Source organism: Janthinobacterium sp. KBS0711 (assembly GCF_000988085.1).
GTDB lineage: Bacteria > Pseudomonadota > Gammaproteobacteria > Burkholderiales > Burkholderiaceae_D > Janthinobacterium > Janthinobacterium lividum_E.
Window position 1 is genome coordinate 1 of record NZ_LBCO01000011.1, and the last position, 57021, is coordinate 57021.

The following is a 57021-nucleotide window of genomic DNA, read 5'->3' on the forward strand; positions in this document are numbered from 1 at the left end:
GCGAAGCGGCCGTTGCCGCAGCGGCGTGAGCGCCATGGCCGGCCTGTTGACGCAAACCATTGCCAACCTGCTGGCCGCGCAGCAGCAGATCGCGGCCCTCGGTGGCTTGCCGCCAGCCGCCCAGCAGATCCAGGCCGGCTGCAACGCCTTGATCCAGCCCATGGTGACGCAGACGCGCGCGCTGCAACAGAGCGTCGCCGCCTTCGTCCAGACGGCAACGCCGCAGCTGGCGCAAGTACAAAGCATGCTGTCGGCGCAAGCGCCGCTGCCCGATATCAAGGCGGCGATGTCGGCCCTGCAACAGCAGGCACGGCAGCTGCAAGGCGCGGCCAATGGCACGGCGGGCACGCTGACGGCGCAAACGGCGCAATTGATGGGCTATTTCAACCAGCTTGCCGGTGTCAAAGCAGGCTTGCAAAGCCAGGTCACAAGCTTGCAGGGACAACTGGGCGACGCGCAAAGCGAACTCGATGCGGCGCAGAAGCGCTATTACTATCTGCTGGCGCTAGGTCCGTTCGGCCTCGTCGGCCTGGCCGTGGCGCTGGGCCTGTACTTGAAATGGAAGTCCGACGTCAGCGACCTGCAAGGCCAGATCGCCGGCTTGAACGGCCAGATCGGCGCCTTCAATGGCATGAAGGCGGCGTGCCAGCAACTGGGCACGGATTGCCAGAGTCTCGCCGCCAGCATTTCGGGCGTGCGCAATGCCGTCAATTTTCTCGTCAGCGACTTGCTCGAAGTCAGCGGCGACCTGGACGCGGGCGACGCTACGGTCGTCATTGCCCTGATGGCGACAGCCGCCAGCACGGAACTGGCCACCCTGGGCACGGATGCGGCTTGAGCCGCCTGAGGTCCATTGCTTGCAGGGACTGACGGCACGGGCGTTTATCGGGGATAATACGTCTTTCCCCTTGCCAGCACCCGCGCCACGATGAAATACCCCGCAGTTCAGCCTTTCAGCGATATCCTGCCCCGCTTGAGCGAGTTCGATGCCATCATCGACGTGCGCAGCCCGTCCGAGTTCGCGGAAGACCACTTGCCGGGTGCCATCAACCTGCCCGTGCTGGACGACGAACAGCGCGTGCGTGTCGGCACCCTGTACAAGCAGACTAGCGCGTTTGAAGCGAAGAAGCTGGGCGCGGCGCTGGTGGCGAAGAATATCGCGCGGCATATCGAAGACGGTTTGCTCGGTCATCCGCAACACTGGAAGCCGCTCGTCTATTGCTGGCGCGGCGGCAACCGCAGCGGCGCCATGGCGCACATTCTCGCGCGCATCGGCTGGCCCGTCACGCAGCTCGAAGGCGGCTACAAGGATTACCGGCGCCACGTGAATGCCGAGCTGGCCACCCTGCCCGAACGCTTCGACTTCATCAACGTGCTGTGCGGCCCCACGGGCAGCGGCAAGAGCCGCTTGCTGCAAGTGCTGGACAGCCAAGGCGCGCAAGTGATCGACCTGGAAGACCTGGCGGCCCACCGCGGCTCCGTGCTGGGCGGCTTGCCCGAGGAAGACCAGCCATCGCAAAAAGCATTTGAAAGCGCCCTGTGGCAGCAACTGCGCACTTTCGACCCGCAGCTGCCCGTGTTCATCGAATCGGAAAGCAAGAAAGTGGGCCGTTTGCGCGTGCCCGATGCGCTGATGGAAAAGATGCGCGCGGCCGATTGCACGGACGTGCTCCTGGCCACGAACCAGCGCGTGCAATTGCTGATGCAGGACTATGCGCATTTCGTCGGCGACCCGGCCCGCCTGAACGTGCAGCTGGCCCTGCTGACGCAGCTGCATGGCAAGGAAAAAATTGCCCACTGGCAGCAACTGGCTACTTCTGGGCGCATGGCAGAACTGGTGGAAGAATTGCTGGTCCAGCATTACGACCCCGTCTACCGCCAGTCGATCGCCCGCAACTTCAGCCGCTACGCCCAGGCGACGCCGCTGGTGCTGCCCGACATTTCAGAACATGCCTTTGAGCGAGCCGCACGCGCATTATGTGCTATCGTCGGCGAACACCGTACCGCCAGCGCCGCGTGATGCCTGGCTTGCCACCCAATTACTTATTTCAGCAGGATGAAGACCATGTCCGATAGCGCAGCAACAGCCGATACACCGATCCGATTGACCGAATTTGCCCATGGCGGCGGCTGCGGCTGCAAAATTGCGCCGGGCGTGCTGGCCGATATTTTAAAGGGCAGCGGCGGCTTTCCCCTGCCGAAGGAATTGCTGGTCGGCATAGAAACCTCGGATGACGCGGCCGTCTACCAGCTCAACGACGAGCAGGCGCTGATCGCCACGACGGACTTCTTCATGCCCATCGTCGACGACCCGTTCGACTTCGGCCGCATCGCCGCCACCAACGCCATTTCCGACGTGTACGCCATGGGCGGCACGCCCATCATGGCCTTGGCCCTCGTCGGCATGCCGATCAACAAGCTGCCCGTGGAAACCATCGGCCTGATTTTAAAGGGTGGCGAAACCATCTGCGCCCAGGCAGGTATTCCCATCGCGGGCGGCCACACCATCGATTCCGTCGAACCGATCTATGGCCTCGTCGTGCTGGGCCTGGTCCACCCGTCGCAAGTGAAGCGCAACGCGGGCGCACGCGCCGGCGACAAACTGGTATTGGGCAAGCCGATCGGCGTGGGCATCTTGTCGGCCGCGCTGAAGAAGAATGCGCTCGATGCGGGCGGCTACGCCTCCTTGATCGACAACACCACCAAATTGAATACCCCGGGCAAGAAACTGGCCCTGCTCGACGGCGTGCATGCGCTGACGGACGTGACGGGCTTCGGCTTGCTGGGCCACACCCTGGAACTGGCGCGTGGCGCCAAGTTGCAGGCGCGTATCGCCATGAATGACGTGCCGCTGCTGCCGCAAGTGCAGCAACTGGCGCAAAACGGCAACATCACGGGCGCATCCGGCCGCAACTGGCAGGGATATGGCGCCCAAGTGGCGCTGGCCGACAGCCTGAGCGCCATCGACAAGGCAATCCTGACGGACCCGCAAACGGCAGGCCCCCTGCTGGTGGCCTGTGCGCCGGAAGCCGTCGAGCAAGTGCTGGCGATTTTCCGCGCCGAAGGTTTTGCCGACGCCGTCGTCATCGGCGAGATGCAGGAAGGCACGACCGGGGTTTCCGTCATCTAATGAACAAATTTTTTTGCAAAGGCACTCCCATGACCACGTTCTCTAACTCATTTGGCAAGTTCCCTGCCATCCTGGCCACCGTCGCCGCCACCCTGGCCATCCACAGCGGCCTGGCGCAAGCGCAGCAAGTGCTGCGCGTATCGGCCATTCCCGACGAAGCGCCGACGGAATTGCAGCGCAAGTTCAAGCCGCTGGGCAGCTACCTCGAGAAAAAGCTGGGCATGAAGGTGGAATTTACGCCCGTCACCGATTACGCGGCCTCCGTGGAAGGCTTGATCAATAACAAGCTCGACATGGTCTGGTTCGGCGGTTTTACTTTCGTGCAAGCGAACGTGCGCAGCGGCGGCAAAATCGTCCCGCTGGTGCAGCGTGAGGAAGACACGAAATTCCGCTCGGTTTTTGTGACCACCAGCAAGGACATCAACCAGTTGTCCGACCTGAAAGGCAAGAATTTCACGTTCGGTTCGGAATCGTCGACCTCCGGTCACTTGATGCCGCGCTACTACCTGCTGGCCGCCAAGATCAATCCGGACACGGACATGAAGCGCATCGCATTTTCCGGCGCGCATGACGCCACCGTGGCAGCAGTGGCCGGCGGCAAGGTCGATGCAGGCACCTTGAATATCTCCGTGTGGGAAAAACTGGTCGAAGCGAAAAAAGTCGACCCAAGCAAGGTACGCGTGTTCTACACGACACCAGGCTACTACGATTACAACTGGAGCGTGCGCGCCGACATGAACCCCGTCGTGCGCAAGAAGCTGACGGACGCCTTCCTGGCGCTTGACCCATCGACGGCCGAAGGCAAGGAAATCCTCGAACTGCAGCGCGCCACCAAGTTCATCCCGACCAAGGCCGAGAACTACAAGGATATCGAAGCGGCCGCACGCGATGCGAAGTTGTTGAAATAACTTTATTGCTGAACCTGTCGGATTACGTCCTGCGGACTAATCCGACCTACGCTGTCCGTTGTGTGGCGTAGGTCGGATTAGCGGCGCAGCCGCGTAATCCGACACCCCCCAAAAAAAATCGAAACATCGCATGACATTCCAACTTCACAAGGTCAGCGTCCACCACGCGGGCGCAGCCGGCAATGCGCCGGCGCTGCGCGAACTCAGCCTGGACGTGACCCAAGGTGAACAGATCGCCCTGATCGGCCCTTCCGGCGCGGGCAAGACCAGCTTGCTGCACACCTTGGCCTGCGCGCTGCGCCCGGAATCGGGCACATTGAATATCCTTGGCAGCTCACCCTGGCAGATGGCCAGCGCCGAGCGCCACGCCCTGCGCGCGCGCCTGTTCCTGGCGCCGCAGACGCCGCCGCTGCCGCCGCGCCAGCGGGTCGTCAACGCCGTGCTGGCGGGCCGCTTGCCGCAATGGAGCTTGTGGACGGCCATCCGCTCGCTGGTCGCGCCCGCCGATCCGCGTGCCGCCTGGGAAGCCCTCGGCAGATTCAACCTGCAAGACAAGCTGTATGCGCGTGTCGACCGCCTGTCCGGCGGCGAACGCCAGCGCTGCGGCATGGCCCGCGCGCTCGTGTCGGATGCGGAAGTCTTCCTCGTCGACGAACCCTTGTCCGCGCTCGACCCCACACTTGCCTTGCAGACGATCCATGTGCTGCAGGCCGAAGCGACGGCGCGCAACGCCACCCTGATCTGCAGCCTGCACCAGGTGGAAATCGCCCGCGCCTGCTTCACGCGCATCGTCGCCCTGCGCGACGGCAAGGTCGTCTTCGACTTGCCTGGTGCCGAGGTCAGCGACGCCATGATAGAGCAGCTGTACCGCAACAAGGCCGATCCCGCACCGCAATTCGAGGCCGTGGAAACGCACCTGGACGCCGCGAGGCCCCTTTGCTGAAGAGCGCCGACGCCGCCATGCCGCGCGACCCCGCATGGCGCGGCCGCCTGACCGGCGCTGCCGTCGTGCTGCTCGTGCTGTGGCCGATGCTGGTGCAGGCCGAATTCAAGCCGTGGATTTTATGGGATGCGCAAAGCCTGGCGGCCACCTGGCAATTCATCGCCAGCTTCGTGCCGCCCGCCCACTCGCTGGAATTTCTGCAACTGGTGGCCATTTCCAGCTGGGAAACCATTGCCATGGCCACGGCCGGCATGGCGCTGGCCATGCTGGGCGCCATTCCATTAACCTTGCTGGTGACGGAGCGCCTGTCGATTTCGCGCATCGGCTCAGGCCGAGTGTCGCCGCTGGCCGCCAGCGTGCGCCACGCAGTGCGCGCGCTGCTGGTGCTGCTGCGCAGCGTGCCGGAACTGGTCTGGGCATTGTTATTGGTACGTATCGTCGGCCTGGGGCCGACGGCGGGCGTGATCGCCATCGCCCTCACCTACTGCGGCATGCTGGGCAAGGTCTACGCGGAAATACTCGAATCGTCGGATACGTCCGCCTGCAACGCCCTGCTCCACAACGGCAGCGGCCGCTTGAAAGCCTTGCTGTACGGCGCCCTGCCCGAGTCGGCCGCGGAACTGGTGTCGTACACGATTTACCGCTGGGAATGCGCGATCCGCGGCTCCGTCGTCATGGGCTTTGTCGGCGCGGGCGGCCTGGGCCAGCGCATGGATGAATCGATGAAAATGATGGCGGGCAATGAGCTGGCCACGATGCTGATGGTCTTCGTGCTGCTGGTGGCGGGCGCCGATGCCGTGTCCGCCATGCTGCGCCGGAGGCTGGCATGAGGCATCCGCATTTCACCGCCATGCCCGCGCCTGCGCCCGTGCGCTGGTCGACCTGGGCCTTGCTGGCCGGATTGCTGCTGCTGGTCATCGCCAGCTTTGCCACCCTGCCCCTGAAATGGGGCGAGTTCTTCAGCGCCGACGCCGTGCGCACGAGCGCCGACTTCCTGCACGGCTTCGCCCCGCCCGAGCTGGCGCCCAACTTCCTCATGAAAGTGGGCATCGCCACGTTCGAGACCCTGGCCATGTCGGCCATCGGCACGGTGATCGCGGCACTCGTGGGCGCACTGCTGGCCCTGCCCGCCAGCGGCCGCTTCGGTAACGTGGCGCGCAACGCCACGCGCGCCGTGCTCAACGTGCTGCGTTCAATACCAGAACTGGTGTGGGCTTCGATTCTGCTGATCGCCGCCGGCCTGGGCCCGTTCGCGGGCACCCTGGCGCTGGCCCTGCACACGGTGGGCGTGCTGGGCCGATTGTTTGCCGACGCGTTTGAAAACTGCCCGCCCCTGCCTGCCGCCACCTTGCGCATCAATGGCGCGCGCCCCGCCGTGGCCTTTTTGTACGCCACCTTGCCGCAGTGCAGTCCGCAGATGATGTCGTACACCTTGTACCGCTGGGAAAACAATATTCGCGCCGCCGCCATCCTCGGCGTCGTCGGTGCGGGCGGCCTGGGGCAAATGCTGAAATATCACCTGTCGCTGTTCCAGATGCAGAACGCGGCCACCGTCATCGTCGCCATGCTGCTGATGGTGGCCGCCGTCGATGGCCTGAGCTACCTGCTGCGCCGCGCCATGACCCGTTAACCTTACTTTTACAAGGAAAATCCATGGCAGGCTGGTGGACCATTATCTCGACAGACACGCCGGAACAAATGGCCGACATGACGAAAGTCAACAAGGACGCTTTTCTCGCCACGTGGGAAGCGGGCCTGTTCGGCGCCGACTGGATCGCCCAGCTGTGCCACGATGGCAAGGCAACCCAGCTGTCGTCGAACGGCTTTCCCAACCGCTACACGGCGCTGGCGAACGTCGTCGTGCCCCTGCTGCAGGCGGGTATCGCCGAAGCGCAGGATGGCGAATTTCCGCAGGACCGGCTCACAGGCTGGCCCGGCTGCATTACCGTGCACCAGGACCGCATCGCCGCCTGTGAACCCGGTCAACTGCTGACCATCGAAGTGTGGGATCAATCGTAAATGATGATCGAAGGCAAATGGTTTAGACTGATGCGCAGCTGCAACTAGAGGAGTTCATGATGGGATTGGCAATTTCGGTCGGCGCCCTTGCCGACCTGCTGGAAGAAGACCCGGAAGGCGCGCAGTGGCTCGTCACCGCTTTGGAGGAAGCAAATCTTCTGCTGCAAAAAGCGGGGCTGCCACAGCACAGCGAACCGGCCACGCTGCCGCAACTGGACTCGCGCGTCATGCTCGATTCCTTTCCATACAGCTTCCTGCACACTCTGCGCCGCGCGTATGCCCATGCGCGCCTGGATGCGCAATGGCGCGCCACGCCACTGGCCGAAAACGAGGATGCAACGGACGATCCGGTGCTCGATGCCGCGCAGGATGACTTTGGCAGCCACCTGATCTGTCATTCCGACTGCGAGGGCTTTTATTTCCCCTTCGTCTTCGAAGAGGTCATTTTTGCCGATGAGGAACACGCGCTGCTGGGTGGCATGCTGGGCTCCTCGTACAGCCTGCGCGCTGAACTGGTCACGGTCGCGCCCGCGCTGGGCATCTTCCTGCTGGGCGACGAACTGAGCGATGAAGAAGCGGCCCGCATCAATGCGCGCATCGACGCCGAAGAAGGCCTGGAACGCGAACTGGTCGCCTGGCTGGCCGCTTACGAGGCATGCCTGCTCAGCATCGAACACAAAACGGCGATCGTCTTCAATTGAGCATGCTGATACGCACCACCACCACCAGCCACGCCAGCGCGGCCGGTTTTTTCCGATGCCTGGCAGCCTCAACTACCATTCAGCCATTGATGCCAAACGCTGACATCGACTTGCGTGCATGACAAATCAGCACAGCAAGGCTCCCCTGCAGATAGAACACCTCGCTTGGTTCAGCCAGCACCTGGGCGGGCGCTTCCGTACGGCAGGATTGCGCATTCAATTTCATGACAATCAGGAAGCTGGCATCCATTGGAGGGTGGCGTGTCCCGAGGAATACCAGGCCGCCATTCTGCAAGGCTTGCACGAGGCAATGAGCAGCATTTTTCCGCAATATCTGGCAAGCAGCGGAGGGTGGATCACGGAAGTCCTCGTCGACGAAATCAGCTCCTCGCCCGATGCCTTTTATCGCGCAGCCTTGCTGGTGGTAGCCCAGGCCAAGGCACTGTTGGAATTGTCAGGGTGCGCATACAATACGGTGTGAGCAAAATTATGCGAGCGGCGGCAAGCAGCGCAGTGATCCTGTTAATATTGCCAGATACTTCAATGACTGGCGCCATCCCAAGGGCATGCTCCACGCCATTCAAGCACATGTGACGTATTTTCCTGCGCTGCAGGCCACTCTTGCATAGGCTGTCAACACCATGAAAAAACTGCTCCTCGGCGCCCTGGCCGCCTGCTGCTCGCTGCATGCCAGCGCCGCTCCTGTCGAAGACTTTATCGGCACCTGGAAACTGGAACGCACCACCGTCCCGAACTATGTCGTCATCAAACAGGAAGGCGAGCGGCTCGTGGCGTTGCGCTATACGCGCAATGTGCTCACCAACAAGATCACTGAGCCGCGCTTTCCCGCCAGCTACGCGCATGGCGATGTCACCATCGCTGCGGGCGAAACGGTCATCGAAGCGCGCAGCGTGAACGACGTGGCAACCGTCACGATGCTGGCGGAAGCGTACAAAAAGATTTCATCGTCCACGGCCGCGCCGACCAGTTAAGGAATGTCGCAGAATTGAATCACATCGTCATCCGCCCCAGCAGCGCCGCCGACTGGCCGGCGCTGAAGTCCACGCGCCTGGCCGCTCTGCTCGACGCACCCACGGCCTTTGGCGCCAGCCACGCCAGCGCTGCCGGTTTTTCCGATGCCGACTGGCAGCAGCGAGCCACCAGCACGCCACAGCGCACCTTTTTCCTCGCCTTTGACGGAGAACACCCCATCGGCCTGGCCGCACAAGTGGTGGCCGGCAATGGCGAGTGTCATCTGATCGCCATGTGGGTGCATCGGGAATATCGGGGCCGGAATGTCGCGCAAGGCCTGGTCGACGCCGTGAAACAATGCGCCGTCGGCAATGGCCATCCTCGGCTGGTGCTCGACGTGGCGCCGGAGAATGCGCGCGCGGCGGCGTTTTACCGGAAACAGGGCTTTGTCTTTTTACCGGCATGGGAAGCGCTGGAAAGCCATCCGCATATCCACGTGCAGAAGATGGAGTGGCTGGCGCCTGCATAAGTATTAACCAATGGAGAGGTGCAAAGCGATGTTGCGATCTATGTCGACACTCCTGCTATTGACTGTCCTTGCCGGCAAGGCGAGCGCAGCGAATATTCCAGATATCGTTCTTGAATACGCCCATGCGTTTGCTCAAACACAGGCGGCGGACAAGCAAGCATCCACGCCGCCAGCCGACTACGCGCAGTGGTTCTTTCAAGGCTTGACCCATCCCTCCGGCGGCATCGTGACGCAATCGGCCGCCATGCGAGATGCCTACGTGAATGGCCAACGCTATTGGCGCGATCATCCGTCCGAACGGGCCAATATCATGGCAGGCTATGGCTACCGTGCCATCGAGCGCGATGGCGTCTGGTCGCGGGGCTTTGAAAAGAGTGTTTTCCAGCCGGTTTCTATTGACCTGGACGGCGACGCCGGCGCCTGGTGGTTCAACTCCTTCGGCAGCGTTGCGTGGCGGGACGTCGGCCTGGTGGCGCCCAATTCCAACTATGAGCAGCCGCGCGTGCACATTGTCGGTTATCTCAGTCCCAAAGGCCATTATGGCCATCTGGGCGCCTATGAACGTGAAGTCCTGGTCACGTCGGGCGTCGCCGTGCAAGCCGCAGATCATTGAGGGCGAATCCGGATAAACGCGATTTCACGCATTCCATTCATCCCGATTGACATCCTGTCTTAAAAACCTCCTGGCGCCTGTGTGTTTTTCTACACTCATGCCAACCATTAATTGAGATGAAGAGGATGAATATGCGTGCAATAGCTGGTCTTATGCTGTGTTTATGCGGCGCTGCGGTGCAAGCCCGGGCGGACACGGCGCAAGCCATGGAGCCATCCGTCACTGTGAAGGGCATCCGGGATCCGGACTGGAAGCCCTACAGTGCCATGCTCAAGGGCGTCAAACGCTTCGAGGAAAAACATGGTCTGGCGCCAGGCGCGCAACTGCGCTTCATCCTGGAGCCGCGCAGTACCGATGTCGACATGCACGCCATCGCGCTGCGGCTGGAAAGCGACGAGGCAGGGATGCAGATACCGCTGGGCGAGCGCAATATCTTCACCTTGCCCGTCGAACAGGGGCCGCTGTATGAGAAGGCCGAGCTGACCGTGAACCGCAAGGCGGGGTCGGTCAGGTGGATTCCCTATGTCAGGAGCGCGGCGGCCAGCGACACGATCCGCCGCCTGGGCGACCTGCGGCTGGCGTGCGAAGTGCATTGGGCCATCGACAAGGACACCTTGCCTTTTGCGATGCGCACGGCGATGGGCGCACTGGGCGGGCCGTGCAATTTCGTGTCGCAAAAAGGAACCTACAGCTTTTCCGAGCCACGGCGCATCACGGCCGCGACGATCAGCTACAACGACAGAAGCGCGTCCGTGCCCTTCAGCGGCACGTCGTTCACGCCGCCGCTGCGGGAGCAGGACTGGAGCGATGACAGTACGATCGAATTAGTATTCGACACCAATTAGACTGGCCGGCGCCTGAAAACTGCCAATGGCGTGATCCCCATCGGTTTGATATGCTACGAAACGTGGCTCTGTGCTATACAAATAGCTAACGTAGCACATCATTAAACATGGCATGAAAATGCATCCATCAATATTCGAAAAGTTACTTTATGCAAAGTAAAAAATCCAACAGCCATAAAATCGGTTTTTTTGGCTTATTGACTGGACTGCTTGGCTATTTGGTGATTTTATATTTATCTGAATCTTTCGGATTTTTTTTGGTGTATGTGGGATTTATTATATCGTTCTGCAGCGTTGCCATGGTCTGGCTTAATATCCTGGCCAAGCGGAAATCCGGATAATACGTAGCGATACCAGTTGCACCACTGCCCAACTTGGCCAAGCATGCTGCACCGACAATCTCCAGCCCTAATCGGCAGCTGGATGTGCCGTTACTTCACCCGCTGCTTTTCCAGCTTGCGCGCCAATGTGCGCCGGTGCATGCCCAGCCTTCTCGCCGTTTCCGAAATATTAAAATCCGTCTCGGCCAGCATTTCGTGGATGCGTTCCCATTCCAGGGTCTTGATGTTGGTGGCGCGGTTCGTCAGCTCGATGTCGGCATTGCCGGCCACATGGCCGAAGGCCGCTTCGATGTCGTCCGTGTTCGACGGTTTCGCCAGGTACTGGCAGGCGCCCAGCTTGATCGCTTCGACGGCCGTGCCGATGCTGGCGTAGCCGGTCAGCACGACGATCAGCATGTCCGGGTCGTGCTGGTGCAGCATCTGCACGCAGGCCAGGCCCGAGGTATTGCCATTGAGTTTCAGGTCGACGACGGCGTAGTCGGGGCAATGCTGCTCGAGCAGGGCGCTCGCTTCGTCGAAATTGGTGGCCAGGATGACCTGGTAGCCGCGCCGCTCGAACGAACGGCCCAGGGTGCGGGCAAACGCGGCGTCGTCTTCCACGATCAGTAACAGACGGTCATCCTGCATGGTGGTCGCTTTCTCTTTCCAGTTTGATGGCCGCCAGCGGCAAGGCCAGGTGCACCACCGCCCCGCCCTGCACCCGGTTGCGCGCCGTCACCGTGCCGCCCAGTGTACGCGCGACATTGACCACCAGGAACAAACCGAGGCCGCCGCCCGGCTTGCCCTTGCTGCTTTGGTAGGGCTTGCCCAGGTGCGTCAGCATCGACGGCTCGAAGCCAGGGCCCGCATCGGTAATGACCAGGTGCAAGGCGTCCGCTTCGCGCGTCGCTTCGAAACGCAGCCATTCGGGCGACGCTTCCAGCGCATTGTCGAGCACATTGCAAATAGTCTGTTTCAGCGTCGAATCGAATACGACAGGCACGTCGTGCTCGATGCGGTTATCGTACTCGAAACCCTGGATCGGGCGGCTGGTGCGCCACTCGTCGACCAGGTCGTTGAGGAAGGTATTGATCGTCGTTTTCACGGAAGATTCCCCGCGTGCCTCGCCCGCCGACAATAAAATACCGCTGACGATGCTCTTGCAGCGCTGCAGCTGCGCCTGCATTTCCGTGATTTCTTCCAGCAATTCGCTGTTCTTGCTCAGTTCCGGCATGCGGCGCCAGTCGCCGAGGATGACGGAGAGTGTTGCCAGCGGCGTGCCCAGCTCGTGCGCGGCGCCCGACGCCAGCAAGCCCATGCGGATGATGTGCTCTTCTTCCGCCGCGCGCTGGCGCAAGTCCGCCACTTTGGCGTCGCCGGCGCGCTGATTGCGGTTGATGCGCGTGATGAATACCACCAGCAAGGCGGCGTTCAGGATGAAACAGATCAGCAAGCCCTGCACGTACAGGCTGGAAAAGCCCCGCTCGGGGTCGATCGGCAGGATCAAGGGGCCGGGCAGCAAGGCCAGGCCGGCCAGGCACAGGCTCGTGATGGCGACCATGATCCACGTCGACCACACTTCCAGCAGGACGGCGCTGAGGATGACTTGCAATAAGTACAGGAAGGCAAACGGATTGCTTATGCCGCCGCTCAGGTAGAGCTGGGCCGTCAGCACGGTGACGTCGACCAGCAAGGCGAGGAACAGGGCCGTGTTGGAGACGGGCTGGCGTTCGTGCCAGCGCAACAGGCTGGCCAGGTTGAAGGCGATGAGGCAGGACAGCACTTCGAGCATGTAGGGCACGGGCAAGGCGATGCCCAGTCCCACGCCCACGCCGAAGATCGTGCTGATCTGGCCGATCACGGCCAGCCAGCGCAGCTGGATCAACAGCTTCATGTTCTGGTGGCCGGCCGGATGTTCCATCTCGGCCGCCACCGCGCCGCGCTCTAACACTTCGCGGTTGGGCAGGATCTCAATCCTGCCCGGCATGGTCGCTCTCTTGCGTGCCGGCAGCGCGGCGCGCGCGACGGCGCTTGTCTTCGCGCACGATCCACCACGTGATGCCGGCCACCATCAGGGCAAGCGCGAACCACGTCAAGGCGTACACGAGGTGGTTGTTGTGGAAGGAAATCACGGTCAGGCCGCCGACGGGTGCGTCGCTGGCCGTTTCCGATTTTGCCTTTGCATCGACAAAATATGGCGCCACCTTGGTCAGCATGTGCGAGGCGCCGATGGCGGCCACGTCGCGCGAATACCAGTGCTGCGTGGCAGGACTGTTTTCGCGCAAGAAACCGCCGCCCGTCTCGCTGACGCGCAGCAAGCCGTCGACGTGCACGATGCCGGCCGGCGTGCTGGCGGCGATGCCTTCCCGTTTCGGCACGAAGCCGCGGTTGACCAGTACGGTGCTGCCATCGGCCAGACGCAATGGCGTCATCAGCCAGTAACCGCTGCCCAGTGCCGTCGTTGCTTGCACCAGGGTATTAAAAATGGGGAGATAGGTACCGGAGAGTCGCACATGGCGGTATTCGTCCGTTTGCTGCGTGATGCTGGCCCAGGCTGCGGGTCCAGGTGCGTCCGTTGCGGGCGCATGTACGCGTTGTTCGACGCGCTCGATCAGGTCAAGCTTCCAGAACAGGCGCTTGACTTGCCAGGTGCCCAAGGCACAGAAACCGGCAAACAAGATCCCCGCCAGCAAGGCTAATGCGTAGCGCACAGCCATGCCGCGTGGGCCTGGCGCGGCATCTTGCGATGCGGCGCCAGGGGCGCGCCCGGTGTTGCTAGGGCGCGTTTGACTCATCATGGAGCCGTTTTCGTATGCATGTACTCAGGCATCAGATCCGGCATCATGTTGTGGTTCATGTGGTACATGACCCACAGGGAACCGGCCATGGCAATGCCCACGATCATGATGGTGAAGATCAGCGCCATCATGTTCCAGCCGCCTTCGGACTTGGTGTTCATGTGCAGGAAGTACACCATGTGTACCACCACTTGAACAGCCGCGAACGCCAGCAGGACCAGGCCCATGGTGCCCGAGTTGGTGATGGCTTTCGTCATCACCAGCCAGAACGGAATGGCCGTCAGGATCACCGACAGGATGAAACCGATCGTGTAGCTTTTCAGGCTGCCATGATCGTGGTTGTCATGGTGGTGGCTATCGCCGTGTGTGTGGTGGTCGCTCATGGCAGCACTCCCATCAGGTAGACAAAGGTGAAGACGCCGATCCAGATGACGTCCAGGAAGTGCCAGAACAGCGACAGGCACATCATGCGGCGGCCGTTTTCCGGAGTCAGACCATGCTTGTTCAACTGGAACATCAAGGTCACGAGCCAGATCACGCCGAACGTCACGTGCAAGCCGTGGGTGCCGACCAGGGCGAAGAACGACGACAGGAACGCGCTGCGCTGCGGACCGGCGCCTTCGTGGATCAGATGAATGAATTCATACATTTCCAGCGACAGGAAGGCCAGGCCGAACAGGCCCGTGATGCCCAGCCAGACCAGGGTGCTGCGCAATTGCTTGCGCTGCATGGCCAGCATGGCGAAGCCGTAGGTGATCGACGACAGCAGCAGCATGGCCGTGTTGACGGCCACCAGCGGCAGGTCGAACAGCGCGGCGCCCGTCGGGCCGTCCGCGTAGCTGCGGCCGACCACGGCGTACGTGGCGAACAGACAGGCGAAGATCAGGCAATCGCTCATCAGGTAGAGCCAGAAACCCAGCAGGCTGCCGTTTTCCGGGTGGTGCTCGCGCACAAAGTAGCTGCGCGTGCTTGGTGCGGCGCCAGCGGCGCCGGTGTTATGGGCGATGGTATCAGACATGGCTGCTCAGCAATTTAGTATAAGCGTCTTCGGTACGGACCACTTCTTCCGCAGGAATGTAGTAATCGCGCTTGTAGTTAAAGGTATGGACGATGATGGTAACCATCATGATCACGAAGCCGATGCTGGCGACGAGCCACATTTGCCAGATCAGGCCAAAACCGACCAGTGCGCTCAGCGCGGCAATCACGAAACCAGCCCAGGTGTTCTTCGGCATGTGGATCTTCGTGAAACCGGACGTCGGACGCTGGTAACCGTGTTTCTTCATGTCAGTCCATGCATCGAGTTCGTGCACTTGTGGCGTGAAGGCGAAATTATAGTCTGGCGGTGGCGACGACGTCGACCATTCCAGCGTACGGCCACCCCATGGGTCACCGGTCACGTCGCGCAGTGCGTGACGGTTGCGGTAGCTGACGAAGAACTGGATCAGCATGGAGCCGATGCCCAGTGCGATCGAGACGGCGCCAAACCAGGCGATGATGGTCCAGATTTGCAGCGATGGATCTTCGAAGTGGTTGACACGACGGGTCACGCCCATCAGGCCCAGCACGTACAGCGGCATGAAGGCCAGGTAGAAGCCGACGAACCAGAACCAGAACGAGCACTTGCCCCAGAACACGTCGAGCTTGTAGCCGAAGGCTTTCGGGTACCAGTAGTTAATCGCAGCGAAGACACCGAAGACCACGCCGCCGATAATCACGTTATGGAAGTGGGCGATCAGGAACAGGCTGTTGTGCAGCACGAAGTCAGCTGGTGGTACGGCCAGCAATACGCCGGTCATGCCGCCGATGGTGAAGGTGACCATGAAGCCGATCGTCCACAGCATGGGCAGTTCAAAGCGGATACGGCCGCGGTACATGGTAAACAGCCAGTTGAAGATCTTCGCGCCCGTCGGGATCGAAATGATCATCGTCGTGATGCCGAAGAAGGAGTTGACGCTGGCGCCCGACCCCATGGTGAAGAAGTGATGCAGCCATACCAGGTACGACAGGATCATGATGACGCAGGTGGCGTACACCATCGAGGCGTAGCCGAACAGACGCTTGCTGCTGAACGTGGCGACGACTTCCGAGAACACGCCGAACAGTGGCAGGATCAGGATGTAGACCTCCGGGTGACCCCAGATCCAGATCAGGTTGACGTACATCATGGCGTTGCCGCCCAGTTCCGTCGTGAAGAAGTTAAAGCCTGCAACGCGGTCCAGCGACAGCATGGCCAGCACAGCCGTCAGCACCGGGAAAGCGGCGACGATCAGGATGTTGGTGCACAGTGCGGTCCAGGTGAAGACGGGCATTTTCATCCAGGTCATGCCTGGCGCGCGCATCTTGACGATGGTGGCGATCAGGTTGACACCGGACAATAGCGTCCCGACCCCGGCAATCTGCAAGGACCAGATGTAATAGTCTACCCCCACGTCCGGACTGCCGACGATGCCCGACAGCGGTGGATACGCCAGCCAGCCCGTACGGGCGAATTCGCCGACGAACAGCGAAGCCATGACCAGGGCGGCGCCCATGGTGGTCATCCAGAAGCTGAAGTTGTTAAGGAAAGGGAAAGCCACGTCGCGCGCGCCGATTTGCAGCGGCACCACGTAGTTCATCAGACCCGTCACGAAAGGCATCGCGACGAAGAAGATCATGATCACGCCGTGGGCGGTGAAGATCTGGTCGTAGTGATGCGGTGGCAGGAAGCCGGCATTGTCGCCAAAGGCAACAGCCTGCTGGGTACGCATCATCAGCGCGTCGGCAAAGCCGCGCAGCAGCATGACGAGGCCCAGGATCATGTACATGATACCGATTTTTTTATGGTCGATACTGGTGATCCAGTCGCGCCACAGGGTACCCCAGACGCGGAAATACGTCAGTGCCGCAACGAGTGCGATACCGCCCAGGGCAACCATGGCAAAGGTCACCAGCAGGATAGGTTCGTGAAATGGAATTGCATCCCAAGTCAGACGGCCGAATATAAGCTTCGTCAGATCAATATGGTCTAGCATTGTTACTCTCAGAGAAAAAAGGGAGGCGCCAGGCAAACGGCGCCAGTATCTGCAGCGCAATGCGCTGCGGGATTCATGCAGTTGTTACTTGGCTTGAACGCCCTTTTCAACCACTGCATCGCTAGCGACTACTGCCGTTACGGCCGCTACCGGGCTATTTGCCATCGTCAATTTATATGGCTGGACCGGCGTCACGCACAGGGCGTCGGAAACGATGGTGCGGTTCAGGATTGCCTTGTACAGGTCGTTTGGCACGGCGCTGTAGCGGCGAACCGGATCGCGTTCGCTAGGCTGGGCCAGCGACAGGTAGTCGTCGCGGTTCAGCGCGCCGCCACCGGCACGTGCCGATTCCACCCATTTGTCGAAGTCCGCATCATTGACACCGTGGAACTTGAAGCGCATGCCCGAGAAACCGGCACCGCTGTAGTTCGCGGAGAAGCCTTTATAGACGCCAGGCTTGTTGATGACGGCATTCAACTGCGTTTCCATGCCCGGCATGGCGTAGATCTGACCTGCCAGTGCGGGGATGAAGAACGAGTTCATGACGGACGACGCGGTGATCTTGAAGCGGATTGGACGATCGACAGGCGCGTACAGTTCATTCACGGAAGCGATGCCTTGCTCCGGGTAGATGAACAGCCATTTCCAGTCCAGGGCCACGACTTCGACGATCATCGGCTTGTGGCTGGCAGGAATTGGGCGGTTGGCGTCGATACGGCTCAATGGGCGGTATGGATCGAGGGTGTGGGTGCTGATCCAGGTCAGCAGGCCCAGCACGATGATGATCAACAGGGGCGCGCCCCAGATAATCAGCTCGAGGCGAGTCGAGTGGTCCCAGTCCGGCTCGTATTTGGCCGCGGTGTTGTTTTTTCTATAGCGCCATGCGAAAAGCAGGGTCAGGGCGATTACCGGAACGATAATCAACAGCATCAGCAATGTCGAGATGACAATCAGATTGCCTTGCTGAACTGCGATGTCACCAGACGCGTTCAGTACCACCGTATTGCAACCAGCCAACAATGCGAGAGGTAAAAGAAGCAGTCCGCGACGAACTTTTAATGAAAACATACAGGAAAGTCCAGTACAGGGGATGAAGATATGGTACTGTATTCTCACTGGAGCGCGTTGGCAATTGGACGTTTTGTCCACCCCCTTGCTCGGATTTTCACTGGGTGGTTGCGGAGTTTTCCTACAACTACCTATTGAATAGTCCTACTCCGGGCGTGAGACACCCGGGGTATGTTACGCGTTGGCCGAACTCGAAACTATATTGGAGACGATCATCATGTCCAGCACGCGCATACACAGCGGGGATGTACCCGCCGACTTTTCCCCCCACTCCCTGCGCGACGCACGCGGGGCCGGCACGGTCGAATCGCATATCGACCCCGGTGAGATCGCCGTCGGCGTGATCATCGGCCGCGCTTCCGAATACTTTGACTTCTTTGTCTACGCCATCGCCTCGGTGCTGGTGTTTCCGCGCGTCTTCTTCCCATTTGAAGAACGCCTGGAGGGTACCTTATATGCATTCCTGATCTTTTCGTTCGCCTTCATCGCCCGTCCGTTCGGCACCGTGATCTTCATGGAGATCCAGCGCCGCATGGGACGCAGCGCCAAGCTGACGTTCGCCCTCTTCCTGCTGGGCGTGTCGACGGCCGGCATCGCCTTCCTGCCGACGTATTCCCACCTGGGCTTTGCCGCCATCATCTGGCTGTCCGTGCTGCGCATCGGCCAGGGCGTGGCGCTGGGCGGTTCGTGGGACGGCTTGCCGTCGCTGCTGGCCCTGAACGCGCCTGAAAACAAGCGCGGCTGGTACGCCATGCTGGGCCAGCTGGGCGCACCGGTCGGCTTCCTGATCGCCGCCGGCCTGTTCTGGTTCATGCTGACCACCCTGACGGATGAAGATTTCCTCGACTGGGGCTGGCGCTATCCTTTCTATGTGGCTTTCGCCATCAACGTGGTGGCCCTGTTTGCCCGTCTGCGCCTGGTGTCGACGAATGAATATGCGCGCCTGCTCGACGAACGTGAACTGCAGCCCGTGAGCGTGTTTGAAATGAGCCGCGGCCAGGGCCGCAACGTGCTGATCGGCGCCCTCGCCGCGCTGGCCAGCTACGCCCTGTTCCACCTCGTCACCGTGTTCCCGCTGTCGTGGATTTCCGTCTACCAGACGCGTTCCGCCTCGGATTTCCTGCAAATCCAGATGCTGGGCGCCGTGCTGGCCGCCGTCGGCGTGGTGATTTCCGGCGTGCTGGCCGATAAAGTGGGCCGCCGCACCACCCTGGGCGTGCTGGCAGTGCTGATCGCCATCTTCAGCGCCTTCGTGCCAACCCTGATGGGTGGCGGCAATACGGGCCAGGACGTCTTCATCCTCGTCGGCTTCAGCTTGCTGGGCTTGTCCTACGGCCAGGCAGCCGGCGCCGTGACGGCCAACTTCCCTGCCCGCTTCCGCTACACGGGCGCGGCCTTGACGTCCGACCTGGCCTGGCTGGTCGGCGCCGGCTTCGCCCCACTGGTGGCGCTGGGCCTGTCGGCCAACTTCGGCCTTGCCTATGTCAGCTTCTACCTGCTGTCGGGCGCCGTCGCCTCGCTGGCGGCCCTGAGCCTGAACCGGGCGCTGGAAATCCGCGACTGACATTATATATAGAGGCAATCCGGGTGGCAGCGCGCCGCCACCCGGAACACCCCAGAAAACGCCGGCACCGTCCGGCGTTTTTTCGTAGGTCGGCTTAGCCCGCAGGGCGTAAGCCGACAGGCACCGCCACAAAGATTGTCAGATTACGCTGCGCTAATCTGAGCTACGCAGCCAAACCCCGGCCCGGCTCACTGTATCGCCAGTTGCCGCCCGCCCGTGCCTTCCTTCTTCGGCAAGTCCAGCAGCAGCACGCCATTTTCATAGCGGGCCTGCGCGCCGGCCTCGTCCACCTCGTGCGGCAGCACGAAGCTGCGGTATTGCTGGCCGTACTCGCGTTCGCTGCGCACGGTCTTGCCGCCACCGTCGCGCGTCACTCTTTCATCCTTGAGTTCGGCGCTGATGGAGACGCGGTTGCCGTCGATGGAAACCTTGATATCGTCCTTATTCACGCCGGGAATGTCCGCCTGCACCTGATAAGCTTGTTCGGTTTCGGAAATGTCGACACGCATGCGTGACGAACCGCCATCGCGCAGGCGCAAGGCGGGCGCGAAAAAGTCGTGCATGAATTCTTCCATGTCGCTGAACGGGTCGAAACGTGCCAGCGGGTTTTGCGGATCGCGACGGATCAGTTGATTAGCCATGATGTCCTCCTGCATGGGCTGGTTTGCACACGGCGGCCGTCCGCAGGGACGTCGCCACCTCTTGCATCTTAGGATGCTAACAACCAATCTCTTTGATCTGCCTCAATCGTGGCCAGCTTGATTTTCCTTCTCCTTTCATCTGTGCGTTGCCCCGCATTGCACTGCCTTGCGACTGCGGAAAATGCCCCAAGGCTGTTATGCTAGCGCACGCTATGCTTGACCACCAGAAAGCTTGCATTTCAATTAAAATTGACTTTTTCGCGACAGCCTTACACGGACATAATGAATACCAAGACCCCGATCGACTCCTTCAGCTTTCGCCGCATCCTCGCCCGCAACGTGACCTTGCCGCTGGTCATCGGGGTCGTCACGGCCCTCGTGTTCGTCGGCCTGATCGCCTATTTGCTGTCGGCCCTGCGCTCGGTCGAGCATTCCGAACGGGTGATCGGCAATGCGAATGAAGTCATGAAGTTGTCGGTCGACCTGGAAACAGGCATGCGCGGCTATTTGCTGACGGGTGACGAAACGTTTTTGGCGCCATATAAGTCGGGCAAGGCGAAGATCGCCGTCGAAATGAGCACCCTGCTGGAATTGATATCCGACAGCTCCATCCAGGTGGACCGCTTGCGCCGCATCCGCGCGCTGCAAGGCCAGTGGCTCGATTACGCTGAAGGCGTGATCGCCCAGCGCCGCAACAACCAGGAATTCCTTGCGCGCGTACGCCAGGGCGAAGGCAAGCTGGAGTTCGACGAAATCCGCCGCGAATTCCTCGCCTTCCTGTCCATGGAGCAGCGCTTGCGCCAGGAACGGGCCGATACGGCCGAAAGCCGCACCATGCTGGCAGTCATCGTGTTCCTCGTCCTCAGCCTGGGATTGTCGGGCTTGCTCGCCTACCTGGGACGCCGTGAACTGCTGCGCCTGTCCGATATCTACAACGATGCGCTCGAGCAGCGCGGCAAGGATAACGACGTGTTGCAGGAGCAAGCCTGGCTGCGCACGGGGCAGACGGAACTGGCGGCCCACACGAGCGGCCAGCTGGGCCTGCCGCAACTGGGACGCCACGTGCTGGACTTCCTCGCCCACCGCCTCGACGTGGCCATCGCCACCCTGTACGTCGTCGACGAGGATGGCAGCCTGCGCCGCACGGCCGTGTATGGCTTCAACGATCAGGGCGTGAAGGACAAGCAGGTGTTCAAGCTGGGCGAAGGCCTGGTGGGCGAGACGGCGCGCGAAAAGCGCCTCAAGCATGTGCAGCAAGTGCCCGAGAATTACCTGACCGTGACGTCGAGCCTGGGCCGCGGCGCGCCGCTGGAACTGGTTTTGGCGCCCGTCAACAATGAAGGCGTTGTCAACGGCGTCATCGAACTGGGTTTTACGCATCCCGTCAGCGCCCGCGCCAAGGAATGGCTGAATCTGATTGCAGCGAATGTCGGCACCTCGCTGGAGGCTGCCCTGTACCGCCAGCGCCTGCAAAACGTGCTCGAAGAAACCCAGCAACTGAATGAAGAACTGGAAGTGCAGCAGGAAGAACTGCGCACGGCCAATGAAGAGCTTGGCGAGCAGTCCCGCGTGCTGGAACAGTCGCAAGCCCACCTGGAAGAGCAAAAGGCGGCGCTGGAGCAGTCGAACGAGCAGCTGGCCGTGCAGGCCCTGTCGCTGGACCAGAAGAACATGGCCATCGTCCAGGCGCACGCCCAGCTGGAAGCGCGCGCCGAGGAACTGCAGCGGGCCAGCCGCTACAAGTCAGAATTCCTGGCGAACATGTCGCATGAGCTGCGCACGCCGCTGAACAGCTCGCTGATCCTGTCCAAGCTGCTATCGGACAACACCAGCGGCAACCTGACGGCCGAGCAAGTGACATTTGCGCAAACCATCTATTCGGCCGGCAACGATTTACTCACCCTCATCAACGATATCCTCGATATTTCCAAGGTCGAGGCCGGCAAGCTGGAATTGACGCCGGAAAGCGTGCCCTTCGACGAACTGCTCAGCAGCATGAAGATGCTGTTCGGCGCCCAGGCGCAGCAAAAGAAACTGACGCTGAGCGTCAAGGTGGCGCCGGACTCTCCGCCGTCGCTCGTCAGCGACCGCCAGCGCCTCGAGCAAATCCTGAAAAACCTGCTGTCGAACGCCATCAAGTTTACCGATACGGGCACGGTGTCCCTGCACGTCAGCACCGATGCAGCCGGCCAGGTACGCTTCCAGGTGCAGGATTCGGGCATCGGCATTGCCGACGACCAGCAGCACAAGATTTTCGACGCTTTCCACCAGGCCGACGGCACCACCAGCCGCCGCTATGGCGGCACGGGCCTGGGCCTGTCGATTTCGCGCGACCTGGCCGCCTTGCTGGGCGGCAGCATCGAGCTGGCCAGCACGCCAGGCCAGGGCAGCACGTTTACCCTGGTGCTACCGGCCGTCATGCCGGAGCGCGCCGTGGAAGCGGAGCCGGCCCCGGCCGCAGTGCCGCAAGCGCCCGCAAAAATCGCGGCCGCCGCGCCCAAACCGGCGCCCGCCGCCAAGCCCGTGCCGCTGCCCACCTTCCAGGATGACCGCGACAGCGTGCCGGCCGCCAAGACGGGTCAGCGTTCCGTGCTGGTAATCGAGGATGAACCGTCGTTTGCCGGCATCCTGTTCGACCTCGCGCATGAAATGCAATACCGTTGCCTGGTGGCGCACGGCGCCGATGAAGGCTTGCGCCTGGCCGAGGAATTCCTGCCCGACGCCATCCTGCTCGACATGGGCTTGCCGGACCGCCCGGGCTTGCTGGTCTTGCAGCAACTCAAGGAAAACCCGCTGACGCGCCACATTCCCGTGCACATCGTGTCCGGCAACGACCAGATGCAGGAAGCCATGCAGCTGGGCGCCATCGGCTACGCCACCAAGCCGCGCACGCGCGAACAGTTGAAGGAAGTGTTCCGCAAGCTCGAGTCGAAATTCACGCAGCAGATGAAGCGCATCCTGCTGGTCGAGGACGACGAACGCCAGCGCGAAAGCGTGGTGCACCTGATCAGCGACGACGACGTGGAAATCACGGCCGTGGCCTTGGGCGAGCAGGCGCTGGAGTTGCTGAAAACGCAGATTTTCGACTGCATGATCATTGACTTGAAGCTGCCCGATATCCAGGGCAACGAATTGCTCGAACGCATGGAACATGAAGAACTGTGCTCATTCCCGCCCGTCATCGTCTACACGGGCCGCAACCTCAGCCGCGAAGAAGAAGCGGACCTGATGAAGTATTCGCGCTCCATCATCATCAAGGGCGCCCGCTCGCCCGAACGCCTGCTCGACGAGGTCACCCTCTTCCTGCACAAGGTGGAATCCGAACTGTCAAGCGAGCGCCAGGGCATGCTGCAGCAGGTACGCAGCCGCGAACGCGTGTTTGAAGGGCGCAAGATTTTGCTGGTGGACGACGACGTGCGCAATATCTTTGCCCTGACGAATGCGCTGGAACAGCGAGGCGTGGTGGTGGAAATCGGCCGCAACGGCTTCGAAGCCATCAGCAAGCTCAACAGCGTGGACGATATCGACCTAGTGCTGATGGACGTCATGATGCCGGGCATGGATGGCCTGGAAGCCACGCGATTGATCCGCGCCGATGGCCGCTACAACAAGCTGCCCATCATCGCCATCACGGCCAAGGCCATGAAGAATGACCAGGAAGAATGCCTGCAGGCGGGCGCGTCCGACTACCTGGCCAAGCCCATCGACCTCGATCGTTTGTATTCGCTGCTGCGCGTGTGGATGCCGAAGATGGAACGCATCTGATGTCCCAGCGCACCACAGACGCGCAACTGCACGCGCTGATGGAAGCGCTGTATCAGCGCTACAGCTATGATTTTCGCGACTATTCCCTGCCCTCGCAACGGCGGCGCCTCAATCACGCGCTTGACCGTTTGCATTGTGCAGACGTGGCCGCTTTGCAACAGCGCGTGCTGGACGACCCGGTCGCCTTCGGCGCGCTGCTGCAGATTTTGACCGTACCGGTCACGCAAATGTTCCGCGATCCGGCGTTTTTCCGCGCCTTGCGCGAACACGTGGTGCCCGTGCTGAAAACCTACCCGTCGCCGACCATCTGGGTGGCCGGCTGCTGCACGGGGGAGGAAGCCCTGTCGCTGGCCATCGTGCTGCACGAGGAAGGCTTGCTCGAACGCAGCACGATCTACGCCACCGACATCAATCCGCAAGCGCTGGCCACGGCCGCGCGCGGTGCATATCCGCTGCACCGGATCGATGAGTATGGCGCAAACTATCTGGCTGCCGGCGGCCTGGGCCATCTGGCCGACTACTACACGGTCGAGCATGCCACGGCGCGTTTCCAGCAGCGCCTGCTCGGCAGTATCAATTTTGCCGACCACAGCTTGTCCACGGACAGCGTGTTTATTGAAACGCAACTGACTTTGTGCCGTAACGTACTGATTTACTTTAATAAAACCTTGCAGGAACGAGCCCTGGGCCTGTTCCACGATTCGCTGTGCCACCGGGGATTCCTGGGCCTGGGCAGCAAGGAAAGCACGCATTTCACGCGCTTTGCCGCCGACTTCGAACCATTGCCGGGTCCCGAAAAGCTCTACCGCAAGCGTGCGCCGTCGCACGCCGCTTCCCACTACGCTGGGCGGCACATGCCAGGAATGAAACATGATGAATGAAACGAGCACCAAACTATTGATCGTCGACGACTTGCCGGAGAACTTGCGCGCGCTCAATGCGCTGATACGCGAGAGCGACCGCAGCGTCTATCAAGCCTCGTCCGGCGAAGAAGCGCTGGCCCTGCTGCTCGAGCACGATTTCGCGCTGGCCATCCTCGACGTGCAAATGCCGGAAATGGATGGTTTTGAATTGGCGCAATTGATGCGCGGCACGGAAAAGACGCGCCACATCCCCATCGTCTTCGTCACGGCGGCCGGCAAGGAAATGAATTTCGCCTTCCAGGGTTATGAAAGCGGCGCCGTCGACTTCCTGCACAAGCCGCTCGACATCAATGCCGTGCAAAGCAAGGTCAATGTTTTCGTTGCCCTGCACCAGCAGCGCAGCGAGACGCGGCGCCAGGTGCAGGCGCTCGAGCACAGCCGCCAGCAGCAGGAAGCGCTGTTGAAGGAATTGCGCGCCACGCAGGCGGAACTGCAGCGCTCGCTACGCCTGCGCGACGAATTCATGTCGATGGTGGCGCACGAACTGCGCACGCCCCTGAACACCTTGTTCCTGGAAACGCAGATGCGCACCGTCAACCTGGAACGGGGCAACCTGGCCGCCTTCGAGCCGGACAAGCTGGGCAAGATGGTGGCGCGCGATGGGCGGCAAATCCGCAGCATGGTGCGCCTGATCGACGACATGCTCGACGTGTCGCGCATCACCAGCGGCAAGCTGTCGATCCGCCGCGAAGCCGTCGACCTGACCAGCCTCGTGCGCCGGGTGGCGGACGACCTGGCGCCGTATGCGGCCACGACCGGCAGCGTGCTGGAAGTGATGGCCTTCGAGCCCATCGAGGGTTTCTGGGACGCCTTCCGCGTCGAGCAAATCGTTGTCAACCTGATCAGCAACGCCGTGCGCTACGGGCAAGGCCAACCTGTGGAAATCAGCCTGGCGCATACGCAGAACAGCGCCGTCATCGAAGTGCGCGACCATGGCATCGGCATCAACGCGCGCGACCAGGAACGCATCTTCGACGCTTTCGAGCGCGTCATGCACCAGGACCGCACGGGCGGTCTGGGCCTGGGCCTGTTCATCACCAAGCAGCTGGTCGATGCGCATGGCGGTGCCATCACCCTGCAAAGCCAGCCCGGCAATGGCGCCCTGTTCAGCGTCACCCTGCCGCTGGCCGGCAGCTGAGGCCGGCATGACCAGCACACCCGTCCCCCGCAGCCAGGCCGGCGCCAGCGGCGTCGCCTTCCTGCTGCAACTGGAACGCCGGCTGCGCCTGCTGCAAGACACGGGCGAAATCCTTTCCTTGTCGGCGCAGCTGCTGGGACAGCGCCTGGGCGCCCAGCAAGTGGCTTGTTTCGATATCGACCAGACCCTGCAATGCCCCACCCTGCAGCATGCGTGGAGCGATGGCCTGGCACCGGGCGCCGCTGGCGAGTATTTTCTCGGCGATTATGCGGCCCGCCTTGCCGATGCGCTGGCCGCGGGCCAGGCGCTCGCCGTCAGCGATGTGGCCAGCGACCCGCGCACGGCCATGCCGGCCGCGCTGGCCACGTTCGCGCGCCTGGGCATCCGCGCCTTCCTGAACATTCCGATTGCCAAGGATGGCCAGCTGGCGGCCCTGTTCGTCGTGCACAGCAGCGCGGCGCGCCTGTGGCATGCGGACGAGATCGAACTGGCCGTGCAAGTGTCGGAACGCGTCTGGTCGACCATTTTGCGGGCCCGGGCGGAGTCGCGTTTGAGCGCCCTGACTGCCAGCATGGAAATACAAGTAGCCGAGCGCACGCGCGAATTCGGCCGCACCTGGAACGTCAGCCCCGACTTGTTGGGCGTGCTTAATCTCGACGGCTATTTCGAACACTCGAACCCCGCCTGGCAAGCCACCCTGGGCTGGTCGACGGAAGAAATCCGCACGACGAAATTTTTTGAGCTGATCCACCCGGAGGACTTGCCGCGCACCTATGCGGCCTGGGACGCGGCCAACCAGGGCCAGCCGGCGCTGCGCTTCGAAAACCGCTACCGCCACAAGCTGGGCGGCTGGCACTGGCTGTCGTGGGTAGCCGTGCCCGAAGGCGAGAAGGTATATTGCAGCGCGCGCGACATCACCGTGGAAAAGAAGCTGGAAGCGGACCTGGCCGCGCGCAACAGCGAACGCGAACGGCTGTGGCGCAGCGCGCAAGACCTGATGGTGGCCATCGATGCCGAGGGCTGCTTTGCCGCCGTCAACCCGGCCGCCGGCGCTATCCTGGGCTGGCTGCCCGAAGAAATGCTGGGCCGCAGCCTGTTCGACTTCGTGCTGCCCGAGGATGCGGCCGCCACGCGCCAGGCGCTGGAGCAAGTGAGGCAGGAAGCCATGTCCAGCGTTGAAAACCGCTACCGGCACCGCGATGGCGGCCACCGCTGGCTGTCGTGGGTGGCCGCCATCGAAGGCGACCTGATTTTCGCCACCGGACGCCATGTCACCGTGGAAAAAGAGGCGCAAAACACCCTGCGCAGCATGCAGGAATCGTTGCGCCACAGCGAGATGGCCCTGCTGCAATCGCAAAAACTCGAAGCGCTGGGCAAGCTGACGGGCGGCGTGGCACATGATTTCAATAACGTGCTGCAAATTATCTCGGGCAATCTGCAGCTGCTGCAGCTGACCTTGGACCGCGATCCGCTGGCCGCCAAGCGCATCGCCAGCGCCTCGGCCGCCGTGGAACGGGGCGCCAAGCTGTCAGCCCAGCTGCTGGCCTTTGCGCGGCGTCAACCGCTCAAACCGCTGGTGACGGATTTGGCGCACCTGCTGCGCTCGACGGAAGAGCTGTTGCGGCGCGCCACGGGCGAAACCATCGAAACGCGCTGGCTGCTGGCCGACGACTGCTGGCGCGCCCTGGTCGACCCGCACCAGCTGGAAAACGTCATCCTGAACCTGGCCATCAACGCGCGCGACGCCATGGATGGCCAGGGCCAGTTGACCATCGAACTGAGCAACATCGTGCTGGGCAGCGACTACGCGGCCCGCCATGCGGACGTGGCGCCCGGCGACTATGTGCAGCTGGCTGTCTCGGATACGGGCACTGGCATTCCCGCCGAGCTGCTGGACAAGATTTTCGAACCGTTCTTCACCACCAAGCGCGAAGGCGAAGGCACGGGCTTGGGCCTGTCCATGGCCTACGGCTTCCTGCGCCAGAGCGGCGGCCACCTGACGGTGGACAGTTTGCCCGGTCATGGCAGCACCTTCCGCATCTATCTGCCGCGTTCGCTGGAAGCGGAAACGGAACTGCCGCTGCAGCTGGGCGGCCCCGTGCTGGGCGGCAAGGAAACCATCCTCGTCGTGGAAGACGACGTGCAGGTGCAGACGACGGTGGTCGACATGTTGCGCGGCCTGGGTTACGTCGTGCTGCGCGCCAGCGATGGCGAAAGCGCGCTGGCCGTCATCGGCAGCGGCGTTCCCATCGACCTGCTGTTTACGGACGTGGTGATGCCGGGCAAGGTAGCCAGCACGGCGCTGGCGCGCCAGGCCCGCGTGCTATTGCCGCAGCTGGCCGTATTGTTTACCTCGGGCTATACGCAGGACGCCATGATGCAGGGCGGCCGGCTGGAACCGGGGGTCGAGTTGTTGAGCAAACCGTACCGGCGCGAAGACCTGGCGCGGCGCATCCGCCACCTGCTGGCCAACGGCCGCCACGTGACGGCCCTGCACCAGTACCGCGCGCAGCTGGCGCCGCAACCTGCCACACCCGCGCAGCCGGCGGGACGCCATATTTTGTTGGTGGAAGACAATGCCGACGCGCGCGCCATGACGAGCGACCTGCTGGCCATGCTCGGGCACACGGTGCTGGCCGTGGGCACGGCCGAGGAAGCCTTGCCCCTGCTGGGTACGCCGGGACTGGAACTGCTGCTGACCGATATCAGCCTGCCGCAGATGTCGGGCGTCGAGCTGGCCGAGGTCGCTGCACGCGAGCAGCCGCAGCTGGAGGTGGTGTTTTCCACCGGCCATGCGCCGGCCAATTCCGGCGTGCTGGACCCGCAAGCGCGCTTCCTCGTCAAACCATTTAGCGTCGAACAATTGCAGCTGGCGTTGCTGGCGCCAATTCAGTAGACGTCGAGCCGGCGCGCCTTCAGTGCGCCGGCCAGCTCTTCCAGGCCAAACGGCTTGCGCAGGAAGCGCGCGCTGGCGTCCTGCATCAGGCTGGCGCCCCAGTCGTGTCCGGAAGCAAACACCACGTCCAGCTGCGGCCAGTGCGCGCGCGCATGGCGCGCCAGTTCCAGGCCGGACATGGTGGGCAGGCTGATGTCCGTCACCAGCACGTCCAGGCCCGGCATGGCCAGGAGCGGCATGGCCGCTTCCGCGCTGGCCACACCATGCACGGTATGTCCCAGCATATTCAGCATCTCGGTGGTCATTTCGCGCGCATCGTCGTTGTCTTCCACCAGCAGGATGCGCCGCCCGGACGGGTCGGGCGCGCCCACCAGGCGGCGGTCGGCCAGCAAATGGCGGATGCGCCGCGCCAAGTCTTCGCGCTGGTAGGGTTTGCTGAGCAGCTCCACGCCCGGGTCCAGGCGACCGCCCCGCATGATGGCGTTGTGCGTGTAGCCCGAGGTAAACAATACGGCCAGCTCCGGCAGCAGCAACTTGGCCTGCTGCGCCAGTTCCTTGCTGCTGACGGGACCGGGCATGACCACGTCCGTAAACAGCAGGTCGATGGCCACGCCCGTGCCCAGCAGGGCCAGGGCCGAGGCGCCGTCGTCCGCATGCAGCACGTCGTAGCCGAGACCGCGCAGCATGTCGACCACCGTGTGCTGCACGGGCGCATCGTCTTCCACCACCAGGATGGTCTCGCCACCGCCCAGCACGGGGCCCGTCAGGCTAGCAGGCGGCTCGGCCAGTTTTTCCAGCGAGCGCGGTAAATATATTTTGAACGTCGTGCCGGCGCCCGGCGCGCTGTGCACCTTGATGTGGCCCGCGCTCTGGCGGATGAAGCCGTAGGCCATGGACAGGCCCAGGCCCGTGCCCTCGCCTTCGCGCTTGGTGGTGAAGAACGGTTCGAAGATCTGGTCGATCACGTCGCGCTCCATGCCGTGGCCCGTGTCGGTGATGGTCAGCAGCACGTATTGCCCTTCCAGCACGTCCGCATGCTGACTGGCGTAGGCGGAGTCGAGCGTGACGTTGCTCAAGGTGAACGTCAGGCGTCCGCCCTTGTCCATCGCGTCGCGCGCGTTGATGGCCATGTTCAGCAGCACGTTTTCCATCTGGTTCGGGTCGACCAGGGTATGCCACAAGCCTTCGCTGATGAAGGTTTCCTCGCTAATCGCCTCGCCCAGCGCGCGGCGGATCAGCTCATGCATGCGGCGCAACAAGCGGCCCAGGTCCGTCACCAGCGGTTTCAATGGCTGGCGCCGCGCAAAGGCCAGCAGCTGCGACGACAGCTTGGCGCCCCGCTCGACGGCCGAGGCGGCCGAATCGAGGCGCCGGGCTGCTTGCGGATTGTCGGCCACCGTCAGTTTCAGCAACTGCAAATTGCCGGAAATGATCTGCAGGACGTTGTTGAAATCGTGGGCCACGCCCCCCGTCAGCTTGCCGATCGATTCCAGTTTTTGCGCCTGCAATAAAGCTTGTTCGCTGCGCACCAGCGCCAGCCGCGCCTCTTTTTCATCGGTCACGTCGCGGCCGATGGCGTGGATCAGCTTTTGCGCCGGCACGGCCGTCCAGGAAATCCAGCGGTAGCCGCCATCGCGGCGCCGGTAGCGGTTTTCCATGCGCAAGGTGGGCGCGCCGTGGGCCAGGCGCGACAAGTCCTGCAGGGCCGCCATGCGGTCGTCGGGATGCACGAGGCTGATGAAATCCATGCCCAGCGATTCGACTTCCGGACGCTCGAGTATCTTGCTCCAGGCCGGATTGACGGCGATGATCATGCCGGACAGATCCGCCACCAGCATGATGTCGGTCGACAGCCGCCACATGCGGTCGCGGTCGGCCGTGCGGTTGGCCATTTCCACTTCCAGCGAGGAATTCAGGTAGGCCATCTTTTCCAGCACGTTCTTCTGTTCCTGCACGTCCGTATTCGTGCCCACCCAGCGCAGCACCTTGCCGGCCTCGTCGAACAAGGGCAAGGCGCGCGCCAGGAACCAGCGGTAGGCGCCGTCGCTGGCGCGGCGCATGCGGAACTCCTGTTCATAGGCGCTGGCCGTGGCGACGGCACGGTCCCAGCTCTGTTGGGTGGACAGCAAGTCGTCCGGATGCACGCAGTGGCGGAAACCGCTGGACACGAGCGACTTCATCGATTGTCCCGTGTATTCGCACACCTGTTCGTTGACCCAGTAGGTGGCGCCGCTGCCATGCGCCAGCCAGGCCTGGTTGGGCATGGTGGAAGCGAGCGAACGGAACTGCGCCTCGCTGTCGAGCAAGGCATTGCGCGCCTGCCAGTGTTCGTCGATATCCTCGCACGAGCCATACCATTTCACGGCTTGGCCGCGCTCGTCTCGCCGGCAATATGCGCGCGAATGCACCCAGCGGTACTGACCGTCCTGCCGGCGCACGCGCATTTCCTGGTCGAAAGGCTGGCCGCTGCCCACCGCTTCGCTCCAGGCCGCCAGGGAATGGGGGATGTCTTCCGGGTGGATGGCGTCCAGCCAGCTGGTGCCCAGACCGTTGCAGCCCGTCCATTCGCGCCAGCGCTGCGCGACATAGTCGAGCTTGCCGTCGACATCGGCCGTCCACAGCACCTGCGTGTTCAGCTCGATGGCGTAATGAAAGTGTTCGCGGCTGTCGTGCAGCGCCTGTTCCAGCTGGCCCCGTTCGATGACATGCGCGGCCACGCGGGCGGCCAGCGCCAGCAGTTCGATCTCCGGTTGCGTGGGATGGCATGTCGCCTGGAAAAACAGGCCCAGGACGCCCAGGATATGCCCCCTGGCGCCAAAGACGGGGGCGACCCAGCAGGCGCGGTAGCCATGCAGCAAGGCTTCCTTGCGTCCCGCGCTCCAGTGCACGTCGCGCGTGATGTCGCCGCAATACACGGGCGCGCCGGAAAAGGCCGCCGTGCCGAACGGGGAAGGCTGTTCGCCGCCGTGGCGCAAGGCCAGGCACAGGTCTTGTGGCAGGCTGGGTGCGGACAAGCCGCAAAAGCGGTCGGACTCGTCGATCAGCACCAGACAGGCATGCGCGCCGCCATCGGCCAGCGCTTGCAGCGCCAGCAACAAATGCTCCAATGCATGGGCCAGGTCGGCGCCTGCCGCGATGCTGCCCAGCGCACTATGCTCGGCGTCCAGCAAGGAAAGAATGTTGTTTGCGTGCACCGTGTCGATAAGGGGAAAACTGATGCCCGGAATATACCATGTGGCACCCCTCTTGCAGGAGGAAAACAGCGTACTGCTTGATCTCTGCGACCGTGCGGCCCTATGCTAAAGTGTTGCTCTCTTCTCAAGCGAAACCCAGCATGCCTACTTCCTTGCCGTCCTCCCTGATCGCCACCGCCCTGCTCGCCTCTGTCCACGGCGCCGTCGCCGCCCCCATGAGCCTGGACGACTACCTGGCCCTGAACGGCCCTCCGCCCACGGCGCAGATCGCCTATGGCCCCGCGCCATCGCAATACGCGCAGCTGTTCCGGCCGGCAGGCACGGGACCGTTCCCCGTCGTCGTGCTCGTGCATGGCGGCTGCTGGACGGTGGCCTTCGGCGGCATCAAGCAGATGCGCAACGTGGCCGGCGCCCTCGTCGCGCAAGGCATCGCCGTGTGGAATGTCGAGTATCGGCGGGTGGACGAGCCGGGCGGCGGCTATCCCGGCACCTATGAAGACATGCACGCGGCGCTCGACAGCCTGCAGCAGCACGCGCCCCAATACCAGCTGGACGTGAACCGCATCGTCGCCATGGGCCACTCGGCCGGCGGCCAGCTGGTGCAATGGATCGCAGGAAGGGAAAAACTGCCAAAGACCAGCCCCCTGTACCGCGACAACTACCTGCCAGTGAAAAACATCGTCAGCCTGGGCGGCCTGGCCGACCTGCGCCATGAAAAGGAATTGATCAAGACCAGCTGCGAGCGCGACATCGCCCAGCTGGCAGGCCAGCCCAGCGCAACGCGCCCCGACATCTACAGCGACACCAACGCCGCCGACCTGATCCCCAACGGCAGCCATACCGTACTGGCCACGGGCGAACTCGACACCATCTCCCCTCCCCGCGTGGCGCACGACTATGCGGCCAAGGCCAAGCTGGCTGGCGACCATGCGGAAGTGCTGATTTTGCCGGGGGCAAGCCATTACGACGAGATTGCGGCGACGTCGAATGCTTGGGGGATGATTTTGCCGGTGGTGCGTGGGATGCTGGGGATGACGGACGACAAGAGCCAATAAGGTACGCGATCAATGCATGCAAATACGCAGTTTTCGAACCGGGCAATGAAGGTGAACCATGCGGGAGAGCAAGGAGCCATCAGCATTTATACGGGCCAGATTTTCATAGCCCGTCTGACCGCAAGCCATCTCGTCCAGGAACTGCGCGCCTTCAGGACGCATGAACTGGAACACCGCACGATATTTCACAACGTTCTCAAGCGGCGTGGCTTGCCGCGCTGCCGCAGCTATTACCTGTGTGCGATTGGCGGCTATGCGTTGGGTATCGCCACAGGGCTGTGCGGCGCACGCGCGATCTCGCTGACGACCGTGGCCGTCGAACGGGTAGTGCTCCAGCATCTGCGGCACCAACTCGCCATGTTGAGCGACGACGATGACGCGACAAATGCCATTAGAGCGATCCTCAGGGACGAACAGGAACATTACGACCAGGCATCGACCCGCACGCAAGGCAGCGGGATGTTCGAACGCATGCTGAGCACTGCGGTGTCCGGCGCCACGGAATCGGTGATCTGGTTGGGAATGCGCCTTTAATCATGAGGAAACACGACGGCCTGCAACAGCATCAATATCTATGGAGGCGGGGAACGCACTCGACTGATACGAGAGGATGCGCGCATACGTCGCCGACGAACGTAAGGAGGGCGTTTCGGAACACGAACACTTCGGACCGTACAAATATCTTGAAATCGGAACTTGGTCGACTTCAGAAATTACCGACCTCTGGAGATCGAGGCGGATAGCTTTGACCCGGCGAAGGCGGATATTGACTGTTGGCCATGACTGGGAGATTTACTGGTCAAATTTGCGTTGAAGTGCCTGGCAACTGATTTTGAAAGAAGAAAAATGGATTATTCAACCGCGCAGCAGCTCATGTCTACGTATGAACGTATGGGAAAAATCATTAACGAAGCGGACAGTATTATTCGCACGCTTCCCGACATCGAGCGATCTGAGCATTTACGCGCGTTGGCTGGCTTGATCGACCGCTTGTGGGTCACGCTCCAGCACCCTATCGTGCGTGAATACAAGGATCTGGATCCAGATGGCGATTACTTCCGCAATCAACAACAAAAAGAATAGGCCCGCGCCCTGAACAAAGGCTCCCCGGGCCCAGCGGGCCTGAAAAATGGCCAGGGCAAGGCGCGCGGGCGAAGACAGTACGATGAGTACGGCGAGCCCAAGCAACGCAGCCATGGACATTTTTTCAGGCTCGCGGCTCTGGCCCGCCGTTTTTAAGCCCTCAAAACAATACGATCACTGAACACGCGCCAGGTACTGGGCTAACTGGGCGAACGTCGCTCTGAACCCCTGCGTCATCGACTCATGCCCCTCGACAAAAGTCTCATGCTGCTCATCCGTCGCCTTGTGCGGCGTGGACCGTAACGTCATCGTCGTCTTGCCACTTTCCTCGCTCAAGGTCATGACATTGAACGATTCCAATGGCCAAGTAGCGCTGACGGGGTGCTGCACGGCGTTACCCTGCTTGTCGGCAAACGACAGGATGGAAACGATGCGTTCAGGCGCTTCGATCTCCTGGTAAGTAAACTTGCCCCACATCTCATAGCCATTGTCGGCGCGCATGCCGTAATGGAAAACGCCGCCCGGTTTGAGGTCCAGCGCCAGCACGCTCAGTTCGAAGCCGACAGGTCCCCACCATTGCGCCAGACGTTCCGGCTCCACCCACGAGCGGAACACGAGCTCGCGCGGCGCGTCGAAAGTTTGCGTGATGACAAAGTCGCTGCTGTCGCGGTGCTGTCCGTCCTGCTTCTGTTTTTCCGTCGTCATGCTATCTCCTGATGGTGATGGGCTGACTGTTAATGTACCAGCGGCGCCAATAAACGGGAAGGCCTGTACGCCTTTGAAACCGGCATGCTAGAATATTAGTTAGATACCTAACCATTAGATGACTCACCTTATGACTTCTATCGAAGAGCGCTTTTCCGCCGCGCTCCACAAGACGGCGCGCGGCTGGCGCCATGCGATCGACCGGCGCCTGAAAGACCTGGACCTGGGACAAGCAAGCTGGATGTGCATCGCCATGATCGCCAAGTCGCCCCAGCCACCCTCGCAAAGCGAGCTGGCCCATCAACTGGGCGTGGAAAACCCCACCATGGTGTCGATGCTGGACCGGCTTGTGAAATCGGGCTTCGTGCAGCGCCAGCCATCGGAAACGGACCGTAGAGTAAAATTCGTCGTGCTGACCGAGGCGGGCATGCAGGTGTATGACACCGTGCGCAAGGAAGCGGATGGCTTCCGCAAGGAACTGCTGCAAGGCATTGATCCGGACCAGTTGCGGGCCGCCACCGAGCTGCTGGAAGCGCTGCAAGCGGCGACGGAGAAGTTTGCGTGAATTCCGTGACGGCAGCGCCCCTTCCCGCCTCGCAAGATCCTACCTTGAACCGGCGCATGATCACGGTTTCGATCATGCTCGCCACCATCATCCAGGCGCTCGACGGCACCATCGCCAACGTCGCCCTGCCCCACATGCAAGGCAGCCTGTCCGCCTCGCAAGACCAGATCACCTGGGTATTGACCTCTTTTATTGTCGCCGCCGCCATCGCCACGCCCCTGACGGGCTGGCTATGCGACCGCTTCGGGCAGAAAAATACCTTTCTCGTGTCCGTGGCCGGCTTTACGCTCGCCTCCGTGCTGTGCGGCCTGTCCGGTACCTTGTCCGAGATCGTCGCAGCGCGCCTGCTGCAGGGCGTGTTCGGCGCGGCTTTGGTGCCGCTGTCGCAGGCGGTGCTGCTTGACATCAATCCACGCGAGAAACACGGCTCGGCCATGGCCATCTGGGGCATGGGCGTGATGATCGGTCCCATCCTTGGACCGACACTGGGCGGCTGGCTGACGGACAGCTACAGCTGGCGCTGGGTCTTCTTCATCAACATCCCCATCGGCGCCATGGCCTTCTATGGCATCTGGCGCTACATCCGCAAGGACCCGCCGAACCGCCGCATGAATTTCGATATGTTCGGTTTTGCGACCTTGAGCCTGTCCATCGGTGCGCTGCAGATGCTGCTGGACCGGGGCGAGCAGAACGACTGGTTTTCTTCGACGGAAACGTGGATCGAAGCCATCGTGCTGGCCATGAGCCTCTGTTATTTCATTGCGCACACGGCCTTGCGTCCGGCAGGCAAATCCTTCCTCGACTACCGGCTGCTGAAGAACTCCAACTATGTGAGCGGCTTGCTGTTCATCTTCATCGTCGGCATGGTGCTGTTCGCCACACGCGCACTGACGCCGTCGATGCTGCAAGGCTTGATGAATTACCCGGCGGCCATCGCCGGTCTGGTGACGGCGCCCAGCGGCCTGGGCACGATGCTTGCCATGCTGATCGTCGGCAAGCTGACGGGCAGGATCGACACGCGCATCCTGCTGGGCGTGGGCTTTTCGATTACCGCGTTTTCGCTGTGGCAAATGGCCAATTTCACCCTGGACCTGGTGCCGAGGACCGTCGTATGGAACGGCATCATCCAGGGCATCGGCCTGGGCCTCGTCTTCGTGCCCCTGAGCGCGGCCACGTTTGCCACCCTGTCGCCACAGATGCGGGCGGAAGGCACGGCGATCTACAGCCTGGTGCGCAATATCGGCAGCAGCATCGGCATTGCCCTCGTACAGACCTTGCTGGTGCGCAATACGCAGATCGCCCATGCGTCCTTGACGGAACACATCAATATCGCCAACCCGGCCCTGCACGACCCCGGCATATCCCAGGTGTTCGACCTGGGCACGAGCACGGGCATGGCGGCGCTGAATGGCGAAATCACGCGGCAGGCGTCGATGATCGCCTACCTCGACGACTTCTGGCTGATGATGTGGCTGACCATCCTCGTGCTGCCGCTCTTGCTCCTGATCAAACCACCGAAGAAGAATGCGCCTGTCGTGGTCGACCACGCGGCCATGGAATAACCCTCATGCACACACCTATGAAACTTTCCTTGAGCGTATTAACGTTGAGTCTGGCTTTGGCCGGCTGCGCCAGCATCCCGCCCGACGCGCAACAGTTGCCGCAGCAAGACCTGGCCAAGGCGCAACTGGCGGCCGACATCCACCTGGCCAGCGAAGGCTGGCCCGCCGCCCAGTGGTGGCGCCAGTTCCAGGACGCTCAGCTGGACCAGTTGATTGACAACGCCCTGTCCGCCAGCCCAAGCCTGGACGTGGCCAACGCCCGCATCGGCTCGGCCCTGTCCGCGTTCGATACCCGGCATGCGGAACGCGGCCCCAGGCTGGACCTGGACGCCAGCGCCAACCGCCAGCGCTATTCGGCCAATGGCCTGATGCCCGCCCCCATCGGCGGCAATTACTACAATGAAGTCACCATGGGTGCGCAAGCCCATTACGACCTCGACTGGTGGGGCAAGCACAAGGCGCAGATCGCGGCCAGCCTGGGTGAAGTCAACGCGCGCCGCGCCGAGTACGCGATGGCGGAGCAGATGCTGGCAGCCGAAATCGCCCGCCACTACTTCAGCATGCAAAATGGCTGGGCCCGCATGGACAACCTGCATGCGCTGGTGAAATTGCAGCAGCAACTGGTGGAAGACAAGGAAAAGCGCATCGCCCATGGCCTTGGTGTCAGCGACGACCATCTGTCCGCGCAAACTCGCTTGAGCCTGCTGCAGCAACAAATTGCCCTGCTGGAAACGCAGATCGTCACGGAACGCGAAGCCTTGCGCGCCCTGTTGGGTGCGGACAGCACGGCGCTGGCCGGCCTGCAGCCGAAAGAAGCCCAGCCGCTGCCGCACGCCCTGCCCGGCAAGCTGGGCATGGAACTGCTGGCGCGCCGCCCCGACTTGCAGGCGGCGCGCTGGCGAGTCCAGGCGGCCATGAGCAATGTCGAGGCGGCGCAGGCGTCGTTCTATCCCGATATCGACCTGGGCGCCTCGTTCGGCCTGGATGCCATCAAGCTGGGCAAGCTGCTGCAATCGGGCAGCCGCACCCTGTTCATCGGCCCGGCCCTGTCCCTGCCCCTGTTCGACAGTGGCCGCCTGCAGGCGCAGCTTGCCGGCGCGCGCAGCGAACGCAATGAACTGATCGCAGACTACAACCAGAACGTGTTCAATGTGGTGCGCGACGTGGCGCAAGCGGGCGCCAGGGTGCAAGGCGTGGAAAACCAGTTGCGCCTGCAGCAGGAAAACCTGCGCGCCAGCGAAGCGCAATTGCGCAACGCCAATGCCAGGCTGAAACAGGGATTGGCCGACCGCGCCACGCAGCTCAATGCGGAAATGACCGTGCGCGGCCAAGTCGACCTGGGCATGCAGCTGCAAAACCAGCGCCAGGACGCGGAAATCAGCCTGAGCGTGGCACTGGGCGGCGGCTATCGGGGCAGCAGCGATTTTTCCGCCAACTCCGCCGCACAACAATAACCATCGATTACGGACTACATCATGAGCAGCAATACCACAGCAACGACCTCCCCAACCGAACAGCCGGGCAAGCGCAAGGCCGTCCTCATCGCCATCACGGCCGCCTTCCTCGTGGCCGGCGCGGCTTGGGCCGCCTATTATCAGCTGGTGCTGGCCAAGGAAGAAGTCACGGACAACGCCTATGTGGGCGGCAACCTCGTCACCCTGTCCGCGCAGGTGACAGGCAATGTCGACGCCATCCGCGCCGACGAGACGCAGATGGTCAAGGCGGGCGCGCCCCTGATCACCCTGAACGCCATCGATGCGGACCTGGCCCTGAGCCAGGCCGAGGCACGCCTTGGCAACGTCGTGCGCCAGGAGCGCGAACGCTATGCGAATGTGGCGCAGTACGACGCCGTCATCGAACAGCGCCGCCTGGCCCTGGCCACGGCGCAGGGCAACCTGGCGCGCCGCGCGCCGCTGGCCGCGGACCAGACGATCTCGGGCGAAGACCTGGCTCACGCGAAACAGGCCGTCGATGATGCGAAAGCGGCCTTGACCGTGGCCCAGCGACAGGCGGAGTCGGCCAAATCGGGCGTGGCCGGCGTACACCTGGCCAGCCATCCGGCGATTTTGTCCGCCAGGGGCGATGTGCTGCAGGCGTGGCTGGCCGTGCGCCGCAATGCCGTGGTCGCGCCCGTCTCGGGCTATGTGGCCAAGCGCAGCGTGCAGCTGGGCTCGCACGTGACACCGGGCACGCCCTTGATGTCCATCGTGCCGCTGGACCAGTTATGGGTCGATGCCAACTTCAAGGAATCCGAATTGCGCAATATCCGCGTGGGCCAGGCGGCCACCATCGAAACGGATTTGTATGGCAGCAAGGTGGTGTATCACGGCAAGGTGCTGGGCATGTCGGCCGGCACGGGCAGCGCATTTTCCCTCTTGCCGGCGCAAAACGCCACGGGCAACTGGATCAAGGTGGTGCAGCGCGTGCCCGTGCGCATCACGCTCGATCCCAAGGAACTGGCCGCCCACCCGCTGCGCATCGGCCTGTCGACCACGGTAACGGTCGACACCAGCCATGGCGAAGGGGCCACTTTGGACCAGCCGATGGTGGCCTCCACCGTCTACACGACCAAGGCGCTGGAACAGCCGGTGGACGAGGCGGAGAAGATGGCCGATGCGATTATTGCGCAAAACCTGATGAATTGATGCGTAGGTCGGGTTAGCGCAACGCGCGTAACCCGACACCACCACCGGCCTCGGCCAAGAATGTTGTCGGATTACGGCCCGGTGGGCCTAATCCGACCTACTTGGCCTTGCCGGCCGCCGCCACCTGATCCAATATATGCTTGGGCACGGCCGCATAGTGCTTGAACTCCATCGTGTACGTGGCCCTGCCCTGGGTCAGCGAACGCAGGGTGGTGGAATAGCCGAACATTTCCGCCAGCGGCACGAGGGCCTTGACGATGCGCCCCGCGCCGCCGGGAATGTCGTCGACGCCTTGCACCATGCCGCGGCGGGCCGTCAGGTCGCCCATGACGTTGCCCATGAACTCTTCCGGCGTTTCCGCCTCCACCTGCATCATCGGCTCCAGCAACACGGGATGGGCTTTGCGCATGCCATCCTTGAAGGCGATGGAGCCGGCCATGCGGAAAGCATTTTCGTTCGAATCGACGTCGTGGTAGGAGCCGAAGGTCAAGGTCGCCTTCACGTCGACGACCGGGTAGCCGGCCAGCACGCCCGACTTCAAGGTTTCAATGATGCCCTTGTCGACGGCGGGAATGAATTCGCGCGGCACGACACCGCCCTTGATGGCGTCGACGAACTGGTAGCCCGTGCCCGGCTCCAAAGGTTCAAGTTTCAGCACCACGTGGCCGTACTGGCCCCGACCGCCCGACTGCTTGACGAACTTGCCCTCCACGTCTTCCACCGCGCGCGTGATGGTTTCGCGGTAAGCCACTTGCGGCTTGCCGACATTGGCTTCCACGCCGAATTCGCGCCGCATGCGGTCGACCAGTATTTCCAGGTGCAATTCGCCCATGCCCGACATGATGGTCTGGCCCGATTCCTCGTCCGTATGCACCCTGAACGACGGGTCTTCCTGTGCCAGGCGGTTCAGGGCGATGCCCATCTTTTCCTGGTCCGGCTTGGTCTTCGGTTCGACCGCCTGCGAAATCACGGGTTCCGGGAAGATCATCTTTTCCAGCACGATGACGTGGTCGATGGCGCACAGGGTGTCGCCCGTGGTCACGGCTTTCAGGCCCACGGCGGCGGCAATGTCGCCCGCATACACTTCCTTGATTTCCTTGCGCTCGTTCGCATGCATCTGCAGGATGCGCCCCAGCCGCTCGCGCGCGCTCTTGGTGGGGTTGTAGACCATGTCGCCCGAATTCACCACACCCGAATACACGCGGAAGAACGTCAATTGCCCCACGAACGGGTCCGTCATGATCTTGAATGCCAGCGCGGCAAAGTGCTCGTCGTCCGTGGGATGGCGCTCCACCTCATTGTCGTGCTCGTCGTGTCCCATGATGGGCGGCACTTCCATCGGCGACGGCAGGTATTCGATGACGGCGTCCAGCATCGCCTGCACGCCCTTGTTTTTAAAGGCGCTGCCGCACAGCATGGGCACGATTTCATTGCGGATGGTGCGCGCGCGCAAGGCCTGTTTCAGCTCCGATTCCGTAAACGTGTCGCCATTCAGGTAGCGCTCCGTCATGTCCAGCGTGGCTTCAGCTGCGTGTTCGACCATGTGATCGTGCCACTCATGCGCCTGTGCCTGTAGCTCGGCGGGAATCTCGCCATAGCTGAACTGCACGCCCTGGCTGGCGTCGTCCCAGGTGATGGCGCGCATTTTCAACAGGTCGATGACGCCCGTAAAATGCTCTTCGGCGCCGATGGGCAGCTGGATGGGCACGGCCACGCCCTTCAGGCGGTCGGCGATCTGCTGGCGCACACGCAGGAAGTCCGCGCCCACCCGGTCCATCTTGTTGATGAAGGCGATGCGCGGCACATGGTATTTGTTGGCCTGGCGCCAGACGGTTTCCGATTGCGGCTGCACGCCGCCGACGGCGTCATACACCATCACGGCGCCGTCGAGCACGCGCATCGAGCGCTCGACTTCAATCGTGAAATCCACGTGGCCGGGCGTGTCGATGATGTTGATGCGGTGTTCCGGGAAGTTGCCGGCCATGCCTTTCCAGAAGGCCGTGGTGGCGGCCGAGGTGATGGTGATGCCACGCTCCTGCTCCTGCTCCATCCAGTCCATGGTGGCGGCGCCATTGTGCACTTCGCCGATCTTGTGATTCACCCCGGTGTAGAAAAGGATGCGCTCGGTGGTGGTGGTCTTGCCGGCGTCGATATGGGCGCTGATGCCGATGTTGCGGTAGCGCTCGATAGGTGTTTTGCGGGTCATCACAATCTCCATGGCTAGCCCCGGTACCCGGTTTTCCAGTGTAGCAGACATCGATTTGGCCGGTACGGCAGCCGCCGTTTACCAAGCGCGCAACACTGTCCGCCTTGCGCACGTCAGGGACACGAAGGCTAATTGCGGTTTCGGCTATACTTCCCAGACGTTAATTTTTGAACTTTAATTCAACAAAGATTAATAAAAATCAATACGCATGGCATCCCGCCATGCAAGGCGACGCCGCCGGCATGCAGCCCAGGTGCGCACCGAACGACATGCCCTACTCAGCCTATGACTATCCAACTAAGAAAAATAATCCTCTCTTCCCTGCTGGCATCGCCGGCGCTGGCCATGGCCGGCGAACTGGAACAGCAAATGCAGCGTTGCGCCGTGCTTGGCGACGCAAGCGCCCGCCTGGGTTGCTTCGACACCTTGGCCAAGGCAGCGGAAAAGGCCACCATCGCGGCCGGCGGTGATTCCGCCACCGCTGCCGTCACCCTGGCGGCGGCAGCCGAGGTCGCCCCCATCACCCCCGTTAGTCCGCCTGGCGTGGCCACGCCGGATGCCGTCAACGCGGCCATTCCGGCCATCGCGCAGGCTGGCGCGGCGCCACCGGAGGCGCCGATTTCGCGCACGCAGCAATCGTGGGAACTGAACGACGCCTCGAAACGCGGCCTGTTCAACTTCCGCCCGCACCGCGACACCTATCTGTTGCTGGCCAATTACAGCGACGCCTCGAACGACGAGCCGTTCCAGGATTTCACGCCGGGCGGCATCAAGAGCCAGCACGTGGAATTGACGTTCCAGCTGAGCTTCAAGATGAAGCTGCTGGAAGACATCGCCGGCACGCCGATCGACATGTGGTTCGGCTACACGCAGCAAAGTTTCTGGCAAGCGTATAACCGCAAGGCATCGAGCCCGTTCCGCGAGACAAATTACCAGCCGGAACTGATGCTGATCTTGCCGATCAACAAGAATTTCGCGGGCGTGGAATTCAATTACCTGAACTTGGGCCTCGTGCACCAGTCCAACGGCCAGACGTCGACCCTGTCGCGCAGCTGGAACCGCGTGTATGCCGAGCTGGGCATGGAAAAAGACAATCTGGCCGTCACGGCCCGTGTCTGGCACCGCCTCGACAATGGCAAGACCGACAATGACAATATCGACATCACCGATTACATGGGGCATGGCGACTTGCGCGTGAGCTACCGCAACAAGGGCCACGAGTATGCCGTGACGGCCCGCCGTAATTTCAGCAAGAAGCATGGCTCCATGCAGGCCAGCTGGGCTTTCCCGTTGAAGGCCAACCTGAAAGGCTATCTGCAACTGTTCTCCGGCTATGGTCAAAGCTTGATCGATTACAACTATTCGCAGAAATCGATCGGCGCCGGTTTCATGGTCGACCTGTAAGCAGCACAGTGACAGAAACGAAAATGGCGCCGACGGCGCCATTTTTTATGGGAAATATTATCGCTGGCCGCCGCCCAGCACGCGGGCCGGCAGCATGACGATGGCGCGCAGCAATTCGAACACGCCTTCCACGCCGATGCCGATCAAACGGAATGGCAGCAACAGCAGCCAGGCCAGCGGATACAGCACGAGGGCCAGCAAGGCCAGGGGCCAGCATACGAGCAAGAGCAGCAGCCACAGCACAAATCCCAGCATCGCGTCCCCCTAGAATGAAATGTGCGGAGCAAGCCGTGCTTGCCCCGCTACCGTGACAGCACTATATAAAAGCGCCGCCATGGCGGCAACGGCCATGCGATGAACTGCGTGCTGGGGGGATGAACGGTGCAAAAACGGGAATGAGCGGCGCTTGTGGAAACCTTTATTGACCGACGCAAATCACTTTCGTGATGTACTCGTGCGCGTTCGGCTTCTTGCTGGTGGCCCATTTGATGGCCTGGTTGGCATCTTCGATGGTCAGGATCGAGGCCTTGTCCTTCGACTTGATGAAGGACACGCCTTCAAACACGCCTTCCTTGCTGCGCATTACCTTGGCAAACACGGGCGGCTTGGTCTCGCCATCGCTGATTTTGTTCTGTTGCACGAGGTAACGCTGATCGATCTGTTCCATGATAGTAAAGCTGTCCGGTGGGTAAAAGACGAAATATACCCTGAATGGACAAACGCCGCAGGACGAAATCGCTGCGGCGTTGCCTTTGGATCAACGATGCTTATGCGTAGACGGCGTTCTGCGTGACTGGCTGCAGATTCACGTCATAGATCACCTGCGCGCGGATCGACGTTTCCAGCGAAGGAATCGAGCCGCCGGCGCGGTACTGGAAGCTCACCTGCAGCACGTCGCCCGCCTTCACGGCGATGGGCGTGGCCAGCGGCAGGCACATGTAATGGTTCAGCCAGTCGATGGTGGTCGAGCGCTCGGGCACGACGGCCAGGATGTTCTTGGTGACGAAACGCAAGGCGTTCAGGGTGCCGCTGCGCTCGACAACGAACTTGCCGTCGAAGCCAAACACGCTGTCCGTCGGCTGGCTGAAGTCGATGATGCTGTAGACGGACGGCGGCGCCAGTTCCTGCACGCCAGGATGGATGGCCGTGGTTTCCTGGAATTGCACGATGGGCGCATAAAAACCTTCGAAATCGTATTCCTGCTGCATCGGCTGCACGGCCATGATGACGGCTTCGGGCAGGAAGATCGGCAGCGGACCGCCAAAGCGGGCCAGGTAGCGGCGCTTGAACGATTCGATCACTTCCACCTGTTTTTCGCGCAGCATGCCAACATGGATCATTTCGCAAATGACGACATCGACGGGCTCGGGCGGCAGGTATTCAAACGCGTCCGCATGGACGACCTCGACTTTTTCACCGTTGGGATTGAGCGCCAGCATCTTGCGCGCTTCCTTGACCATGTCCGGATTGAACTCCACGCACCACACCTTGTCGGCGCGCGCGGCCGCAAACCACGACAGCACGCCCGTGCCGCCGCCCAGCTCCAGCACTTTCATGCCGGGTTTTACCGCGTAATCGATCGCCGACTTGAACCCGTGCATGCGGTTCTGGTCCATCAACATATTGTGGTGGTAATGGACGGGGATAAATTGCCCCAGGTAACAACTCTCGATTTCTCGTTCATTCAGCATGTCTGTCCTCTTGGAGTCTGGCTCCGATGGCCGATCGGTTTTGTCATTCCAGAAAGCAGTGATATCGCACGGGCTGCGCGAGGGGCGGCGACAGTACAGCCGGCGCCTGACGTTGATGTGATTGCCCATGCGACGTATCTCCTGATTAATGCGACACGATCATTATCGTTAATCGGCACGGAGAACAAAGGGCTGAGCTGAGAGGCAATTCCATGCCAGTTTCAGCGCTGGCATGGAAAATATTGCTAGAAGATTACTTTCGTGATGCGCGCGCCTTCTGCGCCGCTTCGATGATGGCGACCACGCCCGGCTTGTCGCCGGCCTGGGCGAACTGCGCGGCCGTCCAGCCGTGGTCGCTTTTCAGGCTGGCGTCCGCGCCCCACGACAGCAGCAGCTTGACGGCGCCCTCCTGACCTTCGCGGGCGGAAAACATCAGCGGCGTGACGTTGGCGGGCGCGCGCGCATCGACCACGGCATCGCGGTCCAATAAAATCTTCATGATGGGCAAGTCGCCCGCCGAGGCCGCATAGTGCAGCGCCGTCCAGCCGCTCTGGTTGACCTTCGCACCTTTGGCCAGCAAGGCTTCCACGGCATCCTGCTTGTGTTTATAGGCGGCCATCATCAGCGCCGTGTTGCCGTTCGCCGAACGGGCTTCGATGTCGATGCCGGGTGCCTCGAGCAGCAGCTTGAAAACCCGGTCCGCATCGTCGCGCAAGGCCAGCACGAGGGGGATGTCGCCCCGCTGCGCGTCCGGCTGGTTCGGGTTCATGCCGTCAAGCAGCATGTCGCGCACGCCGCTGGCGTTGTTGACGGACACGGCGCGGAAGAAGGCATCCGGTTCCGGCGCCGCCTGGCTGGCGGCAGCGCAGCACAGCAGCATCGCGAAGGCGAGTTTTTTCATCATGTCTGACCTTAAGAAGTTATGGCAACTGATTGAATAATTTGAAGAAATTGTCCGTCGTCTGCTGCGCCACCTGGGCCAGCGGGATGCCTTTCAGGGTCGACAGGTATTCCGCCACGTGGGCCACGTAGCCCGGCTCGTTCATGCGGCCTCGGAACGGCACGGGCGCCAGGTACGGCGAATCCGTCTCGATAAGGATGCGCTCGAGCGGCACTTCCAGGGCCACGGCTTGCAAATCCTTGGCGCTCTTGAAGGTGACGATGCCGGAAAATGAAATATAGAAACCCATGTCGATGGCGGCGCGCGCCACTTCCAATGATTCCGTAAAGCAGTGCATGACGCCGGCCACGCCGCCGTCGGCCACGCCAGCGCCCTCTTCGCGCATGATGCGTATGGTGTCTTCGCTGGCCGCTCTTGTGTGAATAATCAAGGGCTTGCGCGTGATTCTTGAAGCTTTGATGTGAGTTCTGAAACGCTCGCGCTGCCACTCGAGGTCGCCCGTCAGGCGGAAATAATCGAGGCCCGTCTCGCCGATGGCGATGATCTTCGGGTGGTCGGCCAGACGCACCAGGTCTTCCACGGACGGTTCAGGCGTGTCTTCGTAGTCGGGATGCACGCCGACGGACGCAAAGATATGCGGATACTGCTCAGCCAGGGCCAGCACCTGTGGAAAGTCCGGCAAGTCGACGGACACGCACAGCGCGTGCGTCACCTTGTTCTCGGCCATCTTGGCGAGGATCTCGGGCATGCGAGCAGCCAGCTCGGGGAAATTGATATGGCAATGGGAATCGATATACATAAGGCGGGATTGTACCGGAGCACAGGAAAACTGGCAGGGGAAAGGGCGCCGAAGCGCCCTGATGTTCACAGCTGCGATGCAGGATGTTCCGCGAGCGGCACGAAGTTGCCGCTCGACTCGTCGAGCGCGTCGAGCGAACCGTTCTCGATGTCGTACACCCAGCCGTGCAGGGTCAGCCGGTGTTGCGCCATGGCCAGCGCCACCGAAGGATGGGTGCGCAGGTTATTCAGTTGCGCCACCACGTTGGCGCGCACCATGCCGTCGATGCGCGACTGTTCCGTCGGATGCTCGACCGATTCGTTGATCATGCGCGCCGCATCCGCATGGTGCAGCCAGCTGCGCACGGCCGGCATGTGGTCGAGGCAGGCGCAGGTGGCAATCGCCTTCATCGCGCCGCAATCGGAATGGCCGCAAATGACGATGTCGGTCACGTTCAAGGCGGACACGGCAAATTCAACCGTGGCGCTGACGCCGCCTGGTTCCGGGCCGTACGAGGGCACGATGTTGCCCGCGTTGCGGATCACGAAGAGTTCGCCTGGCTCGCGCTGCGTCACCAGTTCCGGCACCATGCGGCTGTCCGAGCAGGAAATGAACAGGGCCTTCGGGGTTTGCCCCGTGGCCAGGGTCTTGAACAACTCGCGGCGCTCAGGAAAAACCTCTTTTTGGAAGCGTAGGAATCCAGCAATAATGTCGCGCATAATAAATAGGGATCGTTATCTGAGCCGGTATTATCGCTGAATGGCGTCTGGCTTGCCTACTGCCCCGCTTACTGCCCCTGTGGCGGTTGCCACAGCTCCACCTTGTTGCCCTCGGGGTCGATGACCCAGCCGAACTGGCCGTATTCCGAATCGGGCGCCTTGTCCAGCACCTCACAGCCTTCCTCGCGCAAGGCTTGCAACAGCGCATCGAGGTCGTCGACCCGGTAATTGATCATGAAGGCAGCCTTGCCAGGCGCGAATTGCTCGCTGTCCCTGGCCGCCACGGACCAGATGGTGGTGCCGGCCGCGGGCTGGCCGTCAGCATCCGTCCAGGTAAAGGCGGCGCCGCCCCAGGGCTGCACGTCCAGGCCCAGGTGGCGCTGGTACCAAGCGCGCAGCGCGGCTGGGTCTTGCGCCTGGAAAAAGATGCCGCCGATGCCAGTAACTCGTTTCATGCCCGCCTCCGTTGCTGTCCAGTGCGTTGACTGTAACACCGGCTTGCGGGCATGGCAAACGAGCATGGCCGGTAGGCAAAAACGTTATCAAGATGTATAGTGGCTTGCCGGTACGTAACCATGGGGTTGCGCGCGGATACGTGGAGAGCGTTCATGCTGAAAGTTGTTGGCCCTTTGATACTGCTGGCCTGCCTGGCCCTGACAGCCCCTGCGCATGCACAGGATAAACGCGACGCACCAAAATCCAACTCCGAGGCGAGCTTGTGCGCGCCCGTGTGTGCGTCGGCACGCCAGGAATGCCGCGCGCAAGTGCAGCAAGCAACGGAAGACGATACCAGCCCCATGCTGTCGATGAAGCCAAGCAGCAATCCCTACGCTGCCGCGAGCAGGGAAACGGGAGCCCAGTCGCAGCAGTTGCAACCGACGCAAGCCCAGGCCTTTCGTGCCCGGCGCGCCGAACGTCAGCAAGCCTGTGACGTGCAATACCGCAGTTGCACGCGCACCTGCGGTTAAGTCATTTCAATCGGCTCAAGAATCGTATAATTCACATTAACTTTATACCGCAAGCGATTGATTTTATTGATAACTTGAAGCGTAATCGAGCAGCATATCTTCCAGGAACAGCTTGGGCGACAAGGGATGCTCGGCAATCGCCCGGCGCTCGTTCGCCGCCTTGATGGCGGCCATCAAACGACTCACGTTGATGCGTCCTGCCAAGGCTTCCAGTTCGCGCCGGTGGCGCGGGTAGTAGCGGATGGCGCCCGACAGCTTGACGGAAAACAAGTCGTACAGCCAGCGCTGCAGCGATGCCACCAGCGGCGCCAGCGGCGCCTTCTGCAATTTATCGGCCGCCTTCAGGGCAGCTTCCACGCCGGGATTGGCCAGCACTTGCAACAATTGTTCCGTCTCTTGCCGGCCGCCCGATTCGGACTGGGCCAGCGCGGCCAGCGGTGCGCCGCCCTGCTCGCGCAGCCAGCTGTCCGCATCGTTCAAGCCTTGGGCCTTGAGCCACGTCAAGGCCTGCTCGTGGCTGGGCATGGGCAAGGCGAATTTCCTGCAGCGCGACAGAATCGTCGGCAGCAAGCGATCCAGGCTGTTCGAGGCCAGCAGGAACAAGGTGCCCGGCGGCGGTTCTTCCAGGGTTTTCAGCAAGGCGTTCGAGGCGGGCGTGTTCAGCGCTTCGGCCGGGTACAGCACCACCACACGCAAGCCTTGCCGGTGCGTGGAAATGTTCATGAAGTCGGCCAGGTTGCGGATCTGCTCGATCTTGATGTCTTTTGACGGCGTCTTGGTCTTGGCGCTTTTCTTCGCGCCTTCGCCCTCTTCACCGTCGTCGGCCACCTCGTCTTCCAGCGCTTCCGGACGCACGCGGCGGTAATCGGGATGGTTGCCCTGGCTAAACCAGCCGCACGAGGCGCAGGTGCCGCAGGCATGGCCGTCGGCGCGCACGTCTTCGCACAGCAACGCCTGCGCGAAATGCTCGATGAAGTCGGCCTTGCCGATGCCCTGCGCGCCATGGAACAAAATGGCGTGCGGCATGCGCGGGCGCAAGGCTTGCAATTGCTGCCAGGCGTCCTGTTGCCACGGATAGAGAGAACTGGTCATTTTATTCTTTGTAAATCAGCGTGTTGCGACGCTTTGTTCGAGCAAAATATCAAGTAACTGCGCGAGTTGCACCTGGATGTCGGCAATGCTTTGCGTGGAGTCGATGATGCGGAAGCGTTCCGGGAACTGGGCCGCGCGGCGCAGATATTCGTTGCGCGTGGCGGCAAAAAAGTTCGATCGTTCCTGCTCGAATTTATCCAGTGCGCGCGTCGCATCGAGGCGGGCGCGGGCCACGGCCAGCGGCACGTCGAACAAAAACGTCAAGTCCGGCTGCAAGTGCGGGTGAACCCACGCTTCCAGCGCTTCCATCTTGCCCAGATCCATGCCGCGGCCACCGCCCTGGTAGGCGAAGCTGGCATCGGTGAAACGGTCGGAAATGACCCACTCGCCCCGTTCCAGGGCGGGCGCGATGACTTGCGCGATGTGTTCGCGGCGGCTGGCGAACATCAGCAAGGCTTCCGTTTCCAGATGCATCTTTTCATGCAGCAGCAGTTCGCGCAGCTTTTCGCCCAGGCTGGTGCCGCCCGGTTCGCGCGACGAGACGAGGCTCACCCCCCTTTGCTGCAGGTAGTCGGTGACAAAGCCGATATGCGTCGACTTGCCCGCGCCATCGATGCCTTCGAAGGTGATGAAACGGGGTTGATATTGTTGTGTCATGAAACTCTTAATCTTGTGATGATATTAACGCTGATACTGGTTCACGGCGCGGTTATGGTCGGGCAAGTTGGCCGAGAACTGGCTGGTGCCGTCGCCGCGCGCCACGAAATACAGCGCTTGCGTGCGGGCCGGCGCCAGCGCCGCCGTCAGCGATTGCGCGCCAGCCAGGGCGATCGGCGTGGGCGGCAAGCCGCCGCGCGTGTAGGTATTGTACGGGGTGTCCGCTTCCAGGTCGCGTTTGCGGATCTTGCCCTGGTAATTGTCGCCCATGCCATAGATCACGGTCGGGTCCGTCTGCAGCAGCATGCCCGTCTTCAGGCGGTTGACGAACACGCCGGCAATCATCGCGCGCTCGGACTTTTGCCCCGTTTCCTTTTCCACGATGGAAGCCATGATCAGCGCCTCGTACGGGTTTTTATATGGCAAGGCCGGATCGCGCTTGTCCCACGCTTCGGACAGGCGGCCGATCATGGCCGTGTGCGCCTGCTTGAAAATCTGCATTTCGCTGGCGCCCTTGGCGAACAGATACGTGTCCGGGAAGAACAAGCCTTCCGGCAGCACATATTCGGGGCTGATCTTCGCCATCAGTTCCTTGTCGGACAGGCCCACGGTATCGTGCTTGAGGCCCGGGTGGTTGGCCATGGCCAGGCGCATCTGCTTGAACGTCCAGCCTTCGATGATGGTCAGCGACTCTTGCGCGAACTCGCCGCGCGCCAGCTGCGTGATCAAGCGCTGCGGCGTGGTGCCCGGTTTCAATTCGTAGGAACCGGCCTTGATCTTCGAAGTCTTGCCTTCGATGCGCGCCAGCATATTGAACAGGATGGGCACGATGGGCACGCCCGCGTCCGCGATCTGCTGGCCTGCCGCATGCGCGCCACTGCCCGGGCTGATCGTAAACGGGATCGCTTCGCCGTCGATGGTGATGGGCTGCTGCGCCCAGTACACAAAAGTACCGCCCACGCCGATGGCGGCGATGACTGAACTGACTACAAGTTTTTTAAAGAAAGCCATTGTTCCGATTCTTGTGATGCGCTCGCTGACAGGCAGCGCGCGCTTGTTATGATCGTTCATTTGTGAAGCAAGTGCGCGCAAAGCGGCGCCAACACTGGCAATCTTGCCGTTGCCGACGCAATCTGCGCGACATCACTATAATGAACCCGTAATGATAATGCTTAATCGCTGATCTAATGGAAATTATGAATAACTGGAATCAATTTTTAACCGCCCAAGGCGCCCGCCCCGTTGCCATCGATGGCGCGCCTGACGGCACCGCAAACGCCCCTGTCGCCGATTTCGGCCAGTCCCTGACAGTGCCCCAGCTGCAAGAAGGTTTTGTCGCGGCCATCACGGACCAGGGTTTGATCGGCTTGAACGGCGACGATGTAGCCAGTTTCCTGCACGGCCAGCTGACCAACGATGTGGAACACCTGAACCAGGAGCAAGTACGCCTGGCCGGCTACTGCACGCCGAAGGGCCGCTTGCTGGCCAGTTTCCTGATGTGGCGCAACGCCACCACCATTTATCTGCAATTGCCGCGCGCCATACAGCCGGCCATCCAGAAGCGCCTGCAGATGTTCGTGCTGCGCGCCAAGGCCAAGCTGCACGATGCGTCCGCTGATGATGCCAATCAAGTCGTCCTGGGCCTCGGCGGTCAAAAGGCCAGCGCGGCCCTGTCCGCCTGGTTCCCGGCGCTGCCCGCCACGCCGTTCAGCAAGGTCGAGCATGCACTGGGCACCCTGCTGCGCGTGGCCGATGCGTTTGGCAGCGCCCGCTATGAATGGCTGACGTCGGCCGCCACGGCGCGCGACGTGTGGCCGCCATTGACAGAGCAGCTGGCCCAGGGCGGCAATGACGCCTGGCAATTGTCGGAAATCCACGCGGGCATCCCGCAGATCACGGCCGCCACGCAAGAGCAGTTCGTGCCGCAAATGGTCAACTTCGAGCTGCTGGGAGGCGTCAATTTCAAGAAAGGCTGCTACCCGGGCCAGGAAATCGTCGCGCGCAGCCAGTACCTAGGCAAGCTCAAGCGCCGCACCACCCTCGTCAGCATCGCTGATGCAACCGTCGTCGCCGGTGGCGAACTGTTCGCCGTCAGCGATCCCGAGCAACCGTGCGGCATGGTCGTCAACGCGGCGCCAAATGGCGTGGGCGGCATCGACGCCCTCGTTGAAATGAAGCTGGGGGCAATCGAAGAAGGTTCAAGCGCCGCCGGCGCCGTGCGCTACGGCTCGGCCCAGGGCGCTGCCGTGCAGTTCCTGCCCATGCCTTACGTGCTCGACGCACTCGACTTGTGAGAATGCCATGAAAGATTTGTACATTTATTACCAAGTCAAGGAAGAGCACGCCCAGGCGCTGGAAGCCCGGGTCCGCGCCTTGCAAGCGAAACTGGCGGCCGCGTCCGGCGTGGCGCCGCAACTGAAGCGTCGTCCTGACGCCAAGGATGGCTTGCAGACGTGGATGGAAATTTATCCTGTCGTCGGCGAAGGTTTTGCCGAGCTGCTGGTCAGCGCATCCGACGAAGCGGGCTTGCTGTCGTTGACGGCTGGTGCCCGCCATACGGAAGTGTTCATGGATTTGCCTCCATGTGCCTGATCGTTTTTGCCTGGAAAGTCAATCCGCACATCCCGCTGATTGCCGCCGCCAACCGCGACGAATTCTATGAACGCGCCAGCGCCCCCGCCGGCGCCTGGCCCGAACACCCGCAAGTGTATGCAGGCCGCGACCTGCAGGCGGGCGGCAGCTGGATGGGCATCACCCAGGCCGGCAGCGGCAGCTCGCGCTTTGCCGCCATCACGAATATCCGCAGCCCGCAAGACCGCAACCCCGACGCTCCCTCGCGCGGCGCCCTCGTGGCCGACTATTTGGCCGGCAACATGTCGCCGCAAGACTACATCGCGCAAATCCGCCCCGGCAGCGGTGCCTACAACGGTTTCAATCTGGTGCTCGGCGATGCGGACACCCTGATCTGGTTTTCCAACCGGGGCGATGGCGATGCGCGCAACGGCCAGCCGCTGGAACCGGGCATCTACGGCCTGTCGAACGCCCTGCTCGACGCGCCGTGGCCGAAGGTCTTGAAGACCAAGGCCCAGTTCGCCAGCCTGCTGTGCCAGGGCGCGCCGGACGAAGCGTATTTCGACATGCTGGCCGACACCACGCGCGCGCCCGACTTCCGCTTGCCGGACACGGGCGTGCCGCTCGACCTCGAGCGCGTGCTGTCCGCCGTCTGCATCGAAACGCCGGGCTACGGCACGCGCACGTCCACCGTCGTGAAACTGTTCCCGGACTCTCCCGGCGAACTGCATGAGCTGGTGATACAGTAGGTCGGGTAGGTCGGGTAGGTCGGGTTAGCGCGCGAGCGCGTAACCCGACAACACCACCACACGCAACCGGCATCACCGCCGTCCCCGATGTCGGATTACGCGCCCCTGCGGCGCGCTAATCCGACCTACGCAAGCCTCCCCTCTCTTCATCGAAAACCCACTCAACATCGGCACGCACAAAAAAGAAAGCGCTTGCGCAAGCGCTTTCTTTTGTTTACGATAGATTCAAACGCGGCGACACAGCCGTACTTAATCGCAGCACACAATAATAATAAAACCATCAGGAGACACCATGGCCACCATGGAAGATGTAGCGCGGGCGGCGGACGTATCGTTGTCGACCGTCTCTCACGTACTGAACGGCACCCGCAAGGTCAGCCCGAAAACCGTCGCCGCCGTCAATGCGGCCATGCAGCAGATCGGCTATGTGCCCAACATGCTGGCGCGCGCGCTGGCCGGTTCCTCGTCGGGCACCATCGGCGTGGCCATTTCCGCCTTCACCAATCATTACTTCAGCGAAACCGTGCGCGCCATCGAGGCCGCCTGCACGCGCCATGGCCTGATGATGCTGTTTTCCGATACGCATGACGATCCCGAGCAGGAATTGAAAGTGGTGCAGAACTTGCACCAGCGCCGAGTCGACGGCATCGTGCTGGCGCCGTCGGGCGACACGCATCACCGCACGCTCGACTATTTGACCAGCAACAAGATCGCTTCCGTGCTGGTGGACCGCATGTCGGCGCAGCCTTTCGACCAGGTGGGCGTGGAAAATATCGAGGCGACGGCCGAACTGGTCGGCCACCTGATCACCGTCCACGGCCACCGCCGCATCGGCTTCATCGCGGGCGCGCCCGGCCTGTCCACGACGGACGAGCGTATCGACGGCTATCGCCTGGCCTTGCAGCGCGCCAATATCGTCTTCGACCCCGCACTGCTGCGCTCAGGCGACTCCAATCTGGAGCGCAGCGGCGCGGCCACGCGCGAATTGCTGGCCCTGCCGCAGCGCCCGACGGCCATCGTTGCCGGCAATAACCTGATGACCATCGGCACCATGCACGCCTTGCGCGACGCGCACATTGCGGTACCGCAAGACGTGTCCCTGGCAGGCTTCGATGATTTCGACTGGGCCGATTATTTCAGCCCCCGCTTGACCGTGATGGCGCAGCCGCTCGAAGAGCTGGGCGCCATGGCCGTCGACCTGCTGATCGACCGTATCGCCAACCCGGGCCGCGCCCGGCACGTGCAGCGCTTGTCGCCGACCCTGCGCGTACGCAATTCCTGCGGCTGCCTCTGACCTTTTACAGCAAACCATAATGCATCCAGCGATTTCCCTCGGTATCGATCTCGGTACCTCCGAACTGAAAACCGTGCTGATGGACAGCACTGGCACCGTGCGCGGCCAGGCTTCCGTGCGCATCGATACCAGCCGCCCGCAGCCGGGCTGGTCCGAACAAGCGCCGCAGGACTGGTGGGCCGCCTGCGTCAACGCGCTGGGCCAGCTGCGCGCCGGCTGGCCGCAGGAATATGCGCAGATCGCCTGCATCGGCCTGTCGGGCCAGATGCATGGCGCCGTGCTGCTCGACAGCGACGACAATGTAATTCGTCCCGCCATCCTGTGGAACGATGCGCGCGCCGAAGCCGAAGCGGCTGCCATGGCGCGCGACTATCCCGCCTATGCGGACGTGACGGGCAGCCTGCCCATGGCGGGATTGACGGCGCCGAAACTGCTGTGGCTGCAAACGCACGAGCCTGACGCTTTCAATGCCACCGCCTGCCTGCTGTCGCCCAAGGATTACCTGCGCCTGCAACTGACTGGCAACAAGGTCACCGACATGTCCGACGCGGCCGGCACCCTGTGGCTGGACGAGGCCAAGCGTGCCTGGTTCGCCCCCATGCTGGCCGCCTGCGGCCTGGCGCCGGAACAGATGCCGGCCTTGGCCGAAGGCGATGCCGCCACGGGCACGGTGCTGGCCGCCGTGGCAGACAAGCTGGGCTTGCCATTGGACGTAGTGGTGGCGGCCGGCGGCGGCGACAATCCCGTCTCGGCCGTGGGCATCGGCGCCGTCAACGGCGGCGACAGTTTCATTTCGCTGGGCACCAGCGCCGCCATCGTTTCCGTCACCGAAGCGCCTTTGGGCAACCCGGCCGGCGGCGTGCACAGTTTTTGCCACGCCCTGCCCGGCCGCTGGTATGCGATGGGCGCGATCCTGTCCGGCGCCAGCTGCCTGCGCTGGGCCACGGGCGTACTGGGCCAGCCCGACGAGGCAGCCCTGCTGGCGCTGGTGGAAAGCGCTCTGCCGCTCGACAGCGCCATCGCGCCCTCCGCGCCCCTGTTCCTGCCCTACCTGTCGGGCGAGCGCACGCCGCATAACGACCCGCAAGTGCGCGGCGCCTTCCTGCAACTGGGCCACGACAGCACACCGGCGCAACTCGGCTACGCCGTACTCGAAGGCGTGGCCTTCGCCTTGCGCGACGCCATGGCCGCCGTCACGTCGACGGGCGCCGTCGTTCCCCACTGCATGCTGGTGGGCGGCGGCGCGCGCAGCCAGTACTGGGCGCAGTTGCTGGCCAATGTGCTGGGCCGCGAGATGCGCACCCTGCACAACAGCGAACTGTCGGCCAGCCTGGGCGCGGCCAAGCTGGGCTTTGCTGCCATCGGCCAGCGCCAGTTGCTGGCCACCAGCTTGCCCATCAAAAACACTTTCCTGCCCGATGCCGCGCACAGCGCAGCCTTGAGCATCCGTTACGGCCGCTACCGTAGCCTGTTTCCCGCCGTGCAAGCCTTGCACCAACTCAGTGATAAGGAATAGTAATGAATCAGCTGCAACAACTAAAACAGTACAGCACCGTCGTCGCCGACACGGGCGACTTCCTGCAACTGGCGCGCTTCGCGCCGCAGGACGCCACCACCAATCCGTCGCTGATTTTAAAAGCCGTGCTGCAGCCCGATTACGCGCCTTTGCTGGAAAGCACGGTCGCTGCGCACAAGCATGCATCGCTGGACGATATCGTCGACCAGGTGCTGGTGCGCTTCGGCCTGGAAATTTTGAAGGTCGTGCCGGGCCGCGTATCGACGGAAGTCGATGCCCGTTTGAGCTTTGACCGCGACGCCACCGTGGCCCGCGGGCGCCGCCTGATCGCCCTGTACGAGCAAGCCGGCATTCGTCGCGAGCGCGTGCTGATCAAGGTCGCCGCCACCTGGGAAGGCATCCAGGCGGCGCGCGAGCTGGAAAAAGACGGCATCTTTTGCAACCTGACCCTGCTGTTCGCGTTTTGCCAGGCCGTTGCCTGCGCCGACGCGAAAGTGCGCCTGATTTCGCCATTCGTGGGCCGCATCTACGACTGGCACAAGAAGTCGATGGGTGCGGCATGGGACGAAGCGGCGCGCAGCCTGTCCAATGATCCAGGTGTACAGTCGGTGACGCGCATCTTCAATTACTACAAACAACATGGCATCGCCACGCAAGTGATGGGCGCCAGCTTCCGCAACGTGGGCCAGATCACGGCCCTGTCCGGCTGCGACTTGCTGACCATCAGCCCCGACCTGCTGGCCAAGCTGGAAGCGCTTGACGCCCCGTTCGAGCGCGCCCTGGGCGGCGACCTGGGCGCGGCGCAGCCGGCCGTCACGTATGACGAGGCCGCTTTCCGCTACGCCTTGAACGACGACGCGATGGCCACCGAAAAGCTGG

55 protein-coding genes (1 of these 55 only partly in view) are annotated in these 57021 nt (G+C 62.2%); 34 read left to right on the top strand and 21 right to left on the bottom strand.

All coding sequences use genetic code 11. The features are described 5' to 3' along the window. The 14 genes from VM94_RS06335 to VM94_RS27145 form a co-directional block, all read left to right on the top strand. Window positions 1-838, top strand: an 838-nt coding sequence (locus tag VM94_RS06335; protein WP_235432860.1) for a hypothetical protein, incomplete at its 5' end; no start/stop codon positions are given. 90 nt (window positions 839-928) lie between these two features. Then, complete coding sequence (mnmH, locus tag VM94_RS06340) at window positions 929-2020, top strand: tRNA 2-selenouridine(34) synthase MnmH (protein ID WP_046682718.1); 1092 nt, start codon at window positions 929-931, stop codon at window positions 2018-2020. A 45-nt stretch (window positions 2021-2065) separates the two neighbouring features. Then, complete coding sequence (gene selD / locus VM94_RS06345) at window positions 2066-3130, top strand: selenide, water dikinase SelD (protein WP_046683064.1); 1065 nt, start codon at window positions 2066-2068, stop codon at window positions 3128-3130. Window positions 3131-3159: 29 nt separating this feature from the next. Next, window positions 3160-4038: a putative selenate ABC transporter substrate-binding protein gene (locus tag VM94_RS06350; RefSeq protein ID WP_046683065.1), complete on the top strand. Its 879-nt coding sequence runs from the start codon at window positions 3160-3162 to the stop codon at window positions 4036-4038. 130 nt (window positions 4039-4168) lie between these two features. Continuing rightward, complete coding sequence (locus tag VM94_RS06355) at window positions 4169-4981, top strand: phosphonate ABC transporter ATP-binding protein (protein ID WP_046682719.1); 813 nt, start codon at window positions 4169-4171, stop codon at window positions 4979-4981. Between the two features lie 17 nt (window positions 4982-4998). Further along, the gene (locus VM94_RS06360; protein WP_046683066.1) at window positions 4999-5811 is read left to right on the top strand and encodes a PhnE/PtxC family ABC transporter permease; all 813 of its coding nucleotides are present in this window, start codon (window positions 4999-5001) and stop codon (window positions 5809-5811) included. Further along, window positions 5808-6611: a phosphonate ABC transporter, permease protein PhnE gene (phnE, locus tag VM94_RS06365; RefSeq protein ID WP_046682720.1), complete on the top strand. Its 804-nt coding sequence runs from the start codon at window positions 5808-5810 to the stop codon at window positions 6609-6611. The genes VM94_RS06360 and phnE overlap by 4 nt, the downstream gene beginning before the upstream one ends. 23 nt (window positions 6612-6634) lie before the next feature. After that, window positions 6635-7000 carry a hypothetical protein gene (locus VM94_RS06370; RefSeq protein WP_046682721.1) on the top strand — a complete coding sequence of 122 codons (366 nt, stop codon included), beginning with the start codon at window positions 6635-6637 and terminating at the stop codon, window positions 6998-7000. A 56-nt stretch (window positions 7001-7056) separates the two neighbouring features. After that, complete coding sequence (locus VM94_RS06375) at window positions 7057-7701, top strand: hypothetical protein (RefSeq protein WP_235432861.1); 645 nt, start codon at window positions 7057-7059, stop codon at window positions 7699-7701. A gap of 118 nt (window positions 7702-7819) precedes the next feature. Next, window positions 7820-8182, top strand: a complete 363-nt coding sequence (locus tag VM94_RS28125) for a hypothetical protein (protein WP_138829096.1) — start codon at window positions 7820-7822, stop codon at window positions 8180-8182. 160 nt (window positions 8183-8342) lie between these two features. Further along, window positions 8343-8693 (top strand): hypothetical protein, encoded by a 351-nt coding sequence (locus VM94_RS06380; RefSeq protein ID WP_046682722.1) that lies wholly within the window; start codon window positions 8343-8345, stop codon window positions 8691-8693. Between the two features lie 14 nt (window positions 8694-8707). Beyond that, complete coding sequence (locus VM94_RS06385; protein WP_082127595.1) at window positions 8708-9202, top strand: GNAT family N-acetyltransferase; 495 nt, start codon at window positions 8708-8710, stop codon at window positions 9200-9202. 40 nt (window positions 9203-9242) lie between these two features. After that, window positions 9243-9815: a hypothetical protein gene (locus tag VM94_RS06390; protein WP_046682723.1), complete on the top strand. Its 573-nt coding sequence runs from the start codon at window positions 9243-9245 to the stop codon at window positions 9813-9815. A gap of 206 nt (window positions 9816-10021) precedes the next feature. Continuing rightward, window positions 10022-10660 (top strand): hypothetical protein, encoded by a 639-nt coding sequence (locus tag VM94_RS27145; RefSeq protein WP_138829097.1) that lies wholly within the window; start codon window positions 10022-10024, stop codon window positions 10658-10660. A 431-nt stretch (window positions 10661-11091) separates the two neighbouring features. Here VM94_RS27145 and VM94_RS06400 read toward each other — a convergent pair whose 3' ends face one another. The 7 genes from VM94_RS06400 to cyoA all read right to left on the bottom strand — a co-directional run bounded on the left by VM94_RS06400 (window position 11092) and on the right by cyoA (window position 17860). After that, window positions 11092-11628: a response regulator transcription factor gene (locus VM94_RS06400; protein WP_034748067.1), complete on the bottom strand. Its 537-nt coding sequence runs from the start codon at window positions 11626-11628 to the stop codon at window positions 11092-11094. After that, window positions 11618-12967 (bottom strand): ATP-binding protein, encoded by a 1350-nt coding sequence (locus VM94_RS06405; protein WP_034748064.1) that lies wholly within the window; start codon window positions 12965-12967, stop codon window positions 11618-11620. The genes VM94_RS06400 and VM94_RS06405 overlap by 11 nt, the downstream gene beginning before the upstream one ends. Further along, on the bottom strand, window positions 12951-13778 hold the full coding sequence (locus tag VM94_RS06410; protein WP_046682724.1) for an SURF1 family protein: 828 nt from the start codon (window positions 13776-13778) through the stop codon (window positions 12951-12953). The genes VM94_RS06405 and VM94_RS06410 overlap by 17 nt, the downstream gene beginning before the upstream one ends. Next, window positions 13775-14161, bottom strand: coding sequence for a cytochrome o ubiquinol oxidase subunit IV (gene cyoD, locus VM94_RS06415; protein WP_034748058.1), 387 nt, complete (start codon window positions 14159-14161; stop codon window positions 13775-13777). The genes VM94_RS06410 and cyoD overlap by 4 nt, the downstream gene beginning before the upstream one ends. Next, the gene (gene cyoC / locus VM94_RS06420) at window positions 14158-14796 is read right to left on the bottom strand and encodes a cytochrome o ubiquinol oxidase subunit III (RefSeq protein WP_034788486.1); all 639 of its coding nucleotides are present in this window, start codon (window positions 14794-14796) and stop codon (window positions 14158-14160) included. The genes cyoD and cyoC overlap by 4 nt, the downstream gene beginning before the upstream one ends. Further along, complete coding sequence (gene cyoB, locus VM94_RS06425) at window positions 14789-16792, bottom strand: cytochrome o ubiquinol oxidase subunit I (protein WP_046682725.1); 2004 nt, start codon at window positions 16790-16792, stop codon at window positions 14789-14791. The genes cyoC and cyoB overlap by 8 nt, the downstream gene beginning before the upstream one ends. An 84-nt stretch (window positions 16793-16876) precedes the next feature. Next, on the bottom strand, window positions 16877-17860 hold the full coding sequence (gene cyoA / locus VM94_RS06430; protein ID WP_046682726.1) for a ubiquinol oxidase subunit II: 984 nt from the start codon (window positions 17858-17860) through the stop codon (window positions 16877-16879). 217 nt (window positions 17861-18077) lie between these two features. On the opposite strand from cyoA, the gene VM94_RS06435 reads away from it, so the two are divergent. Then, on the top strand, window positions 18078-19424 hold the full coding sequence (locus VM94_RS06435) for an MFS transporter (protein ID WP_034748049.1): 1347 nt from the start codon (window positions 18078-18080) through the stop codon (window positions 19422-19424). A 188-nt stretch (window positions 19425-19612) separates the two neighbouring features. On the opposite strand, the gene VM94_RS06440 is transcribed toward VM94_RS06435, so the two are convergent. Continuing rightward, a complete protein-coding gene (locus VM94_RS06440) occupies window positions 19613-20065 on the bottom strand; it encodes an Hsp20/alpha crystallin family protein (protein ID WP_046683070.1) in 453 nt (150 codons plus the stop codon). 282 nt (window positions 20066-20347) lie between these two features. On the opposite strand from VM94_RS06440, the gene VM94_RS06445 reads away from it, so the two are divergent. The 4 genes from VM94_RS06445 to VM94_RS06460 are packed head-to-tail and all read left to right on the top strand — an operon-like array spanning window position 20348 to window position 28787. Further along, window positions 20348-23830, top strand: coding sequence for a response regulator (locus VM94_RS06445; protein WP_046682727.1), 3483 nt, complete (start codon window positions 20348-20350; stop codon window positions 23828-23830). After that, window positions 23830-24711, top strand: a complete 882-nt coding sequence (locus VM94_RS06450) for a CheR family methyltransferase (RefSeq protein WP_046682728.1) — start codon at window positions 23830-23832, stop codon at window positions 24709-24711. Before VM94_RS06445 ends, VM94_RS06450 begins: the two co-directional genes overlap by 1 nt. Beyond that, window positions 24701-25891 (top strand): hybrid sensor histidine kinase/response regulator, encoded by a 1191-nt coding sequence (locus VM94_RS06455; protein WP_046682729.1) that lies wholly within the window; start codon window positions 24701-24703, stop codon window positions 25889-25891. The genes VM94_RS06450 and VM94_RS06455 overlap by 11 nt, the downstream gene beginning before the upstream one ends. A gap of 7 nt (window positions 25892-25898) precedes the next feature. Beyond that, window positions 25899-28787, top strand: coding sequence for a hybrid sensor histidine kinase/response regulator (locus tag VM94_RS06460; protein ID WP_052755576.1), 2889 nt, complete (start codon window positions 25899-25901; stop codon window positions 28785-28787). Here the strand turns inward: VM94_RS06460 and VM94_RS06465 are convergent. Next, a complete protein-coding gene (locus VM94_RS06465; RefSeq protein WP_235432862.1) occupies window positions 28781-31981 on the bottom strand; it encodes a PAS domain-containing protein in 3201 nt (1066 codons plus the stop codon). The genes VM94_RS06460 and VM94_RS06465 overlap by 7 nt on opposite strands. A 140-nt stretch (window positions 31982-32121) precedes the next feature. Here VM94_RS06465 and VM94_RS06470 point away from each other — a divergent pair, with 140 nt between their 5' ends. The 3 genes from VM94_RS06470 to VM94_RS28130 all read left to right on the top strand — a co-directional run bounded on the left by VM94_RS06470 (window position 32122) and on the right by VM94_RS28130 (window position 34119). Continuing rightward, window positions 32122-33036, top strand: coding sequence for an alpha/beta hydrolase (locus VM94_RS06470; protein ID WP_046682731.1), 915 nt, complete (start codon window positions 32122-32124; stop codon window positions 33034-33036). 45 nt (window positions 33037-33081) lie between these two features. Continuing rightward, a complete protein-coding gene (locus tag VM94_RS06475; protein WP_235432863.1) occupies window positions 33082-33570 on the top strand; it encodes a demethoxyubiquinone hydroxylase family protein in 489 nt (162 codons plus the stop codon). Between the two features lie 312 nt (window positions 33571-33882). After that, complete coding sequence (locus VM94_RS28130; RefSeq protein WP_138829098.1) at window positions 33883-34119, top strand: hypothetical protein; 237 nt, start codon at window positions 33883-33885, stop codon at window positions 34117-34119. A gap of 174 nt (window positions 34120-34293) precedes the next feature. On the opposite strand, the gene VM94_RS06485 is transcribed toward VM94_RS28130, so the two are convergent. Further along, window positions 34294-34824: an SRPBCC family protein gene (locus VM94_RS06485; protein ID WP_046682734.1), complete on the bottom strand. Its 531-nt coding sequence runs from the start codon at window positions 34822-34824 to the stop codon at window positions 34294-34296. Between the two features lie 130 nt (window positions 34825-34954). Between VM94_RS06485 and VM94_RS06490 the strand changes: the two genes are divergently transcribed. The 4 genes from VM94_RS06490 to VM94_RS06505 are packed head-to-tail and all read left to right on the top strand — an operon-like array spanning window position 34955 to window position 39596. Further along, a complete protein-coding gene (locus VM94_RS06490) occupies window positions 34955-35389 on the top strand; it encodes a MarR family winged helix-turn-helix transcriptional regulator (RefSeq protein WP_046682735.1) in 435 nt (144 codons plus the stop codon). A gap of 56 nt (window positions 35390-35445) precedes the next feature. Next, window positions 35446-36951 carry a DHA2 family efflux MFS transporter permease subunit gene (locus VM94_RS06495; RefSeq protein WP_138829134.1) on the top strand — a complete coding sequence of 502 codons (1506 nt, stop codon included), beginning with the start codon at window positions 35446-35448 and terminating at the stop codon, window positions 36949-36951. Between the two features lie 29 nt (window positions 36952-36980). After that, window positions 36981-38405, top strand: coding sequence for an efflux transporter outer membrane subunit (locus VM94_RS06500; protein ID WP_235432864.1), 1425 nt, complete (start codon window positions 36981-36983; stop codon window positions 38403-38405). Window positions 38406-38426: 21 nt separating this feature from the next. Next, window positions 38427-39596 carry an HlyD family secretion protein gene (locus VM94_RS06505; RefSeq protein WP_046682738.1) on the top strand — a complete coding sequence of 390 codons (1170 nt, stop codon included), beginning with the start codon at window positions 38427-38429 and terminating at the stop codon, window positions 39594-39596. A 97-nt stretch (window positions 39597-39693) separates the two neighbouring features. Here the strand turns inward: VM94_RS06505 and fusA are convergent, their stop codons facing one another. Beyond that, window positions 39694-41802, bottom strand: coding sequence for an elongation factor G (gene fusA, locus VM94_RS06510; RefSeq protein WP_046683072.1), 2109 nt, complete (start codon window positions 41800-41802; stop codon window positions 39694-39696). A 285-nt stretch (window positions 41803-42087) separates the two neighbouring features. Here fusA and VM94_RS06515 point away from each other — a divergent pair, with 285 nt between their 5' ends. Further along, on the top strand, window positions 42088-43206 hold the full coding sequence (locus VM94_RS06515; protein WP_046682739.1) for a phospholipase A: 1119 nt from the start codon (window positions 42088-42090) through the stop codon (window positions 43204-43206). A gap of 57 nt (window positions 43207-43263) precedes the next feature. On the opposite strand, the gene VM94_RS06520 is transcribed toward VM94_RS06515, so the two are convergent. From VM94_RS06520 to VM94_RS06550, 7 genes are all read right to left on the bottom strand, one after another. After that, window positions 43264-43461 carry a hypothetical protein gene (locus VM94_RS06520; RefSeq protein ID WP_046682740.1) on the bottom strand — a complete coding sequence of 66 codons (198 nt, stop codon included), beginning with the start codon at window positions 43459-43461 and terminating at the stop codon, window positions 43264-43266. A gap of 163 nt (window positions 43462-43624) precedes the next feature. Further along, window positions 43625-43873, bottom strand: a complete 249-nt coding sequence (locus VM94_RS06525; protein WP_034756165.1) for a hypothetical protein — start codon at window positions 43871-43873, stop codon at window positions 43625-43627. Between the two features lie 100 nt (window positions 43874-43973). Further along, window positions 43974-44897: a methyltransferase domain-containing protein gene (locus tag VM94_RS06530; protein ID WP_046682741.1), complete on the bottom strand. Its 924-nt coding sequence runs from the start codon at window positions 44895-44897 to the stop codon at window positions 43974-43976. A gap of 253 nt (window positions 44898-45150) precedes the next feature. Next, entirely contained in the window at window positions 45151-45801 is a 651-nt protein-coding gene (locus VM94_RS06535) for an ankyrin repeat domain-containing protein (protein WP_052755581.1), read from the bottom strand. Window positions 45802-45817: 16 nt separating this feature from the next. Continuing rightward, entirely contained in the window at window positions 45818-46597 is a 780-nt protein-coding gene (locus VM94_RS06540) for a TatD family hydrolase (RefSeq protein WP_046682742.1), read from the bottom strand. A gap of 65 nt (window positions 46598-46662) precedes the next feature. After that, window positions 46663-47295, bottom strand: a complete 633-nt coding sequence (locus VM94_RS06545) for a carbonic anhydrase (protein ID WP_046682743.1) — start codon at window positions 47293-47295, stop codon at window positions 46663-46665. Window positions 47296-47363: 68 nt separating this feature from the next. Then, window positions 47364-47750: a VOC family protein gene (locus VM94_RS06550; protein WP_046682744.1), complete on the bottom strand. Its 387-nt coding sequence runs from the start codon at window positions 47748-47750 to the stop codon at window positions 47364-47366. 153 nt (window positions 47751-47903) lie between these two features. Between VM94_RS06550 and VM94_RS06555 the strand changes: the two genes are divergently transcribed. Beyond that, on the top strand, window positions 47904-48263 hold the full coding sequence (locus VM94_RS06555; protein ID WP_046682745.1) for a hypothetical protein: 360 nt from the start codon (window positions 47904-47906) through the stop codon (window positions 48261-48263). Between the two features lie 63 nt (window positions 48264-48326). On the opposite strand, the gene VM94_RS06560 is transcribed toward VM94_RS06555, so the two are convergent. The 3 genes from VM94_RS06560 to mltG are packed head-to-tail and all read right to left on the bottom strand — an operon-like array spanning window position 48327 to window position 51023. Next, on the bottom strand, window positions 48327-49355 hold the full coding sequence (locus tag VM94_RS06560; RefSeq protein ID WP_046682746.1) for a DNA polymerase III subunit delta': 1029 nt from the start codon (window positions 49353-49355) through the stop codon (window positions 48327-48329). A gap of 15 nt (window positions 49356-49370) precedes the next feature. Next, entirely contained in the window at window positions 49371-50012 is a 642-nt protein-coding gene (tmk, locus tag VM94_RS06565) for a dTMP kinase (RefSeq protein WP_046682747.1), read from the bottom strand. A 24-nt stretch (window positions 50013-50036) separates the two neighbouring features. Further along, window positions 50037-51023, bottom strand: coding sequence for an endolytic transglycosylase MltG (gene mltG / locus VM94_RS06570; protein ID WP_046682748.1), 987 nt, complete (start codon window positions 51021-51023; stop codon window positions 50037-50039). A gap of 176 nt (window positions 51024-51199) precedes the next feature. Between mltG and ygfZ the strand changes: the two genes are divergently transcribed. The 6 genes from ygfZ to tal form a co-directional block, all read left to right on the top strand. Then, the gene (ygfZ, locus tag VM94_RS06575) at window positions 51200-52306 is read left to right on the top strand and encodes a CAF17-like 4Fe-4S cluster assembly/insertion protein YgfZ (RefSeq protein ID WP_046682749.1); all 1107 of its coding nucleotides are present in this window, start codon (window positions 51200-51202) and stop codon (window positions 52304-52306) included. A gap of 7 nt (window positions 52307-52313) precedes the next feature. Further along, window positions 52314-52604: a DUF4936 family protein gene (locus tag VM94_RS06580; protein WP_046682750.1), complete on the top strand. Its 291-nt coding sequence runs from the start codon at window positions 52314-52316 to the stop codon at window positions 52602-52604. Further along, window positions 52595-53332, top strand: a complete 738-nt coding sequence (locus VM94_RS06585) for an NRDE family protein (RefSeq protein WP_046682751.1) — start codon at window positions 52595-52597, stop codon at window positions 53330-53332. Before VM94_RS06580 ends, VM94_RS06585 begins: the two co-directional genes overlap by 10 nt. A 292-nt stretch (window positions 53333-53624) precedes the next feature. Further along, complete coding sequence (locus tag VM94_RS06590; protein WP_046682752.1) at window positions 53625-54626, top strand: LacI family DNA-binding transcriptional regulator; 1002 nt, start codon at window positions 53625-53627, stop codon at window positions 54624-54626. A 31-nt stretch (window positions 54627-54657) separates the two neighbouring features. Further along, window positions 54658-56142, top strand: coding sequence for a xylulokinase (gene xylB / locus VM94_RS06595; RefSeq protein WP_200899205.1), 1485 nt, complete (start codon window positions 54658-54660; stop codon window positions 56140-56142). Between the two features lie 2 nt (window positions 56143-56144). After that, window positions 56145-57021, top strand: partial view of a transaldolase gene (tal, locus tag VM94_RS06600; RefSeq protein ID WP_046682754.1) — the 5' portion only. 74 nt of this gene lie beyond the right edge of the window; 877 of the gene's 951 nt are visible here — the first part of the coding sequence; it begins with the start codon at window positions 56145-56147; the stop codon falls past the right edge of the window.

Coding starts and splice junctions, on each gene's coding strand:
- VM94_RS06495 (WP_138829134.1), top strand. CDS start 35,446: ATGATCACGGTTTCGATCATGCTCGCCACCATCATCCAGGCGCTCGAC.
- VM94_RS06535 (WP_052755581.1), bottom strand. CDS start 45,801: ATGATGAAAAAACTCGCCTTCGCGATGCTGCTGTGCTGCGCTGCCGCC.
- cyoD (WP_034748058.1), bottom strand. CDS start 14,161: ATGAGCGACCACCACACACACGGCGATAGCCACCACCATGACAACCAC.
- VM94_RS06515 (WP_046682739.1), top strand. CDS start 42,088: ATGACTATCCAACTAAGAAAAATAATCCTCTCTTCCCTGCTGGCATCG.
- VM94_RS06555 (WP_046682745.1), top strand. CDS start 47,904: ATGCTGAAAGTTGTTGGCCCTTTGATACTGCTGGCCTGCCTGGCCCTG.
- VM94_RS27145 (WP_138829097.1), top strand. CDS start 10,022: ATGGAGCCATCCGTCACTGTGAAGGGCATCCGGGATCCGGACTGGAAG.
- VM94_RS06475 (WP_235432863.1), top strand. CDS start 33,082: ATGAAGGTGAACCATGCGGGAGAGCAAGGAGCCATCAGCATTTATACG.
- VM94_RS06505 (WP_046682738.1), top strand. CDS start 38,427: ATGAGCAGCAATACCACAGCAACGACCTCCCCAACCGAACAGCCGGGC.
- VM94_RS06350 (WP_046683065.1), top strand. CDS start 3,160: ATGACCACGTTCTCTAACTCATTTGGCAAGTTCCCTGCCATCCTGGCC.
- selD (WP_046683064.1), top strand. CDS start 2,066: ATGTCCGATAGCGCAGCAACAGCCGATACACCGATCCGATTGACCGAA.
- cyoA (WP_046682726.1), bottom strand. CDS start 17,860: ATGTTTTCATTAAAAGTTCGTCGCGGACTGCTTCTTTTACCTCTCGCA.
- VM94_RS06435 (WP_034748049.1), top strand. CDS start 18,078: ATGTCCAGCACGCGCATACACAGCGGGGATGTACCCGCCGACTTTTCC.
- VM94_RS06410 (WP_046682724.1), bottom strand. CDS start 13,778: ATGATGAGTCAAACGCGCCCTAGCAACACCGGGCGCGCCCCTGGCGCC.
- VM94_RS06440 (WP_046683070.1), bottom strand. CDS start 20,065: ATGGCTAATCAACTGATCCGTCGCGATCCGCAAAACCCGCTGGCACGT.
- VM94_RS06490 (WP_046682735.1), top strand. CDS start 34,955: ATGACTTCTATCGAAGAGCGCTTTTCCGCCGCGCTCCACAAGACGGCG.
- mnmH (WP_046682718.1), top strand. CDS start 929: ATGAAATACCCCGCAGTTCAGCCTTTCAGCGATATCCTGCCCCGCTTG.
- VM94_RS06530 (WP_046682741.1), bottom strand. CDS start 44,897: ATGCTGAATGAACGAGAAATCGAGAGTTGTTACCTGGGGCAATTTATC.
- mltG (WP_046682748.1), bottom strand. CDS start 51,023: ATGGCTTTCTTTAAAAAACTTGTAGTCAGTTCAGTCATCGCCGCCATC.
- VM94_RS06590 (WP_046682752.1), top strand. CDS start 53,625: ATGGCCACCATGGAAGATGTAGCGCGGGCGGCGGACGTATCGTTGTCG.
- VM94_RS06560 (WP_046682746.1), bottom strand. CDS start 49,355: ATGACCAGTTCTCTCTATCCGTGGCAACAGGACGCCTGGCAGCAATTG.
- VM94_RS06360 (WP_046683066.1), top strand. CDS start 4,999: ATGCCGCGCGACCCCGCATGGCGCGGCCGCCTGACCGGCGCTGCCGTC.
- ygfZ (WP_046682749.1), top strand. CDS start 51,200: ATGGAAATTATGAATAACTGGAATCAATTTTTAACCGCCCAAGGCGCC.
- VM94_RS06375 (WP_235432861.1), top strand. CDS start 7,057: ATGATGGGATTGGCAATTTCGGTCGGCGCCCTTGCCGACCTGCTGGAA.
- VM94_RS06470 (WP_046682731.1), top strand. CDS start 32,122: ATGCCTACTTCCTTGCCGTCCTCCCTGATCGCCACCGCCCTGCTCGCC.
- VM94_RS06540 (WP_046682742.1), bottom strand. CDS start 46,597: ATGTATATCGATTCCCATTGCCATATCAATTTCCCCGAGCTGGCTGCT.
- VM94_RS06550 (WP_046682744.1), bottom strand. CDS start 47,750: ATGAAACGAGTTACTGGCATCGGCGGCATCTTTTTCCAGGCGCAAGAC.
- VM94_RS06585 (WP_046682751.1), top strand. CDS start 52,595: ATGTGCCTGATCGTTTTTGCCTGGAAAGTCAATCCGCACATCCCGCTG.
- VM94_RS06370 (WP_046682721.1), top strand. CDS start 6,635: ATGGCAGGCTGGTGGACCATTATCTCGACAGACACGCCGGAACAAATG.
- fusA (WP_046683072.1), bottom strand. CDS start 41,802: ATGACCCGCAAAACACCTATCGAGCGCTACCGCAACATCGGCATCAGC.
- VM94_RS06520 (WP_046682740.1), bottom strand. CDS start 43,461: ATGCTGGGATTTGTGCTGTGGCTGCTGCTCTTGCTCGTATGCTGGCCC.
- tmk (WP_046682747.1), bottom strand. CDS start 50,012: ATGACACAACAATATCAACCCCGTTTCATCACCTTCGAAGGCATCGAT.
- cyoC (WP_034788486.1), bottom strand. CDS start 14,796: ATGTCTGATACCATCGCCCATAACACCGGCGCCGCTGGCGCCGCACCA.
- VM94_RS06450 (WP_046682728.1), top strand. CDS start 23,830: ATGTCCCAGCGCACCACAGACGCGCAACTGCACGCGCTGATGGAAGCG.
- VM94_RS06445 (WP_046682727.1), top strand. CDS start 20,348: ATGAATACCAAGACCCCGATCGACTCCTTCAGCTTTCGCCGCATCCTC.
- VM94_RS06460 (WP_052755576.1), top strand. CDS start 25,899: ATGACCAGCACACCCGTCCCCCGCAGCCAGGCCGGCGCCAGCGGCGTC.
- VM94_RS28130 (WP_138829098.1), top strand. CDS start 33,883: ATGGATTATTCAACCGCGCAGCAGCTCATGTCTACGTATGAACGTATG.
- VM94_RS06400 (WP_034748067.1), bottom strand. CDS start 11,628: ATGCAGGATGACCGTCTGTTACTGATCGTGGAAGACGACGCCGCGTTT.
- VM94_RS06525 (WP_034756165.1), bottom strand. CDS start 43,873: ATGGAACAGATCGATCAGCGTTACCTCGTGCAACAGAACAAAATCAGC.
- VM94_RS06390 (WP_046682723.1), top strand. CDS start 9,243: ATGTCGACACTCCTGCTATTGACTGTCCTTGCCGGCAAGGCGAGCGCA.
- phnE (WP_046682720.1), top strand. CDS start 5,808: ATGAGGCATCCGCATTTCACCGCCATGCCCGCGCCTGCGCCCGTGCGC.
- VM94_RS06545 (WP_046682743.1), bottom strand. CDS start 47,295: ATGCGCGACATTATTGCTGGATTCCTACGCTTCCAAAAAGAGGTTTTT.
- VM94_RS06355 (WP_046682719.1), top strand. CDS start 4,169: ATGACATTCCAACTTCACAAGGTCAGCGTCCACCACGCGGGCGCAGCC.
- VM94_RS06405 (WP_034748064.1), bottom strand. CDS start 12,967: ATGCCGGGCAGGATTGAGATCCTGCCCAACCGCGAAGTGTTAGAGCGC.
- VM94_RS06580 (WP_046682750.1), top strand. CDS start 52,314: ATGAAAGATTTGTACATTTATTACCAAGTCAAGGAAGAGCACGCCCAG.
- VM94_RS06455 (WP_046682729.1), top strand. CDS start 24,701: ATGATGAATGAAACGAGCACCAAACTATTGATCGTCGACGACTTGCCG.
- VM94_RS06485 (WP_046682734.1), bottom strand. CDS start 34,824: ATGACGACGGAAAAACAGAAGCAGGACGGACAGCACCGCGACAGCAGC.
- cyoB (WP_046682725.1), bottom strand. CDS start 16,792: ATGCTAGACCATATTGATCTGACGAAGCTTATATTCGGCCGTCTGACT.
- VM94_RS06380 (WP_046682722.1), top strand. CDS start 8,343: ATGAAAAAACTGCTCCTCGGCGCCCTGGCCGCCTGCTGCTCGCTGCAT.
- VM94_RS28125 (WP_138829096.1), top strand. CDS start 7,820: ATGACAAATCAGCACAGCAAGGCTCCCCTGCAGATAGAACACCTCGCT.